At 63.2% G+C, this 57,106-nt stretch carries 57 protein-coding genes (2 of these 57 cut by a window edge); 36 read left to right on the top strand and 21 right to left on the bottom strand.

The features are described 5' to 3' along the window. Positions 1-556: the 5' portion of a cation diffusion facilitator family transporter gene (locus tag GRI68_RS12115; protein ID WP_160617976.1), read on the bottom strand. Its footprint begins 386 nt before the window's first position; the window shows 556 of its 942 coding nt (coding positions 1-556); its start codon is at positions 554-556; the stop codon falls past the left edge of the window. After that, positions 556-1,158 carry a pyridoxamine 5'-phosphate oxidase gene (gene pdxH / locus GRI68_RS12110; protein ID WP_160617494.1) on the bottom strand — a complete coding sequence of 201 codons (603 nt, stop codon included), beginning with the start codon at positions 1,156-1,158 and terminating at the stop codon, positions 556-558. Before pdxH ends, GRI68_RS12115 begins: the two co-directional genes overlap by 1 nt. Before the next feature lie 263 nt (positions 1,159-1,421). Here pdxH and GRI68_RS12105 point away from each other — a divergent pair, with 263 nt between their 5' ends. The 10 genes from GRI68_RS12105 to rfbD all read left to right on the top strand — a co-directional run bounded on the left by GRI68_RS12105 (position 1,422) and on the right by rfbD (position 9,334). After that, positions 1,422-1,859, top strand: coding sequence for a DUF2141 domain-containing protein (locus GRI68_RS12105; protein WP_160617492.1), 438 nt, complete (start codon positions 1,422-1,424; stop codon positions 1,857-1,859). A 1-nt stretch (position 1,860) separates the two neighbouring features. After that, positions 1,861-2,511: a hypothetical protein gene (locus GRI68_RS13800; RefSeq protein WP_234028796.1), complete on the top strand. Its 651-nt coding sequence runs from the start codon at positions 1,861-1,863 to the stop codon at positions 2,509-2,511. Beyond that, complete coding sequence (locus GRI68_RS13795) at positions 2,504-2,809, top strand: winged helix-turn-helix domain-containing protein (RefSeq protein ID WP_325063806.1); 306 nt, start codon at positions 2,504-2,506, stop codon at positions 2,807-2,809. Before GRI68_RS13800 ends, GRI68_RS13795 begins: the two co-directional genes overlap by 8 nt. 58 nt (positions 2,810-2,867) lie before the next feature. Next, a complete protein-coding gene (locus tag GRI68_RS12095; protein WP_160617489.1) occupies positions 2,868-3,839 on the top strand; it encodes a DnaJ C-terminal domain-containing protein in 972 nt (323 codons plus the stop codon). Continuing rightward, positions 3,839-4,894 carry a YihY/virulence factor BrkB family protein gene (locus GRI68_RS12090; protein WP_160617487.1) on the top strand — a complete coding sequence of 352 codons (1,056 nt, stop codon included), beginning with the start codon at positions 3,839-3,841 and terminating at the stop codon, positions 4,892-4,894. The genes GRI68_RS12095 and GRI68_RS12090 overlap by 1 nt, the downstream gene beginning before the upstream one ends. Further along, positions 4,894-5,697 carry an enoyl-ACP reductase FabI gene (fabI, locus tag GRI68_RS12085; RefSeq protein WP_160617485.1) on the top strand — a complete coding sequence of 268 codons (804 nt, stop codon included), beginning with the start codon at positions 4,894-4,896 and terminating at the stop codon, positions 5,695-5,697. Before GRI68_RS12090 ends, fabI begins: the two co-directional genes overlap by 1 nt. A gap of 223 nt (positions 5,698-5,920) precedes the next feature. Then, the gene (rfbA, locus tag GRI68_RS12080) at positions 5,921-6,802 is read left to right on the top strand and encodes a glucose-1-phosphate thymidylyltransferase RfbA (RefSeq protein ID WP_160617484.1); all 882 of its coding nucleotides are present in this window, start codon (positions 5,921-5,923) and stop codon (positions 6,800-6,802) included. After that, complete coding sequence (gene rfbC / locus GRI68_RS12075; protein WP_160617483.1) at positions 6,799-7,377, top strand: dTDP-4-dehydrorhamnose 3,5-epimerase; 579 nt, start codon at positions 6,799-6,801, stop codon at positions 7,375-7,377. The genes rfbA and rfbC overlap by 4 nt, the downstream gene beginning before the upstream one ends. Before the next feature lie 5 nt (positions 7,378-7,382). Further along, complete coding sequence (gene rfbB / locus GRI68_RS12070; RefSeq protein WP_160617482.1) at positions 7,383-8,456, top strand: dTDP-glucose 4,6-dehydratase; 1,074 nt, start codon at positions 7,383-7,385, stop codon at positions 8,454-8,456. Further along, positions 8,453-9,334, top strand: a complete 882-nt coding sequence (rfbD, locus tag GRI68_RS12065) for a dTDP-4-dehydrorhamnose reductase (RefSeq protein WP_160617481.1) — start codon at positions 8,453-8,455, stop codon at positions 9,332-9,334. Before rfbB ends, rfbD begins: the two co-directional genes overlap by 4 nt. 19 nt (positions 9,335-9,353) lie before the next feature. Here rfbD and GRI68_RS12060 read toward each other — a convergent pair whose 3' ends face one another. From GRI68_RS12060 to GRI68_RS13790, 4 genes are all read right to left on the bottom strand, one after another. Then, the gene (locus tag GRI68_RS12060; RefSeq protein ID WP_160617480.1) at positions 9,354-11,408 is read right to left on the bottom strand and encodes a polysaccharide biosynthesis protein; all 2,055 of its coding nucleotides are present in this window, start codon (positions 11,406-11,408) and stop codon (positions 9,354-9,356) included. 1 nt (position 11,409) lies between these two features. Beyond that, positions 11,410-12,012, bottom strand: a complete 603-nt coding sequence (locus GRI68_RS12055; protein ID WP_160617479.1) for a sugar transferase — start codon at positions 12,010-12,012, stop codon at positions 11,410-11,412. A gap of 76 nt (positions 12,013-12,088) precedes the next feature. Then, positions 12,089-13,012: an NAD-dependent epimerase/dehydratase family protein gene (locus GRI68_RS12050; protein ID WP_160617478.1), complete on the bottom strand. Its 924-nt coding sequence runs from the start codon at positions 13,010-13,012 to the stop codon at positions 12,089-12,091. Continuing rightward, positions 13,009-13,209: a hypothetical protein gene (locus tag GRI68_RS13790; protein ID WP_234028795.1), complete on the bottom strand. Its 201-nt coding sequence runs from the start codon at positions 13,207-13,209 to the stop codon at positions 13,009-13,011. The genes GRI68_RS12050 and GRI68_RS13790 overlap by 4 nt, the downstream gene beginning before the upstream one ends. Positions 13,210-13,272: 63 nt before the next feature. On the opposite strand from GRI68_RS13790, the gene GRI68_RS12045 reads away from it, so the two are divergent. From GRI68_RS12045 to GRI68_RS11935, 23 genes are all read left to right on the top strand, one after another. Next, positions 13,273-14,283, top strand: a complete 1,011-nt coding sequence (locus tag GRI68_RS12045; protein WP_325063805.1) for an NAD-dependent 4,6-dehydratase LegB — start codon at positions 13,273-13,275, stop codon at positions 14,281-14,283. A 36-nt stretch (positions 14,284-14,319) separates the two neighbouring features. Then, complete coding sequence (locus tag GRI68_RS12040; RefSeq protein ID WP_160617476.1) at positions 14,320-15,504, top strand: LegC family aminotransferase; 1,185 nt, start codon at positions 14,320-14,322, stop codon at positions 15,502-15,504. Further along, positions 15,501-16,178, top strand: coding sequence for an acylneuraminate cytidylyltransferase family protein (locus tag GRI68_RS12035; protein WP_160617475.1), 678 nt, complete (start codon positions 15,501-15,503; stop codon positions 16,176-16,178). The genes GRI68_RS12040 and GRI68_RS12035 overlap by 4 nt, the downstream gene beginning before the upstream one ends. 10 nt (positions 16,179-16,188) lie before the next feature. Next, the gene (locus GRI68_RS12030) at positions 16,189-16,830 is read left to right on the top strand and encodes an acetyltransferase (RefSeq protein WP_160617474.1); all 642 of its coding nucleotides are present in this window, start codon (positions 16,189-16,191) and stop codon (positions 16,828-16,830) included. A 10-nt stretch (positions 16,831-16,840) separates the two neighbouring features. Further along, the gene (neuB, locus tag GRI68_RS12025; protein ID WP_160617473.1) at positions 16,841-17,848 is read left to right on the top strand and encodes an N-acetylneuraminate synthase; all 1,008 of its coding nucleotides are present in this window, start codon (positions 16,841-16,843) and stop codon (positions 17,846-17,848) included. After that, on the top strand, positions 17,845-19,044 hold the full coding sequence (gene neuC, locus GRI68_RS12020; RefSeq protein WP_160617472.1) for a UDP-N-acetylglucosamine 2-epimerase: 1,200 nt from the start codon (positions 17,845-17,847) through the stop codon (positions 19,042-19,044). The genes neuB and neuC overlap by 4 nt, the downstream gene beginning before the upstream one ends. Before the next feature lies 1 nt (position 19,045). Further along, positions 19,046-20,104: a nucleotidyltransferase family protein gene (locus tag GRI68_RS12015; protein WP_160617471.1), complete on the top strand. Its 1,059-nt coding sequence runs from the start codon at positions 19,046-19,048 to the stop codon at positions 20,102-20,104. A 190-nt stretch (positions 20,105-20,294) separates the two neighbouring features. Next, positions 20,295-22,334, top strand: a complete 2,040-nt coding sequence (locus GRI68_RS12010; RefSeq protein WP_160617470.1) for an acyltransferase family protein — start codon at positions 20,295-20,297, stop codon at positions 22,332-22,334. 35 nt (positions 22,335-22,369) lie between these two features. After that, the gene (locus tag GRI68_RS12005) at positions 22,370-23,665 is read left to right on the top strand and encodes a lipopolysaccharide biosynthesis protein (RefSeq protein ID WP_160617469.1); all 1,296 of its coding nucleotides are present in this window, start codon (positions 22,370-22,372) and stop codon (positions 23,663-23,665) included. A gap of 50 nt (positions 23,666-23,715) precedes the next feature. After that, positions 23,716-25,278, top strand: a complete 1,563-nt coding sequence (locus GRI68_RS12000; RefSeq protein ID WP_160617468.1) for a capsular polysaccharide export protein, LipB/KpsS family — start codon at positions 23,716-23,718, stop codon at positions 25,276-25,278. Between the two features lie 144 nt (positions 25,279-25,422). Next, a complete protein-coding gene (locus GRI68_RS11995) occupies positions 25,423-26,856 on the top strand; it encodes an MBOAT family O-acyltransferase (protein ID WP_160617467.1) in 1,434 nt (477 codons plus the stop codon). 40 nt (positions 26,857-26,896) lie between these two features. Continuing rightward, positions 26,897-27,802, top strand: coding sequence for a hypothetical protein (locus tag GRI68_RS11990; protein WP_160617466.1), 906 nt, complete (start codon positions 26,897-26,899; stop codon positions 27,800-27,802). Positions 27,803-28,158: 356 nt separating this feature from the next. Then, positions 28,159-29,442 (top strand): O-antigen ligase family protein, encoded by a 1,284-nt coding sequence (locus GRI68_RS11985; RefSeq protein WP_160617465.1) that lies wholly within the window; start codon positions 28,159-28,161, stop codon positions 29,440-29,442. 51 nt (positions 29,443-29,493) lie between these two features. Next, positions 29,494-30,126, top strand: coding sequence for an acyltransferase (locus GRI68_RS11980; protein ID WP_160617464.1), 633 nt, complete (start codon positions 29,494-29,496; stop codon positions 30,124-30,126). 114 nt (positions 30,127-30,240) lie between these two features. After that, complete coding sequence (locus GRI68_RS11975) at positions 30,241-31,218, top strand: CgeB family protein (RefSeq protein ID WP_160617463.1); 978 nt, start codon at positions 30,241-30,243, stop codon at positions 31,216-31,218. A gap of 4 nt (positions 31,219-31,222) precedes the next feature. Continuing rightward, on the top strand, positions 31,223-32,218 hold the full coding sequence (locus GRI68_RS11970; RefSeq protein ID WP_160617462.1) for a glycosyltransferase family protein: 996 nt from the start codon (positions 31,223-31,225) through the stop codon (positions 32,216-32,218). A gap of 88 nt (positions 32,219-32,306) precedes the next feature. Beyond that, a complete protein-coding gene (locus tag GRI68_RS11965; protein ID WP_160617461.1) occupies positions 32,307-33,365 on the top strand; it encodes a Gfo/Idh/MocA family protein in 1,059 nt (352 codons plus the stop codon). Next, the gene (locus GRI68_RS11960; protein ID WP_160617460.1) at positions 33,362-34,261 is read left to right on the top strand and encodes a hypothetical protein; all 900 of its coding nucleotides are present in this window, start codon (positions 33,362-33,364) and stop codon (positions 34,259-34,261) included. The genes GRI68_RS11965 and GRI68_RS11960 overlap by 4 nt, the downstream gene beginning before the upstream one ends. After that, positions 34,258-35,388, top strand: a complete 1,131-nt coding sequence (locus GRI68_RS11955) for an NAD-dependent epimerase/dehydratase family protein (protein WP_160617459.1) — start codon at positions 34,258-34,260, stop codon at positions 35,386-35,388. The genes GRI68_RS11960 and GRI68_RS11955 overlap by 4 nt, the downstream gene beginning before the upstream one ends. Positions 35,389-35,392: 4 nt before the next feature. Then, on the top strand, positions 35,393-36,790 hold the full coding sequence (locus tag GRI68_RS11950; RefSeq protein WP_160617458.1) for an O-antigen ligase family protein: 1,398 nt from the start codon (positions 35,393-35,395) through the stop codon (positions 36,788-36,790). A gap of 32 nt (positions 36,791-36,822) precedes the next feature. Continuing rightward, positions 36,823-37,548 carry a polysaccharide biosynthesis/export family protein gene (locus GRI68_RS11945; protein ID WP_160617457.1) on the top strand — a complete coding sequence of 242 codons (726 nt, stop codon included), beginning with the start codon at positions 36,823-36,825 and terminating at the stop codon, positions 37,546-37,548. Between the two features lie 17 nt (positions 37,549-37,565). Further along, the gene (locus tag GRI68_RS11940; RefSeq protein ID WP_160617456.1) at positions 37,566-39,782 is read left to right on the top strand and encodes a GumC family protein; all 2,217 of its coding nucleotides are present in this window, start codon (positions 37,566-37,568) and stop codon (positions 39,780-39,782) included. A gap of 1 nt (position 39,783) precedes the next feature. Continuing rightward, positions 39,784-41,001, top strand: coding sequence for a hypothetical protein (locus GRI68_RS11935; RefSeq protein ID WP_160617455.1), 1,218 nt, complete (start codon positions 39,784-39,786; stop codon positions 40,999-41,001). Here GRI68_RS11935 and GRI68_RS11930 read toward each other — a convergent pair whose 3' ends face one another. From GRI68_RS11930 to GRI68_RS11880, 11 genes are all read right to left on the bottom strand, one after another. Continuing rightward, on the bottom strand, positions 41,002-41,409 hold the full coding sequence (locus GRI68_RS11930) for a hypothetical protein (RefSeq protein ID WP_160617454.1): 408 nt from the start codon (positions 41,407-41,409) through the stop codon (positions 41,002-41,004). 99 nt (positions 41,410-41,508) lie between these two features. Continuing rightward, on the bottom strand, positions 41,509-42,768 hold the full coding sequence (gene wecC, locus GRI68_RS11925) for a UDP-N-acetyl-D-mannosamine dehydrogenase (RefSeq protein WP_160617453.1): 1,260 nt from the start codon (positions 42,766-42,768) through the stop codon (positions 41,509-41,511). Between the two features lie 86 nt (positions 42,769-42,854). Further along, positions 42,855-43,970: a non-hydrolyzing UDP-N-acetylglucosamine 2-epimerase gene (gene wecB, locus GRI68_RS11920; protein WP_160617452.1), complete on the bottom strand. Its 1,116-nt coding sequence runs from the start codon at positions 43,968-43,970 to the stop codon at positions 42,855-42,857. Positions 43,971-44,020: 50 nt separating this feature from the next. Further along, complete coding sequence (locus tag GRI68_RS11915) at positions 44,021-44,623, bottom strand: hypothetical protein (protein ID WP_160617451.1); 603 nt, start codon at positions 44,621-44,623, stop codon at positions 44,021-44,023. A 60-nt stretch (positions 44,624-44,683) separates the two neighbouring features. Then, positions 44,684-45,226: a demethoxyubiquinone hydroxylase family protein gene (locus GRI68_RS11910; protein ID WP_160617450.1), complete on the bottom strand. Its 543-nt coding sequence runs from the start codon at positions 45,224-45,226 to the stop codon at positions 44,684-44,686. Next, positions 45,223-45,714 (bottom strand): disulfide bond formation protein B, encoded by a 492-nt coding sequence (locus GRI68_RS11905; protein WP_160617449.1) that lies wholly within the window; start codon positions 45,712-45,714, stop codon positions 45,223-45,225. Before GRI68_RS11905 ends, GRI68_RS11910 begins: the two co-directional genes overlap by 4 nt. A 4-nt stretch (positions 45,715-45,718) precedes the next feature. Continuing rightward, on the bottom strand, positions 45,719-47,071 hold the full coding sequence (locus GRI68_RS11900; protein ID WP_199799755.1) for a S41 family peptidase: 1,353 nt from the start codon (positions 47,069-47,071) through the stop codon (positions 45,719-45,721). Positions 47,072-47,169: 98 nt separating this feature from the next. After that, positions 47,170-48,390 carry a murein hydrolase activator EnvC family protein gene (locus GRI68_RS11895; protein WP_234028794.1) on the bottom strand — a complete coding sequence of 407 codons (1,221 nt, stop codon included), beginning with the start codon at positions 48,388-48,390 and terminating at the stop codon, positions 47,170-47,172. A 9-nt stretch (positions 48,391-48,399) separates the two neighbouring features. Beyond that, on the bottom strand, positions 48,400-48,819 hold the full coding sequence (locus tag GRI68_RS11890) for a 23S rRNA (pseudouridine(1915)-N(3))-methyltransferase RlmH (RefSeq protein WP_160617448.1): 420 nt from the start codon (positions 48,817-48,819) through the stop codon (positions 48,400-48,402). A 32-nt stretch (positions 48,820-48,851) separates the two neighbouring features. Continuing rightward, positions 48,852-49,244, bottom strand: coding sequence for a ribosome silencing factor (gene rsfS / locus GRI68_RS11885; protein ID WP_160617447.1), 393 nt, complete (start codon positions 49,242-49,244; stop codon positions 48,852-48,854). 67 nt (positions 49,245-49,311) lie between these two features. Then, the gene (locus GRI68_RS11880; RefSeq protein WP_160617446.1) at positions 49,312-49,974 is read right to left on the bottom strand and encodes a nicotinate-nucleotide adenylyltransferase; all 663 of its coding nucleotides are present in this window, start codon (positions 49,972-49,974) and stop codon (positions 49,312-49,314) included. Positions 49,975-50,271: 297 nt separating this feature from the next. On the opposite strand from GRI68_RS11880, the gene GRI68_RS11875 reads away from it, so the two are divergent. Both GRI68_RS11875 and GRI68_RS11870 read left to right on the top strand, forming a co-directional pair. Further along, positions 50,272-51,423: a peptidoglycan DD-metalloendopeptidase family protein gene (locus GRI68_RS11875; protein ID WP_234028793.1), complete on the top strand. Its 1,152-nt coding sequence runs from the start codon at positions 50,272-50,274 to the stop codon at positions 51,421-51,423. A gap of 4 nt (positions 51,424-51,427) precedes the next feature. Beyond that, a complete protein-coding gene (locus tag GRI68_RS11870) occupies positions 51,428-51,823 on the top strand; it encodes a bactofilin family protein (RefSeq protein WP_160617445.1) in 396 nt (131 codons plus the stop codon). A 21-nt stretch (positions 51,824-51,844) separates the two neighbouring features. Here the strand turns inward: GRI68_RS11870 and GRI68_RS11865 are convergent, their stop codons facing one another. Both GRI68_RS11865 and GRI68_RS11860 read right to left on the bottom strand, forming a co-directional pair. After that, positions 51,845-53,512, bottom strand: a complete 1,668-nt coding sequence (locus GRI68_RS11865; RefSeq protein ID WP_160617444.1) for a long-chain-fatty-acid--CoA ligase — start codon at positions 53,510-53,512, stop codon at positions 51,845-51,847. A gap of 67 nt (positions 53,513-53,579) precedes the next feature. Continuing rightward, positions 53,580-54,296, bottom strand: a complete 717-nt coding sequence (locus GRI68_RS11860) for a DUF1013 domain-containing protein (protein ID WP_160617443.1) — start codon at positions 54,294-54,296, stop codon at positions 53,580-53,582. A gap of 223 nt (positions 54,297-54,519) precedes the next feature. On the opposite strand from GRI68_RS11860, the gene GRI68_RS13785 reads away from it, so the two are divergent. Further along, positions 54,520-55,662: a roadblock/LC7 domain-containing protein gene (locus GRI68_RS13785; RefSeq protein ID WP_234028792.1), complete on the top strand. Its 1,143-nt coding sequence runs from the start codon at positions 54,520-54,522 to the stop codon at positions 55,660-55,662. Here the strand turns inward: GRI68_RS13785 and GRI68_RS11850 are convergent. Together GRI68_RS11850 and GRI68_RS11845 are read right to left on the bottom strand one after the other, a co-directional pair. Beyond that, positions 55,659-56,681, bottom strand: coding sequence for a glycosyltransferase family 4 protein (locus GRI68_RS11850; RefSeq protein ID WP_160617971.1), 1,023 nt, complete (start codon positions 56,679-56,681; stop codon positions 55,659-55,661). The genes GRI68_RS13785 and GRI68_RS11850 overlap by 4 nt on opposite strands. 4 nt (positions 56,682-56,685) lie before the next feature. Further along, on the bottom strand, positions 56,686-57,106 hold the 3' end of the coding sequence (locus GRI68_RS11845) for a UDP-2,3-diacylglucosamine diphosphatase (RefSeq protein ID WP_160617442.1). 527 nt of this gene lie beyond the right edge of the window; the window shows 421 of its 948 coding nt (coding positions 528-948); its start codon lies beyond the right edge, outside the window; the stop codon is at positions 56,686-56,688.

Genomic DNA, 57,106 nt, shown 5'->3' with positions numbered 1-57,106 from the left:
CGAACACCGGATCGGCTCCGGCCAGGCCAAGCCATGATTCGAGCAGCAGCGCCACGATCACCGCGAAGTTGAGCAGGATGTCGGACTGGTAGTGGACGTGATCGGCATGGATCGCGACCGACCGTGTGCGCGCGATCACATAGCGCTGCCAGGCCAGCAGCCCGATCGTGGCGACGATCGCGATTCCCGAGACGAGGATCCCGTCACCGGGCGCTTCGACGGCGGTATCGGCCGCGATCAGTCGCATGGCCGAACGCACGATGATTGCCGTCGCCGAGATCGCGATCAGCACCACCTGGAACATCGCCGCCAGCGCCTCAGCCTTGCCATGGCCGAAGCGATGATCGTGGTCGGCCGGTTGGGCCGCGAACCAGACCCCGATGAGGGTCGCAAAACTTGCGACGAGGTCGAGCGCGGTGTCGGCCAGGCTGCCGAGCATCGCGGTCGATCCGGTGCGCCACGCGGCCCAGACCTTGAGCCCCACGAGCAGCAGGGCAACCGACATCGAGGCCAGTGCCGCCGATCGGGTCAGCCGGGCGCGTTCGGCGTCCACCATCACGGATACAACAGCGTGGAGGTCCACCCCTCGGCGGAGCGGGTGTAGAGTCGCCGGTCGTGCAGGCGATTGGCCCGATCGGACCACAATTCGACGAAACGCGGCGCGACGCGAAAGCCCGTCCAGTGCGGCGGGCGCGGCACGTCCTGCCCTTCATAGCGAGCCTCGACCTCGGCGATCCGCTCGAGGAAGGTTGCCCGTTCGTCGAGCGCGGCGGATTGCTGCGAGGCATGCGCGCCGATTTGCGAATCGCGCGGACGGCTGGCGAAATAGGCATCCGCTTCTTCGTCCGAAACCTGTTCGAGCGGCCCTTCGATCCGCACCTGGCGCCCCAGCGTCTTCCAGTAGAACAGCAACGCAACTTGCGGGTTCTGCCCGATCTCCATGCCCTTCCGGCTCAGCCCGTTGGTGTAGAAGGTGAACCCGTCCGGGCTCCAGTCCTTCAGCAGCACCATCCGCACCGACGGCGCGCCGCCCGGCGTCGCGGTGGCGAGCGCCATGGCGTTGGCATTGTTTGGCTCGCTCGCTTCGGCTTCTTCGAACCAGGTGGCAAACAGGCCGAACGGTTCGGTCTGGGGAAGCTGGCTTTCACTATCGTTCATTGGAGACATGGACCGGGTGTTACACTGTTCAGAAGCAAAAAAGTCTTCGCCCACTCCGACGCCAAATCGACGTGGCTGGTGCTGGACGAAAACGCGTTCATGATCCGCTATCTAGAGCGCTGCCCGACTGTAGGAAAGGGGCAGACCTCCCGTGGCACCACTCAGGAACGCAACGCGACGCCGGCAGCATCCGCAGGCCAAACTTTGACACAGCGTGCACTTTGCATTACAAAGTGATTCGCAAATCAACAAAGGAGGCTTGCATGTTGCTCAAATCCACTGCCATCACCACTGCCCTGATCGGCGCGATCGCCACATCCCCCGCCTTGGCCGGCGACGTCGAGATCGTCCTCGACGAAGTGCGCGGCGAAGCGGGTACCCTTTATGTGTCGCTGCAGACCGAGGAGCAGTTCCTGAAAGAAGAGGGGATCGTCGGAGAAATCATCGACGATCCGCAAGCCGGCACGGTGACCGTGCGCTTTACCGACGTGCCCGAAGGGGCGTATTCGTTTACCGCCTGGCACGATATCGACCGGGACGGACAATTCACCATGGGATCGCGTGGCCCGCTCGATGGCTGGGCGATGGTCGGCGGCGCGCAATTGCGCGGTGAACCGGTCTTCGCCGAGCAAAGCTTCACCGTCGGCCAGGGCACCGCTCGTGTTCGCGAAACCATGATTTACCCCGCTCAGGAGCGATAGGATGACCGATACCCTCTCCTCGCCGGCGAATCCGATCGCGCATGACGATCTCGCCCGGCTGCGCGCACTGGCCGAGGAGGGGCGCATCCGCCCCCTGCTCGGCGGCCGCGAACTCGTGCTCTACGGCGTCGCCATCGCCTTGGCCGCCATGCTCCACGCCTTGATCGGAATGCGCGTGCTGGCGTGGCCCCTGTGGTCGATCGCCGCAGTGTGGCTCGTCATCATGAGCGCAACCGGCCTCGTCGCCCGGGCTGCTCGCGCGAGCGAGGATCGGCCGGCTCCTGCAACCACCGCAGCGCTGGTCGAACGGCAGGTGTGGCAAGTGGCGGGCGCGACGCTCGGCACGCTGGCGCTCGCGATCCTTGCTTACGCCTATCTTGCCCTGTCGCGCGGGGACGATACCGGTTTCCGGCTGTTCGTCCTGATGCCTCCGGTCGTGTTCGGGGTCTATGCGATCGCCATGGCGGCAAGCGCCACGGCCGCGCATTCGGATACGCTGCGCCCCTTCGCCGTGCTGTCGATCGCCTTCCTGGTCGCCACGACATTGCTGGCCGGAACGGCGTGGCAATTGTTCGCCACCGCATTGGGCGGGATCGTGGTGTCGGTGGTTCCCGGCATGCTGCTGCTCCGGCGCGAGCGCGATCGTGGCTGAGCCCCCGCACGACTATCGCAGGATCGACGATCTCATCCACGGGCGGGTGCGGCTGGCGATCATGGCGTATCTCTCCGGTGCCGAAGCCGCCGATTTCGCCACGCTGCGCGAGAAGACCGGCGTGACCGACGGCAACCTCTCGACCCATCTCAGCAAGCTCGAACAGGCGGGTTACGTCCGTCTCGAAAAGCAATTCCGGGACAAACGCCCGCTCACCACCGTCCATTTGAGCGAAGCGGGCCGGGACGCCTGGATCGAATATCTCGACCGGATGCGCGGCTTGCTGTTCGACGAGTGATCGCGGTTAGGCGTCCGGGAAACTTGCAGTCCATCGGTGGTTTACCTAGCTAACCCACATGGCTGACCCTTATGCGATCCTCGGTGTACCCCGCTCGGCGAGCGAGAAGGAAATCAAGAGCGCCTATCGCAAGCTTGCGAAAGAGCTCCACCCCGACCGCAACAAGGACAATCCGCAGGCGGCGGACAAGTTCTCCGATGCGACGAAGGCGTACGACCTGCTGTCCGACAAGGAGAAGCGGGCCCAGTACGATTCCGGGCAGATCGACATCGACGGCAATCCCAAATCGCCGTTCGGAGCCGGCGGCTTCGGCGGTGGCGCGCGTCCGGGCGGTGGCCAAGGCGGATTCCGTCCCGAAGATTTCGGCGGCTTCAGCGGTGGTGGCGGCGAGGAAGTCGATCTCGGCGATCTTTTCGAAGGCCTGTTCGGTCGCCGCGGCGGACCCGACCCCCGTGCGGGCATGGGCGGCGCCAGAGGCGGTAATTTCGGTCGCCGTTCCGCGCCCCCGAGCAAGGGGGCCGATATCAAGTATCGCCTGCGCGTCCCCTTCACCGATGCCGCGACGCGCAAGGACCAGCGGATCACGCTGGCCGACGGCAAGACGATCGACCTCAAGCTGCCCGCCGGGGTCGAGAACGGCACTACGATGCGTCTCAAGGGCAAGGGCGAGCAAGGCCCCGGCGGCGCGGGCGACGGAATCGTCGAGATCGCGGTCGACAGCCACGCAAATTTCCGCCGCGACGGCGACAATATCCGCCTCGACGTGCCGATTGGCGTCGATGAAGCGGTGCGCGGAGCCAAGGTTCGGGTTCCGACCGTCGATGGTGCCGTCATGCTGACGATCAAGCCCGGCATGTCGGGCGGCACCACCATGCGGTTGAGCGGCAAGGGCTGGTCGAAAAAATCCGGCGGACGCGGCGACCAGTTGGCGACGCTGAAAATCCAGCTGCCCGACAATGTCGACGACCTCGCCGCCAAGCTCGAAGGCTGGACCGATTCGACCGATCATCGCGCCGATCTGACGGGATAATGGCGGCCAAGGCTACCGAACTGGTCGAGGGAGAGGCCAAGGCGCTTCCTCCGCCCGAAAAGCGCCCACCGCCCAATTTGACGCCCGAAGGCCGCCGCAAGGAGGCCTTGCGCTATCGCGTGCGGCAGCGGATCGGCCCCGGCACGCGCTTCTTCCAGGTGCTCAAGCGGGTCGGGGCTGGGGCCTGGAACGACGGCATGATTCATGCCGGCAACCTCGCCTATCTCTCGATCGTCGCGCTGTTTCCGTTCTTCGTCACCGCGACCGCAATCTTCAACGCCTTCGGTGAAGCCGAAGACCGCGCCGCCGCGATCGTCACCATTCTCGTTACCCTGCCCAAGCCGGTGGCCGATGCCGTCGGCCCGGTCGCGTTCGACATCATCGATGCGCGCAGCGGGTGGCTGCTATGGGCCGGCGGGTTCGTGGGCCTGTGGACGGTCGGCAGCCTGATCGAGACCATCCGCGACATCCTGCGCCGCGCTTACGGGACCGAGCCGGCCGTGGCCTTCTGGCGCTATCGCCTGTTCACCACCGGGATCATCGTGATCGCGGTGTTGCTGATCATGCTGTCGCTGTTCGTGCAAGTCGCCATCGGCGCCGCGCAGGAAGTGATCGCGGCCTACCTGCCGGGGCTCGAAAACGTGCTGTCCGATCTTGCCCTGTCGCGGATCGCGCCCGCTTTCGTGCTGTTCGGGTCGCTCTACATGCTGTTCTATGCGCTGACGCCGAGCCATTATCGCGCGCGCCGCTATCCGAAATGGCCGGGCGCCCTGTTCGTCACCGTGTGGTGGGCTACGGTGACCCTCGCCCTGCCCGCGGTGATCCGCTCTTTCTTCAGCTACGATCTCACCTATGGCAGCCTGGCAGGCGTGATGATCGTGCTTTTCTTTTTCTGGCTCGTCGGACTAGGGGTGGTTATCGGCGCCGAGCTCAACGCCGCGCTTGCCGAGACACCCGAGGAAGCTGAAAACCACTTGGGGCGGGCAGACGATCGCGAACGCGAAGCGAAAGAGCGCGCGGCGCACAAAGAAGACGAAGACGAAAGGGAAGAATGATGAGCGGATTGATGGCCGGCAAGAAGGGGCTCATCATGGGCCTCGCCAACGACAAGTCGCTGGCCTGGGGCATCGCCAAGCAATTGCACGAACAGGGCGCCGAAATGGCGTTTTCCTATCAGGGCGAAGCGCTCAAGAAGCGCGTCGGCCCGCTGGCAGCGCAATTGGACAGCGATTTCTTGGTCGAATGCGATGTCTCGGACATGGATGCGCTCGATGCGACCTTCGCCGAGATCCAGCAGCGCTGGGGCAAGCTTGACTTCCTCGTCCACGCGATCGGCTTTTCGGACAAGAGCGAGCTGCGCGGGAAGTATGTCGACACCAGCCTCGACAATTTCCTGATGACGATGAACATCTCCGCCTATAGCCTCGTCGCGGCGTCCAAGCGCGCCTATCCGCTGATGAAGGAAGGCGGATCGATCCTGACGCTGTCCTATTACGGCGCCGAAAAGGTGGTGCCGCATTACAACGTGATGGGCGTGGCCAAGGCCGCACTCGAAACCAGCGTGCATTACCTCGCCAACGATCTCGGCCCCGACAACATCCGCGTCAACGCGATCAGCGCGGGCCCGATCAAGACGTTGGCGGCGAGCGGGATCGGCGATTTCCGCTACATCCTCAAATGGAACGAACTCAATTCGCCTTTGCGGCGCAACGTTACGATCGACGATGTCGGCGGCGCGGGGCTTTATCTGCTGTCGGATCTCTCGTCGGGCGTGACCGGCGAAGTGCACCACGTCGATGCGGGCTACCACACCGTCGGCATGAAGCAGGTCGACGCGCCCGATATCGCGCTCGACTGAGCCTGCCTCAGTAACGCATGCGCGAAAGCTCGACCGCTTGGCGCGACCGTCAGCGTCGCTCTGTCGAACGTGAACGGGCGAGCAATCGTCGCATTGCTCGGCATTTCGGCCTGCTGCTGATGGGGCGCTGAACGCAGGGCGAGCGCAAGGGGTGACACGCGTTTGCGCCCTTGATAGGGCGGCGGCGTTCGGCGCATTCCATTGCGCGCATGAGGAAATATCTGTGAAGGGCATCATTCTCGCCGGTGGCAGCGGCACCCGGCTTTACCCGGCGACCATGGCTCTCTCGAAGCAGCTTCTGCCGGTGTTCGACAAACCCATGATCTACTACCCGCTCAGCGTGCTGATGCTGGCGGGGATCCGAGAAATCCTGGTTATTTCGACCCCGCGCGACCTCCCGATGTTCGAGCAATTGCTGGGTGACGGTTCGGCCTTCGGCGTCGATCTGAGCTATGCTGTCCAGCCCGAGCCCAACGGGCTTGCCGAAGCCTTCATCATCGGCGCGGATTTCGTCAATGGCCAGCCGAGCGCGCTGATCCTGGGCGACAATATCTATCATGGCGAGAAAATGGGCGAGAAATGCCGCGCCGCGGCCGCCGAAGCTGCGGCGGGCGGGGCGAACGTCTTCGCCTATCATGTCGACGATCCGGAACGCTATGGCGTCGCCGCTTTCGATCCCGAAACCGGCAAGGCCACCAGCATCGAGGAAAAGCCCGCCAACCCCAAGTCGAACTGGGCGGTTACGGGCCTCTATTTCTACGACAAGGACGTGACCGCGATCGCGAAGGACGTGAAACCCAGCGCGCGAGGTGAGCTGGAGATCACCGACGTCAATCGCGCCTATATGGAGCGCGGCGACCTGCACATCACGCGCCTGGGTCGCGGCTATGCCTGGCTCGACACCGGCACGCATGAAAGCCTCCACGAAGCCTCCAGCTTCGTGCGCACGCTCGAGCATCGCACCGGCATCAAGATCGCCTGCCCAGAGGAAATCGCCTTCCGCCAGGGCTGGCTCGAGGCCGACACGGTGCTCGAACGCAGCGCTATGATGGGCAAGACCGGCTATGGCGCCTATCTCAAGCGGATCGTGGAGAACCCGGCATGACCGAATTCATCCGCCACGCCATTCCCGAGGTGATCGAAGTCCGCCCACCCAAATACGGCGACCATCGCGGCTTCTTTTCCGAAGTTTTCAAGCGCTCCGCCTTCGAAGACGCTGGCATCGACATCGACTGGATCCAGGACAACCAGTCCTTCTCCGCCGCCGTCGGCACGGTGCGCGGGCTGCATTTCCAGGTCCCGCCGGTGGGGCAGGACAAGCTGGTACGCGTGCTGCGCGGAGCGATCTACGATGTCGCGGTCGATATCCGCAAGGGATCGCCGACCTATGGCAAATGGGTCGGCGTGGAGCTGTCGGCGGAGAAGTGGAACCAACTGCTGGTGCCGATCGGGTTTGCGCATTGCTTCATGACGATCGAGCCCGACACCGAAGTGCTCTACAAGGTCAGCGGGCCCTATTCGAAGGAGCATGAGGGCGCGATCCGCTGGAACGACCCGGCGCTGGGCATCGACTGGCCCGATCCCAAAGAGAAGTTCGGCGTGGAGCCCACGCTTTCGAACAAGGACGAGGTCGCCCCGTTTCTCGCCGATTTCGACTCCCCGTTCACCTTCGAAGGTTAAGTCTGATGGAAACGATTCTCGTCACCGGCGGTGCGGGCTTCATCGGCTCGGCGGTCGTGCGCCAGCTGGTGCGCGACGGGAAACGCGTGATCAATTTCGACAAGCTGACCTATGCCGGCAATCCCGAAAGCCTCAAGGTGATCGAGAACGCGACCAATCACCGGCTGGTCGAAGGCGATATCCTCGATAGCGAACTCGTCCTGAACCTGCTGCGCGAGGAAGATGTCGACGGGATCATGCACCTAGCGGCCGAGAGTCATGTCGATCGCTCGATCGACGGGCCGGGCGCGTTCGTGGAGACCAATGTGGTCGGCACCTTCCGCCTGCTCGACGCCGCGCTCGAATACTGGCGCGGACTCGAAGGCGACAAGAAGTCGAACTTCCGCTTCCACCACATCTCGACCGACGAAGTGTTCGGCGATCTCGATTTCGACGATACGCTGTTTACCGAGGACACGCCGTACGCGCCGTCTTCCCCCTATTCGGCATCGAAGGCGGCGAGCGACCATTTCGTGCGCGCCTGGCACGAAACATACGGTCTGCCGGTGGTGCTCTCCAACTGCTCCAACAATTACGGGCCCTACCACTTCCCCGAGAAGCTGATCCCGCTGGTCATCCTCAACGCGCTCGATGGAAAGCAGCTGCCCGTATACGGCACCGGCGAGAACGTGCGCGACTGGCTGTATGTCGAGGATCATGCGCGCGCGCTGATCGCGGTGCTGACCACCGGCGACCTGGGCGAGAGCTACAATATCGGCGGCAATCAGGAGCGGACCAACCTGCAGGTGGTCGAGGCGATCTGCGATGCGCTGGACGAGCGGCGGCCGCTCGAAGGCGAAAAGTCCCGTCGCGAACTGATCACTTTCGTCACCGACCGCCCCGGCCACGACCGGCGCTATGCAATCGACGCCAGCAAGATCGAGCGCGAGCTCGGCTGGGCTCCGCAAGAGAGCTTTGAGAGCGGACTCGCCAAGACGATCGACTGGTATCTCGACAACGAGTGGTGGTGGGGCCCGATCCGTTCGGGCAAATATGGCGGTGAACGGCTGGGTGAGAGCAAGCCGGGCGGCTCTGAATGAAGATTCTCGTCACCGGACGTGAGGGACAGGTTGCGCGGTCGCTGGCCGAGCGGAATGCCGCCCACGAACTGGTCTTCGCCGCGCGGCCCGATTTCGATCTCGCCGACCCGGCTGGAATCGCGCGCACCATCGCCGAAGAGCAACCCGACCTGATCGTTTCCGCCGCCGCCTACACCGCAGTCGACCAGGCCGAAGACGAACCCGAGCTCGCCCGGCTGATCAACGGCGTCGCCCCCGGACATATCGGCCGCGCGGCCGCCGAAATCGGCGCGCCGGTGATCCATATCTCGACCGATTACGTGTTCGACGGCAGCGGCGAACGCGCTTGGCGCGAAGACGATGCGACCGGGCCGATCGGTGCCTACGGTGAAACCAAGCTGGCGGGCGAAGAGGCGATCGCCGCATCGGGCGCGACGTATGCGATCCTGCGCACCGCATGGGTCTACAGCCCGTTCGGCGGCAATTTCGTCAAGACCATGCTGCGCCTCGCCGAAACCCGCGACACGCTCAACGTCGTCGACGACCAGTTCGGCAATCCCACCAGCGCGCTCGACATTGCCGACGCTGTGCTGGCGGTGGCCGATCGCTGGCAAGATGAGCCCGGCCATGGGGCCAATGCGATTTACCATTTCGGCGGCACCGGCTCGACCGACTGGGCCGATTTCGCCCGTGCGATCTTCGCGGAAAGCGCAAAGCACGCAGGGCCCACCTGCGAAGTGAGCGGCATCCCGTCTTCCGACTATCCGACCAAGGCAGCACGCCCGGCGAACTCGCGCCTCGACAGCACGAAGTTTGCCGAAACGTTCGGGCATTCGGCGCAGCGCTGGCAGGATTCGCTGGAAGAGACGGTCGCCCGCTTGCTGGACGAGAGCGCCTGACGCCCCTCGGCGCTTTGCCCTAACTCTTGGTGGCGGGCCGTTTGGCAGCTGCGATCGGGGTCACATTGGCGACCGACTTTGCCTTGCTGGCTTCGGACGGTAGCGGACCCGCAGCCCGCGCTTTGCGGATGGCCTTTTCACAAGCCACCCAATCGACCAGTGGAGATTGCGGCTGGAATTCGGGTACGAGGGCGATGATCAGGTCGCGCGCTTTTGCCGCATCGCCGTCCTCGAGCGACCGACGCAACCGTTCGAGGCCGCGTTCCAGTTCTTGCCAGGGCACGAAGTCCTCGCGCGAGCGCATGATGCGCGAATGCTCGGTCTCCAGCGGTTCCTCGCCGATCAGCAGCTCTTCGTACATCTTTTCGCCCGGACGCAGGCCGATCGTCTCGATCGCGATATCGCCGTCGGGATTGTCCTCGTCACGCATCGTCAGGCCCGACAATTCGATCATGTTGCGCGCCAGATCGACGATCCGCACCGGATCGCCCATGTCGAGCAGGAAGACCTCTCCGCCTCCCGCCATCGCCCCGGCCTGCAAGACGAGTTGCGCGGCCTCGGGAATGGTCATGAAATAGCGGGTGATCTTCGCGTCGGTGATCGTGACCGGACCACCCTTGGCGATCTGGTCGCGGAACACCGGGACAACCGAGCCGCTCGATCCCAGCACATTGCCGAACCGCACCATCGAGAAGCGCGTTTTGCCGCCTTCGTGGGCCAAGGCCTGCAGCACCATCTCCGCCAGCCGCTTGGTCGTGCCCATGATATTGGTAGGACGGACCGCCTTGTCGGTGCTGATCAGGGTGAAGTCGGCCACTCCATGTCGCTGCGCCGCGCGCGCGAGGGTCAGCGTGCCGAAGACATTGTTGGCGATGCCCTGCGTCGCATTGTGTTCGACCAGCGGGACATGCTTGTAGGCAGCGGCGTGAAACACGGTATCGGGCGCGAATTCGGCGATCACCTCGTCCATCCGCCGCTCGTCCATTACCGATCCGAGGATCGGGATCACGCTGGCCGGATCGATATCGTATTCGGGCATTCTGCCCGTCAGTTCACGATGGATCGAGAAGAGGTTGAATTCCGCATTTTCGACCAGGATCAGCCGCGCTGGATGGACGGCTGCAATCTGGCGGCACAATTCGCTGCCGATCGAACCGCCTGCGCCGCTCACCAGCACGGTCTTGCCGGTGACGTTGCGGCGGATCAGCGCGGGATCCGGTGGCACGGCAGAGCGCCCCAGTAGATCCTCGATCTCGAGATCGCGCAGATCGCCGACCGAAATCGAGCCGCGCGCAAGGTCCATGACCCCAGGCAAGGTCCGGACATGGAGCTGCAAGGGCTTGAGCTGGGCCACGATTTCCCCGCGACGCTGGCGCGAGGCCGACGGCAAGGCCAGCAGGACGTCGGTCACCTTCTTGCGCTTGACCAGCCCTCCCAGTTCCGCCGGTGAGAATACGGTGGTGCCGTTGATCGTCGACCGCCACAGATCCGGATCGTCGTCGATAAAGCCGACCAACCGCATCTCGCCGCTTGCGCGAATGGCGCTCGCCAGTTGGCGACCGGCCCGGCCCGCGCCGTAGATCACGACCCGGGGCAGTTCCTCGCTGGTCCACAAGGCGCGATAGGTTTCGCCCAGATAGGCCCGGGCGAGGAGACGCGAGGCCGCCACGAACAGAAATAGCAGGATTGGCTGAATCAACCCGATCGTGCGCGGGACGCCGTACACGCCAATCACCGTATAGATGGCGATATAGGGGATCGCGTAGAGCGCGACCGCGCGGCCGACCGTGGCCAGCGCATCGAACCCGGCATGGCGGAAGATCGCGCGGTACAGGCCCATCGTCACGAAGATCGGCAAGGCGATCGCGATCGCCCCCATCGTAGGATGCGGCGGCCCCACGAACGGGTTCACCAGCACGCCGAGCCGCAGGAAGAACGCCAGATAGACGGTAATGCCGCACAGCATCGCGTCGAGCGCCAGCGCTATCGCGCGCTTGGCCGGGCGCGGCAAGGTCAGCAGCAGGTCGACGAAGCGGCGCTTTCCTTGCAGGTCCTCGAGATCGCTCCCCAGCATCTCAGGCCTCGTCGCCGAACCGCCGGGTCGCGGCATCGCCACGCCCGCCACCGGTCGCAGTACGAACGATTATGGACAAATCTCCGAAGAAATCCGCATTCTCGATATAGCGCGCATCGGCCTCAGCCAGGCGAGCCGGCTCGGACATGTCGATACCGCGTATCTGTGCCGCCCCGGTCACGCCGGGCCGTACCGCGAAAACGTCGCGCTTTTCGCGTTCCTCAATAAGCTCGTCCTGGTCTGGCAAGCACGGGCGCGGTCCGACCAGCGCCATCGATCCCGACAGGATATTGGCAAGCTGCGGAAGTTCGTCGAGTTTCAGCTTGCGCAGGACGGCCCCCAGGCGGGTGATCTGCGCCGCACCCACCAGATGCGATGCGGCATGTTCGGTATCCGATCGCATCGTGCGCAGCTTGAGCATCCTGAACGGCTTTCGGTCGCGACCCACACGCTGCTGAACGAACAGGGGTGCGCCGGGAGATTCCAGTCGGATTGCAACCAATAGGATCAAGCATAGTGGCAAGGCGACCGGCGCGAGCACGATCGCGACCGCCAGGTCGAAGGCGCGTTTTGCGACGCGGTAAGGAAACGAAGGCTGGTTCATAAGTCTCTAGTATCCAACGACTTGGCCGAAGGACAGGGCCAGCGTAGTACTTGGAAGGTTAATGAGCGGCAACACCTTACGATCGAATCGAAGCGCGCAGTTGCTCGCGCGGGTCGAAGGGCGGATCGAGACCGAGCGCGCCCCAGCTCGACGCGGTTTCGAGTTCGAGCGAGCCGAACAGGCGCTGCACTTCGGCCCCGCGACCGAGGACGGAGGCGACCGCCGTCATCAACGCCGGGGGCACCGGCACGAGAAGTGGCTTGCGTCCGACGGCACGGCCAAGCTCGCGGATCAGCTCGGGCGTCGAAACGGTGAGGTCGGCAATATGCAGGACACGCCCGGCGGCATCGGTGGCATCGGTTGCGGCGATGGCGGCAGCGGCCAAATTGCGCACCGACACGATGCTGCGCGCGTTGCGCACCGCACCGAAAGGCAGGGGCAGGCCGCGTTCGATCAGCCGCACGAGACGTTGCAGATTTCCTTGGGCGCCTTCGCCATGCACCAGCGGCGGTCGGATGATCGTCCAGCCGATTCCGGCGGCCTCGCAGCGTTGTTGCACCAGCCCCTCGGCTTCGCGCTTGGATTGTCCGTAGGCGTCTTCCGGCTCCGGCGGCGTGTCCGGCCCAAGCGGCGCGCCGGGGGCCGACCGTTCGCCGACAGCCTTGACCGAACTCATGAACACCACCCGCCCGACTCCTGCAGCGAGCGCCGCATCGAGCAGTCGATCGGTGCCTTCGACATTGGCCCGACGATACTCCGGCAGCGGATCGCTTTCCGTTTCGTTCATGACATGCGTGCGCGCCGCAAGGTGGATAACGGCGTCGCATCCGGCCAGGTCCTGCGCCGAAAGGCGGCCCTCATCGAGATTGCCCGTGACGACCTCTCCCGGGAGACCGGACGCGCTGCGGACCAGCGGAACGACGGAATGCCCCGCCTGCGGCAACTGCCGGAGCACTTCGCGTCCGACAAATCCGTTGGCACCGGTAACAGCAATCTTCATGGGCGCTCGATTTCCTGTTCGGCGAAGCCATGGCTTCGGGCGTGGCGAGCCGAATAGGCAGGTTTTCCACCCCCGGCAACCAAGCTGGCGGAGCTCCGGCCCGGACAGGAAAAACCCGTTGCCATGCCTTCGTTCGCGCCTGTAAGGGCGCGCTCGACAACTTCCCCGATGCCGGGCAAATTTTCCAGCGAATTCATGCGCAGGCGCCCCGGCCCCGGATCATTGAGAACAGGCCGGACAGGCGTCCAGGAGACATTGCCGTGAAGCTCGAAAACAAGAAAATCCTGGTCACGGGCGCCGACGGTTTCATCGGTTCGCATCTGGTCGAACATCTGGTCAATCTAGGCGCCGACGTGCGCGCCTTCGTCTATTACAACAGCTTCAACAGCTGGGGCTGGCTCGATCGCGCGCCCGATCACGTGAAAAAGGCGATCGACGTTTTCGCCGGCGACATCCGCGATCCCAACGGCGTACGCACCGCGATGCAGGATTGCGACGTGGTGATGCACCTGGCCGCGCTGATCGCGATCCCCTTCTCCTACCACTCGCCCGACAGCTATGTGGACACCAACGTGAAGGGCACGCTCAACATCGTGCAGGCGGCGCGCGATCTGGGCGTCGAGCGCGTGGTCCACACCTCGACCAGCGAGGTCTATGGCACCGCGCGCTTCGTGCCGATCACCGAAGAGCACCCGCTGCAGGGCCAGTCGCCCTATTCGGCGAGCAAGATCGGCGCCGACCAGATCGCGCAGAGCTTCTACCTCTCGTTCGAAACCCCGGTGGCGACGATCCGCCCGTTCAACACCTATGGTCCGCGCCAGTCGGCGCGTGCGGTGATCCCGACGATCATCACCCAGATCGCCAATGGCAAGGACAAGATCCGCCTTGGCGCGACGCACCCGACCCGCGACTTCAACTATGTGCGCGACACGGTGCGCGGGTTCTGCGCGGTGGCCGAATCCGACAAGGCACTGGGCGAAGCGATCAATATCGGCAGCAATTTCGAGATCTCGATCGGCGATACCGCCGCGCTGATCGCCGAACGCATGGGCCGCGACGTCAGGATCGTCAGCGAAGACCAGCGCATGCGTCCCGAAAAGAGCGAAGTCGAACGGCTCTGGGCAGCCAACGCCAAGGCCGAGGAGCTGACCGGCTGGACGCCGCAATATGGGGACCGCGAAGGCTTCGGCCGCGGGCTCGACGAGACCATCGAATGGTTCACCGATCCGGCCAACCTTTCGCAGTACAAGGCCGACACTTACAACATCTGAGGCTCTAGCGGAGGGGCGGCACCCGCCGCGACCGACATGACCGAACTGACCGACGCCATTCTCCGTACCGTCCGCACCATTACGGGCGAGCGGGACGGCTTCGTCCCGCTGCACGAGCCGGAATTCGCAGGCAACGAGGCGGCTTACGTCTCCGATTGCATCGAGACCGGCTGGGTCTCCTCGGTTGGTTCCTATGTCGACCGGATCGAGAAGGACCTGGCCGAATTCTGCGGTACGGAGCATGCCATTGCCGTGGTGAACGGCACGGCGGCGCTGCACGTCTCGCTGTTGCTGGCCGGGGTCGAGCGCGGCGACGAAGTGCTGATGCCCACGCTCACCTTCATCGCCACCGCCAATGCGGCGACCTATGCCGGGGCCGTGCCGCATTTCGTGGATAGCGAGGCGACTTCGCTCGGTGTCGATCCCGAAAAGCTGGCGGCGCATCTCGACGCGATCGCCGAACTGCGCGACGGGGCGTGCTACAATCGCGAGACCGGCCGCCGGATCAGCGCACTGATCGTGATGCACGCCTTCGGCCACCCGGCCCGGATGGAGAAGCTGGTCGCTGTCTGCGAACGCTGGAACATCCCGCTGGTGGAGGACGCCGCCGAATCGCTCGGTTCTTCCTATCACGGCACCCACACCGGGAATTTCGGCCTTGTTTCCGCGCTCAGTTTCAATGGCAACAAGGTGATGACCACCGGCGGTGGCGGCGCGATCCTGACCAATGACGCCGCGCTGGCGAAGCGCGCCAAGCACCTGACGACGACCGCGCGCGTGCCCGACCGCTGGAACTTCATCCACGACGAAATCGGCTTCAACTACCGCATGCCGAACCTCAACGCCGCGCTGGGCTGCGCGCAGCTGGAGCGGGTGCCTAACATGCTGGCGCGCAAGCGCGTGCTGGCCGAGCGCTATGCCGAGGCGCTCGACCGGATCGATGGCGTCAGCTTTCTGCGCGAACCCGAAGACACGGTCAGCAATTACTGGCTTTGCACGCTGATCCTCGATGCCGATCGCGCCGGGGAGCAGGAGGCGCTGCTGGGCGCGCTCAACGATGCGGACCTGATGGCACGGCCGGTCTGGACGCTGATGCACCGCCTGCCGATGTTTGCCGACGCGCCGCGCGCCGATGTGTCCTGTGCCGAAGATCTGGCCGGGCGGGTCATCAACGTGCCGAGCAGCCCCAACCTTGCCGAACCGGCAAAGGCGGGCACATGACCCTTGCGCTGATCCCTGCCCGCGGCGGCTCGAAAGGCATTCCGCGCAAGAACATCCGCTCCATCGCGGGCAAGCCGCTGATCGCGTGGACGATCGAGGCGGCGCGCGCTGCCGAGGGCATCGAGCGCGTGGTCGTGTCGACCGAGGACGAGGAGATCGCCGAAATCGCCCGCGAATGGGGCGCCGACGTTCCGTTCATGCGGCCCGCCGAATTTGCGAGCGACGAGGCGCCCGGCACCGCGCCGGTGCTGCATGCGCTCGAGCAATTGCCCGAGCATGATGACCTCGTGCTGCTGCAGGCAACATCGCCGCTGCGCACGGCGGCGCAGATCGACGCGCTGCTCGCATTCGCCGAGAAGAGCGGAGCATCGTCGGTCGTCTCGGTGCGCGAGGTGGACGACCACCCGGCCTGGATGTTCTACCGCGATGCCAATGGCGGCCTCGATCGCTACGACACCAGTGTCGACGCCGCCCGCCGGCAGGACCTGTCCGAACTCTACACGCTCAACGGCGCGATGTACTGGAACACCGCCGCGCGCCTGCGCGAAACCGAAATCCTGGTCGGCGCGGATACGCTCGGCTTCGTGATGGACGCCGAAAGCTCGGTCGATATCGACACGATGCTCGACTGGCGGATCGCGGAGCTGTTGCTGGCCGACGCCTCGCGCGGGTAAGGAAGGCGCCATGACCAAACCGACAATCTACATATTCGGGACTTCGGGCTTTGCGCGCGAAGTGGCGGACATCGCACATGCGAACGATCATGCGGTCGCCTTCTTGACCAACGATCCCGCGCAGGCCGAAGACCTTTCCGATTTCGGCGAGGTTCTGCCCGAGAGCGAAGTCGACTCGCTGTCGGATGCGCTCTTCGCGATCGGCATCGGAGACAATGGGGTGCGGCGGAAAATCGCCGAACGCTATGCCGGCACACTCCAATTCCCCGCGCTTATCCACCCGTCCGCTTCGTTCGGTGTCGGGCAGCGCGAGCGGGTCGAAGCGATGCCGGGGGTGATCGTGTGCGCCGGTGTGCGCTTCACCAATCGCATCGCGGTCGGCGCTTTCAGCATTTTCAATCTCAATGCGACCGTCGGCCACGACGTCATCGTCGGCGACTATTGCAACATTGCGCCCGGGGCCAATCTTTCGGGCTATGTCCACCTGCACCCGGGCGTGTGGGTCGGCACCGGCGCAGCGGTCAATCAGGGGCAGCCGGGCGCCCATCTGGAAATCGGAGCCAATACGATGATCGGCTCGGGAAGCGTGGTGGTGAAATCCTGCGATCCCGACAGCATCTATGTCGGCATTCCGGCGAAGGCCCGTGGATAAGGATATGCCGATGAAACCCTGCCTCATCATTGCCGAAGCCGGCGTCAATCATAATGGCGACATGGACAAGGCGCGCGAGCTGGTGCGGCTGGCCGCAGAGGCGGGCGCGGACCTGGTCAAATTCCAGACCTTCGACACCGCCAAGAGCATTTCGCGCAGCGCGGCCAAGGCGGAGTACCAGATCGCAGCGACCGGCGATGGGGAAACCCAATACGAAATGGTCAAGCGGCTCGAACTCTCGATCGACGACCACCACATGCTCAAGGCGGAATGCGAGAAGCACGGGATCGGCTTCTTCTCGACCGCTTTCGATCCGGAATCGCTGCAATTGCTGCTCGACCTCGGCGTCGACCGGATCAAGGTGCCCTCTGGCGAGGTGACCAACCTGCCGCTGCTGCGGCATTATGCGGCTGCGCAATTGCCCGTGATCCTGTCCACCGGCATGGCCAACCTCGACGAGATCGGCGATGCGCTGGCGGTGTTCGAGGATGCCGGCCTGTCGCGCGCCGACATCACCGTGCTCCACTGCAACACCGAATATCCCACCCCTTTTTCCGACGTGAACCTGCGCGCGATGAGCCAGATTGCCGACACGTACGGCGTGGCGATCGGCTATTCCGACCACACGCCGGGGATCGAAGTGCCGATCGCCGCCGTGGCGCTGGGCGCGACAGTGATCGAGAAGCACTTCACGCTCGACCGCACGCTGCCGGGCCCCGATCATCTCGCAAGCCTCGAGCCCGACGAACTGGCGGCAATGTGCTCGGGCATCCGCAATATCGAGCAGGCGCTGGCAGGGGATGGGCGTAAAACGCCCTCGCCCAGTGAGTTGCCCAATCGTGATATCGCACGCAAATCGATTGTCGCGAGTGGCATCATTGCCGAAGGCGAGCAGTTCAGCGAAAGCAATCTCGGCACCAAACGTCCCGGCACAGGCATTTCGCCGATGCGCTGGGACGAGGTGATCGGCAAGACGGCTAAGCGCGACTTCGCGGAAGACGAGGCGATCGAACTGTGACGCGCCGCATTGCCATCGTTACCGGTACCCGCGCCGAATACGGGCTGCTAAAGCGGCTGATCGCGCGCGTTAATGAAAGCAACGATACCGAACTCCAGCTGGTCGTTACGGCCGCACACCTTTCTCCCGAATTCGGTACGACCGTGCGCGAGATCGAGGCCGATGGCTATCCCATTGCAGAACGGGTCGAGATGCTGCTGTCATCCGACAGCGCGGTCGGCGTGACCAAGGCAACGGGCCTCGGCATGATCGGCTTTGCTGACGCCTATGCGCGCCTTCAGCCCGACATGGTCGTGGTGCTGGGCGACCGGTACGAGATCCTTGCCGCCGCCGCCGCCGCGCTGTTCGCGGGAATTCCGATCGCCCACCTGCATGGTGGAGAGACCACCGAAGGCGCCTTGGACGAGGCAATTCGCCATTCGGTGACCAAGATGGCGGCGCTTCATTTCACCGCCGCCGAGCCCTATCGCAATCGCGTGATCCAACTCGGAGAAGACCCGGAACGGGTTTTCAATGTCGGCGGCCTGGGGATCGATGCGATCGCCGAACTCGAACCGATGCCGAAGGGCGAGCTCGAGCAATTCATCGGTCTGCCATTCGGCGAGGAATCCCTGCTGGTGACATTCCACCCGGAAACGGCTGGCGCGCAGGATCCTGCCCAGCAGACGCAAGAACTGCTCGCAGCGCTCGACACGAGACCGGACGCGAATGTCGTCTTCACCCTTCCCAATGCCGATACCGGTGGGCGCCACCTGATCGAGATGATCGAACGCTATGTCGCCCAACGCGACAACGCGGTGGCGCACCCATCGCTGGGCCAGTATCGCTATCTATCTGCACTATCCTATGTCGATGCGGTGGTCGGCAATTCGTCGAGCGCGCTTGCGGAAGTGCCCAGCTTCGGGATCGGAACGCTCGACATCGGCAATCGCCAGGCCGGACGACTGCGGGCAAAAAGCGTCGTGAACTGCGCAGCCGAGCGGGCCGAGATTGCGGCCGGCATCGAAAAGGTCCTTTCGCCAGAGTTTCGCTCGGCGCTGTCCGATGTCGAGAACCCCTATGGTAGGGGTGGAGCAAGTGCGGCCATTTTCGAGACGTTGCGCACACACCCGCTCGAAGGCCTGACATCCAAGCACTTTCACGATTTGCCCATCGCGGCAGCCGGACGCGACGGCCCGAGCGAGGGAGCGGACTGACATGGGTATCGAGAACTGGCGCGATGCGCTGCTCGACAGTGAGGCGACGATTGGCGAAGCGGTTGCGTCGCTCGATCGCTCCGCCCTCCAGATCGCGCTCGTGACGGATGGCGATGAACGGCTCGTCGGCACGATTACCGACGGCGATATCCGGCGCGGCCTGTTGCGCGGCCTCTCGCTCGACGCGCCTGCAAGCGAGATCACCCATGCCGAGCCGATGGTCGTGCCGCCCAGCCTCGACGGCGAGATCGTGCTGCAGATCATGTCCGCCAACAAGATCCACCAGCTCCCGATCGTCGACGAGGCGCGCAACGTGCTGGGGCTCCACGTGTGGGATGCCATGCAGACGCCCACGCGGCGTCCCAACACGATGGTCGTAATGGCCGGCGGGAAAGGTACAAGGCTGCGCCCCCATACCGAGAATTGTCCCAAACCGCTCCTGCCGATCGCTGGCAAGCCGATGCTCGAGCATATCATCGAGCGGGCCAGGCTAGCCGGGATCGAGCGGTTCTACATTTCGGTCCATTATCTCGGCCATATGATCGAGGAACATTTCGGCGACGGGTCCGAGTGGGGCGTGTCGATCGAGTATATCCGTGAAGACGCGCCGCTCGGCACCGGCGGTGCGCTGAGCCTGCTCGAGGAACGGCCCGATGCGCCGTTCGTGGTCACCAATGGCGATGTGATGACCGACGTCGGCTATGGCGAGATGATCGACTACCACGTGCTGCACCGGGCGACGGGCACCATGGCCGTCCGCAACCACGAGATCCGCAACGAATTCGGCGTCGTCCACACCAGCGGGGTCGACATCACCGGATTCGAGGAGAAACCGCTGGTCCGCAGCCACGTGAATGCCGGGATCTATGTGCTCGATCCGTCGGTGCTTGACTGTCTGTCGCCGGGAAAACACTGCGACATGCCCACGCTGTTCGAGCGGTTGCGGCAACATAATCACCGCACTATCGTCTACCCGTTGCACGAAAAATGGATCGATGTTGGTCGGCCGGACGATCTGCAATTGGCGCGACTGGCAAACCCCGATCCGCGCTCCGAATAGCGTTTGATCACAAGGTCTGTTTCATGGATATCGCCTTGCGCGAATATATCGGCCGGGTCGGTCGCGATAGCGACGGCACAAGCACGGAAACGTGCGAGACGGATCTGCGGATGCTGACGCCTTTCGCTATCCGAAGCGCTGCCAGGACCTCACCCACCCGGCCGGGATATGGCCAAGCAGGTGCAGCGCAATGAGTTTCAGCCCGCCCAACCGCGGCCACGCAATAGCTTATCGTCCCGAAATCGACGGAATTCGGGCGTTCGCCGTGCTTGCGGTGGTGTTCTACCACGCGGGGTTTTCCGGGTTTGCAGGCGGTTTCGTCGGCGTCGACGTGTTCTTCGTGCTCAGCGGCTACCTGATCAGCGGCATTCTCCTGCGTGAGGCCGAACAGCGCCGCTTCTCCGTTGCCGCATTCTACGAGCGACGCGCCCGCCGCATCCTGCCTGCGCTGACCCTCGTCTGCCTCGCCGCCGTACCGTTCGCGTGGCTGCTGATGCTGCCGGAGGAACTGGCTTCCTTCGGCGAAAGCCTGGCAGCGGCAGCCCTCTTCGTGCCGAACGTCTTCTTCTGGCAGACCAACCCGTATTTCGGTGGTGGCCCGGAACTGACACCGATGATCCACACCTGGAGCCTGGGCATCGAGGAGCAGTTCTATTTCGTCTTCCCGTTCGCGCTCATCCTGATCCTCCGATTCGGGCGAAAGCTCCTCTTGCCGGCGCTGCTCGTCGCCAGTGTGGCATCGCTGGCGATCTCGATCTGGCTGTCCTCGCGTAATCCGGGTGCCAATTTCTACCTCCTTCCGTCGCGGGCTTGGGAATTGCTCGCTGGCGCGCTCATCATGCTACGCGAGCGCGAGGCATCGACCGGACGCTACGGCCGCTGGAACGATTTGTTCGCCGGTCTCGGCCTCGCAGCCATCGTGGCGACCACGGTGGTCTACGACGATGCCACCCCCTTCCCCGGGCTCGCCGCATTGCCGCCGGTTATCGGAACCATGCTGCTGATCGCCTGCGCGCGTGAGGGGACCCTGTTCGGTCGCGTGTTGGCGTGGAAACCGTTCGTCGCGATCGGGCTGATCTCCTACGGCTTCTATCTCTGGCACCAGCCGGTGTTCGTGTTTGCCCGGCTCGCGACGGACCGGCTGGATGCCGGAGCCTATTGGGGGCTGATCGCGTTATCAGCCCTTCTCGCCTGGCTGTCCTACCGCTTTGTCGAACGTCCGCTACGCGACCGCCAGCGACTGTCACGCAACATGGTATTCACGCTTTCGGCCATCAGCATCGCGCTCTTAGCAGGTGCCGGACTTGCGCTCTCGGCAAGCAAGGGAGCGCCCGGACGGTTTCCGCCCGAGATGCAAATCGCCGTTCCGTCGGAGGGCTCGCTGCGTAAAGGGTGCCCACAGGCCGAAGACGAAGTGCATGCCTGCCCGATCGGTGCGCCGGGTGTCACCCCGACCATAGCGTTGGTGGGCGATTCGCACGCTTTCGCTCTGGCCGATTCCCTGTCGCGAATCCTGGCGAAGCGCGGTCTCGCGGGGACGCTGCTGCACGTCGACTGCCATCCGGTCGCGGGAATGACCGCGACCAACGAAATGCAAGGCGCGGATCGTCAGCGTGGATGCGCGGCGATGCACCGGAAGCTCGCCGAGAGAATCGAAAGCGGCGAGTACGAAGGGATCGTGCTGGCGATAAGGTGGCCGTTGCGCCTCTACCCGTTGGGCGGTTCGATAGACGCGCCCGAATTCGACAACGGCGAAGGAGGGCGCGAGCGAGACGCACCGTTCCGCGTAAACAGGGCGGTGCAGCCCGATGGCACCACGACCGATCAGCGTTCGGCCGTGGAGACGGCGGTGCGAACCTATGTCGATAGCCTTGCCCGTATCGCGCCGGTAGCGTTGGTCTATCCAACTCCGGAAGTGGGATTCGACCCCAAGCGCGCAACCGCTCGTGCCGCGCTGGCAGGAGCCGCTCGGCGTCCGCAACTATCGACATCGCAGGCGCGCTTCGAAGATCGCAATGCCGGGGTGATAACATTGCTAGATTCGATCGATAATGCAGCCATCCGCCCGGTTCGTCCCGCACAATTCCTATGCGACACGGCGCTGCCCGATCGCTGCATAGTCCAGACCGGCTCGGTCGCTTACTACTACGACGACGATCACCTGTCCGACGCCGGTGCCGCGATCGTGGCGGGCGCGGCGTTGAAGCAACTCGATAAGAGGGTGCGCTGACGCGAAACGACCCGTCCCTGCCTGCAAAAGGCTCCATGTCTCGGTTGGCTGGGCTAGCCCGCGACACGCGCGCACAGTACGTGATCGTCAACCTGCTGGTGAACTTGCTGTTCATCGCACGCAGTTACGTCTTCATGCTGGTGCTCGATTATCGCGAGCTTGGGCTGGTCACTCTGCTTCAGTCGATCGTCTTGCTACTGGGCCTGCTCCAGTTCGGCGTCCTCAACGGAGCCTATCGCCTGATCCTCTCGGCGGTGAGCGATGAACGGCAGCAGATCGTCGATTTCGTTTACAGCTTCGTCGCAATGCTGGGCGGTGTGGCGCTCGTCGTCGCAGGTGTGGTGCTGGTCTTCGTGGCTCGCCCCGAAGACGGCTGGATCGGCGTGCTGGGAGCGATTGGCGGAACCGCGATGCTGATCCGCAACTGGCAGACCAACCAGCTAATCGCCAGCCAGCACCTGACGCGCCTCAACACGATCAATCTAGGCTCGGCCTTTCTGTCGCTGGCCGGCTTCGCCTTGCTCGACGTATCCCCGATCTACGCCTGCGCCGCTGTCATCGTCAGCCAGCCAATTCTGTTCGGAATCTCCGGCTGGCTGTTCGGGGACACTCTCCGCATGCGCCGCCTGCGTTTTGCGCCCGGCTTGTTGCGCCGGATCATGGCAGCGGGCTTTATCCTCTTCCTCGCCGGCATTCTGTTGCAGGTGAACATCCAGCTCGAGCGATGGTATGTCACGGCAGCGCTCGGCGTCGATGCGCTGGGCCACCTGTTCCTCGCGATCATGGTGGTCACCCTGCTTCAACTCGTTCCTGCCGCGCTGGATGCGATCTTCCTGCCCTCAGCCGTGCGTGCGCATGATACAGGCCACAGCCCATCGCTGAGGAAGGTGACGCGAACATACTTCTATCTGCTCCTGGGATACGTCGCGGTAGCGGCGATCGCGCTCGCTTTCCTTGCGGAACCGGTGCTCGCATTGCTCGCCCCGCGCTATGCCCCGGACCTTGTCTATGCCTACATTATCGCCCCGGGCGCGCTGTTGCTCGCTCTCAGTTCGGCTTTCACACTCGTGTTCAAGGTCCTGATCAGATTTCGACTGCTCCTGTTCGCGTATGGCAGCGGCACAGTGCTTCTTTCGGTCGTGCTCGGAGCGGCCATCTGGCGGGGCGAGCCACTATCGCTCGATGCCGTCGTGACGGCGCGATCGCTGGCGCTGGCCTTGACCGCACTGTTGACGATCGGCGGGTGGTGGCATTTGTCGCGCGCCCATCGAGAGTTTCGATTGATCGACCGCGACCGCTCCGGCAAGGGCGACCGCGACCCGGCGGAGTGAAGCGACCAAATCGTCGCAAGTGCCGGAAATCGTTGCGCGGGAGTTTTCGGATGAAGCCTGTTTCGGCCTGGATCAAACGCATCTTCGGGATGAACCCCATCGGCTGGGTGCAATCCCGGCGGACGATGATGAAGCGCGTGCGCGAGTTTCTCGAGACCTTCCCCGAAGACGACCAATCGGAAGACGCTGACGCCCCGTCCGGCCTCGTCGTCATATCGCCGTGGGACGGCAGCGGAGTGCCGTGGTTCACTCTGGCCACTGGGCTGATGATGGCGCGCAAGGGCGCGCGGATCCGCTTCGTGGTCGACGACGTGATCGAAGGCGGCAACGCGCTGCGCTATCGGCTGGCCATGCCGGCAATCAGGGACGTGATGGCCATCGTCGCCGAACGGTTTGAGGTGATCTATCTCGGCACGGTCGCCCAAGGGCTGGTGGACGAGGACGACGCGGGCGAGATCGAGCGGCTTGCGCGCCTCAACGCCACCTGGGCGCTGCGCGGCGAGATGAAGCGATCCGGACGCGCAGCCATCGTCGAACGCAATCTTCGCGAGGGGATGGATGCACAGGCGCACCTCGCCGGATTGTTCGATCGGCTAGAAGAGGCCTTTGGATCGGTTGCTTTCGTGTTCGTTCCCGGCGGCATCTTCGGCGATTCGGGCTTGTGGGTGAGAGAAGCGCGGGCGCATGGCGTTCGCGTCGCGACGTTCGATGGTGGCGGACACGACGCCATGTTGCTGGCAGTCGACGGGATCTCATGCCAGTTGCAGGATATTCCGCGCGCTTTCAAATGGCTCGTGAGCGACGACGCCACCGCCGAGGATCGCAGCTTTGCGATCGAACAGGCGAAGACGGAGATGGCCTCCCGACGCCAGGGCAAGGATGCCTTCGCATCGCAAGTTTCGCAAACCGAGCGCCTGGAAAGCGAATATGACGGCGCGATCCTGATTGCTCTCAATTCGTCCTGGGACGCGGCGGCGCTGGGCCTCCATCGAGTCTACAAGGATAATACCACCTGGATCGTGGAAACCGCGCGCTATCTGCTCGACCATACCGACCGGCTGGTGGTGGTACGCCAGCATCCGGCCGAACGTCTCGCACTTGCCGCGACCAGCGAGGATTATGGCCACCTGCTGAGCTCCGAATTCGGTGATCATCCGCGACTGCGCTTCATTGCTGCGGCGGACCCGGTCAACAGCTACGAATTGCTCGAAGCTGCTGCCGCAGTGGTCGTCCATACTTCAACGTTCGGCTCCGAAGCAGTCGCTTTCGGGCGCCCTGTGATCACCGGCTCTGCGCCACAATACGCATCGCTGGGTTTCGTCGATTGCGCCACCACGCTCGAAGAATACGAAACGCTGCTTCAGCGTGCGGCCGATGGCGAGCTGAAAGTGAGCGAGCACCGGCGCGAACAGGCATTGCTGTGCTACTATCTGACTCAGCGCTGCAACTGGGTCTTCTCGCCGTTCAATCCGGGCGGCTTCAAGCGCTGGAGCAAACACTCGCTGGCGCACTGGCTCTCGCAGCCCACAGTCGATCGCATGGTCTCCGCGGTGATTGACGACACGCCGGTCGCGCTCCTTAACCATCGCACGCGGCGCGCCGAAAGCGCCTAGCCATCTGGCCCCTCCGATTGCCGCGCGGCGAAACGATTGATAGACGACTGGTCCTTTCCGAGGAGCCCGATCTGTTGCAGCGCGTACCGTTTCCGCAATCGCAGCGGCTGAACCTGCGGCCAGGATCGAACGCCTGAAAACGGGATGCTGTTTTCAACCGGCACATTCTGGCTGTTCTTTCCGGTGGTATTCGCCCTGCTGGCGACGAACCGCTGGCTGCTGCGTTCGGTCCCGGTCCAGAACGGGATCATACTAGGCGCTAGCTACGTCTTTTATGGCTGGTGGGACTGGCGCTTTCTCGGGCTGATCGCCGTCAGCACCCTGTTGGATTACGTAGCTGCGATCGGCATGGAGTCCACGCGCCGGCAGTCCGTCCGCCGCCGCTGGCTCCACCTATCGGTAGTCGGCAATCTCGGCATTCTGGGATATTTCAAATATTTCGATTTCTTTGGCAACGAGCTCAAATCCGCGCTCGTCGCTATCGGCTTCGATGCGAGGTGGGGGACGCTCGATATCATCCTCCCGGTCGGCATTTCGTTCTATACGCTGCAAACGTTGAGCTACTCGATCGACGTTTATCACGGCCGTTTCCGAGCTGAACGCAACTTGCTGCGCTACGCCACCTATGTAGCGTTCTTTCCGCAGCTCGTGGCCGGACCGATCGAACGCGCAAAAGACCTCATTCCGCAGTTCGGCAAATTGGAACGGTTCAGCTGGCCGAGCGCCTATCAGGGGGTCTGCCTGATCATCGCCGGACTGTTCCTCAAGATCGTACTCGCGGACAATCTGGCGCCGTATGTGGATGGCATTTTTGCCAGCTACACCTCCTACAACGGGGGCGAACTGGCCTTGGGCGGGCTCTATTTCACAATCCAGATCTACGCCGATTTCTGCGGCTATTCCTCGATCGCCATAGGTCTTGCCGCGCTCATGGGATTTCGGCTTTCGACCAATTTCGACACACCGTTCTTTGCTCGCTCCATCACGGACTTCTGGCGTCGATGGCACATTACGCTATCGCTGTTCCTGCGCGACTATGTCTATATCCCGACAAGCGGCGCGACCCGCGTTTTCTGGAAGGCGAACCTTGCGGCGATCCTCACGTTTCTCGTGAGCGGTCTGTGGCATGGAGCCAACTGGACCTTCCTCGCTTGGGGCCTGGCCCATGGTATCCTGCTCGTGTTCGAACGCCTGTGGCATCGGCGCTTCGCCATGCGACCGTCCCCCCTCATTTCGATCATCGCATGGGCCTACACATTCGGCGCGGTCGCTCTGCTGTTCGTTATTTTCCGCAGCCCGAATATCTCCGTTGCCGCAGACTATCTCGCGCGCATTGTCACCGATCCCGCACTGCCGCATGCTCAGCGAGGCGGCATGGTTTTCGTGGTCGGATGGCTGGCAGTGGACCTTCTGTGGCGCGGACGAACGCGGCTCGATCGCGGGCTCAACCTCGCTTGGCTCGGCGCAATCCCGCGCGCCGCGGTCGAAACCGTGCTGTTCGCTCTCGCCCTCATCCTCGTCCTCGTGAACGCCGCCAACCGGACCGATCCAAGTGCCTTCATCTATTTCCAGTTTTAAAGCAGCCTCCCACGCGAAGCGGCGGCTGGCCACGCTCGCTATGGTTTTCGTCGCGCTCAACGCGCTGGCGCTGGTGGCGTGGCAGGCGATCCCGTTCAGCCAGGTCAGCGAGGAGCGCTATCTGGCCGCAGCGGCGGACCACATCGCCATGCTTCAGGGAAGCAAGGGCCAACCGGGTCGAGTGGTGCTGCTGGGCGGATCGGGGGTTGCGTTCTCCATTTCTGCCGAACAACTTGGCGAAACCCTGGGACGGCCCGTTTACAACGGCGGCATCCAGGCGAGTATCGGCTTCCGCAATCTGACCGATTTGTACCTTCCGCACCTCGACCCCGAGAAGGACACGATCGTGATCGTGCCCGAGCTGCAGCTTATCGACTTGGATGAGCGCTATACCTCGACCTATTGTGACGTTGTTTTCCTGCTCAAGCGGGTCGATCTGCTGGCGAACCGGCCGCGCTGCGTCCCCCAGATCATCCACCGGACTTGGTCGGAGATTCGTTACCATGCACAAGGTATCGAGGCATCGAACCCGATATATCGCCGATCGGGCTTCAACGAGGTCGGAGATCTGACATCCCATCTGACGGTCGATCATGCCGCTCCGGACCTCCGCGAAAGCGCCCTCACCCCGATCACGAAAGAACGGCTTGCCCGGTTCGAGGCCTATGTTCGCAATACCCTGATCGCCCAAGGGTTCGATGTCGTGGTGATCCCTGCCGCGGTTCCGGAAGCGATTTGCGATCGCGATAGTTCACATTTTCAAAAGATACTCGACAGGCTCGACAGATTGAACGGACCCCGGGCCCTGAAGCCTGACGGCCGCGACTTCTGCTTGGCCGAGACACTGTTCTTCGATGGGGCCATCCACCTTGATGCGGGCGGGAGGAAAATCCAAACCGCGTCGGTACGCCGGTATCTCGGGCGCTTCTTCGAAAACGTGGAATGAAGGATGCTCACTGATCTGAGGAAGAGGCCTTCATCCTGCGCCATAGCTCCGGAAGGTCCGAGCGCTTGCCGCTGCGCAACGCAAGGTGTAACGGCGCTTTGGTCTTATCGGGCGGGTAGCATGGTTCAGTTCCGCATCAGCGGTTTAAAGTCGAGCAAGTACAGCCTCACGGCTATGCCTTCGCGTATGACGGGGTCGGGGTCGCCGACCGCGGACACCGAGCTTTTCACCCCCACTTATGCTCGAGCCGAGCCTTGGCCGGTCAGATGATCGCTCGGAGTGCGCCTCGCATCGGGTTCGCCTTCCGCGACCCTGTCACTCTTCTTCGCCTCCGGCAATTGGCGCTTTTCACCGCCATGCTGCTTTCGGGCGGATCGCTCGCGCTTCCCCGTTTACCGCTGCTTCTCGCTCTGCTCATCTTCTGCTTTGCGCACACCAATCCCATACGGATGTTCCGTCGCGAGTTCTTGCCGGTCTGGTTTGTCCTGTTGGTGACGGGAGGGGTTGCGCTCATCGGTGGCGGCGACGTTCAGGTGAGCGCCTTTGCCGTGCGTTATGCCAACTTCCTGGCGGCGGTGGCGCTGCTGGCGATCTATGTCGACGTCCGCCCCGGAACGATCGCGGACGAATTGTTCCCGATCCTCCGGCTCATGGCTGTCCAGGCCGTCCTGACGCCGGTCCTTGCGTTTTTGCGCCCGGACCTGTTCTGGTCGTTCAACGTCGGCAAAGCGGTCTACGAGACCTTTCTGTACATTTTCACGTACCATGACCTCATCGCCAACGCGACGACCTTCAAACGACCCGACGGCTTCTTTTTCGAGGCAGGCGTGTTTCAGATATATCTCAATATTTTCCTCTTCATCTGCCTGTTCATGCGCAGGTTCTCGCTGGTCAATATCGGGCTCGCCACCCTCGCCGTGATCGCAACGCAATCGACCACCGGCGCGGTTATCCTCGTGATGCAATACGGCATAGTGTGGTTCAGGTGGATCAGGACGACCGGCCGCTGGAGACTGGCCGTCTTGCTCGCAGGGCCGATCCTGCTCGTGCCGATCGCCGCCTACGCGACCTACAATCTCGGCGAGAAGTTTCATGGCCAATTCAGCGGATCGACCGAAGCGCGCGAGTTCGATTTGCGCACCGGTATCAACGTGGCGATGGAAAAACCGCTGACCGGGATCGGGTTCGATCATGAAAAATACCAGGCCATCGCCGCAGATGTTGGCTACCTTGATGTCAGTCTGTCCGCGAAGAGTATCTCCGAACGGACCAACAGCAACGGCCTCGTTGTGCTGCTTTATTCTGTCGGCATTCCGCTTTCCCTGGTGTTCCTGTGGGGCATCTGGCGCCAGCGTCTTTGGCGACCGCGCTGGCTGTTCGCGATGCTGATCCTGCTCTCGATGACATCCGAAGCGCTGGTTTTTTCGCCCTTCATCCTCATGATCGCGTTCAGCGGCTTGCTGATCCCGCCCAGCAGAGAGTCGACGCGATCGAGCAACCCCGAGATTGTGCGTAAACTCCACCGCAAACCGACCCTCACGGGCCGGCCTGGATTTTCCACGACATCGTCGAGCCGCGGCCAGGCCTCGTCGCCGGCGCGATCTCATCCCGGCATTCGAGGCCCGGGCCGATCACGATAGGCTTGGCGCGCCCGCCATCGAGAATAGATTTCAGGCGAGCGCGCAAGAACGATGTTTGCTGCGGTTGGAGAATTGCTGCAGAACCCGACCATGCTCGCAATCCGGCTTCGCAACGCAATCAGTTCCACCTTCCTGCGGCTTGTTTCGGGGCGGTCGTTCGGCCGGCTGGGCAAGGGGAGCCGAATCGTGCGCCCCGTCGGGATCGAGCGCGCCGATCGGATTTTCATCGACGACGATGTGTTCGTCGCCCCGCTGACGGGTCTGCAGGTCTATGATCGTCCCGAGGCCGGACGTCTCGATATAGGCGCAGGCTGCAAGATCGGCCGCTTCAACCATATTTACGCCTATGGCAGCGTCCGTTTGGAGCCGAAGGTCCTCACCGCAAACGGGGTGTATATTTCGGACAATTCGCACCGGTTCGAAAATCCGGATGTCGCGATCATGGACCAGCCGATCGATCCGCTCGCCGAAACCGTGATCGGGGAAGGTAGCTGGATCGGCCATAATGCCGTGGTATTCGGCGCGCGGATCGGCCGTCATTGCGTGATCGCCGCCAATGCCGTTGTGAACCGCAATATCCCGGATCATTGCGTGGTGGTCGGGGTGAACCGGATTGTTCGCCGGCTCGACACCGAGCAGGACATCTGGCGACGGACGCTTGAAGACGGCAGTTTTGCCGACTAGGGCGCGAACCACTCCGGGTCGCTCCGATCCTCCCTCGCGGTCGCGTCGCCCCCGCCATCCGACCGGGCGAGAGGCCGACCTGTCGCCAAACGCAGACGTTCGAGGATACCGTCGATGAACATCCTGATGGTGGCGCTCCACTACCACGACTACACCCGCGCTATCGCCGACGAGTTCGAGCGGATGGGACATACCGTCTCGGTGTACGACATCCAGCCACGCTCGCTGGCGTGGAAAGCGCTGAGCACGCTGTCGCGGCCGATGTGGGAAAAAGCGCTGCATCGCCACCATGCGGCTATCCTGCGTGCGGAGAAGGACAAAACCTACGATCTGGTGCTTTTCATCCAGGTCCACCAGTTGCGTCCTGCCGAGCTCGACGGATTTCGCGACGCCTTTCCCGGCGCGCGCTTTGCGCTCTACAACTGGGACTCGATCGACAACCACGATTACCGGCCCTACGCGGATCGCTTCGACGATATCTACACCTTCGATCAGGGTGATGCGGCCAAATACGGCTACAAATATCTGCCGCTGTTCTGCCTGCGCCAGTTCCAGTTCGAGGAAGATCCGCGCGAGGCCCCGAAGGGCGTCTATTTCGTCGGCAATCTCGTCAAGATCCCGCGCTATCTGATGATCGCCGAGTTTCGCGATTATTGCGAGCAGCGCGGCATCGAGTTCAAGACGCATCTTGCCACCACACCGCCGGTCAAGGCGGCCCTGGTCAAGGCCGGGCACGTGCCCCGCGGCCTCGCCAGCGGACCGATTGCCAAGGAGGACTTCATCGCAATGATGAAGTCCGTCAGCGCGACCTTCGATTTCGCCAATCACCACCAGACCGGTTACACGATGCGGGTAATCGAGAACCTGTGCGCCCGGCGCAAGATCATCACCAGCAATGCCGGCGTAAAGCGCGAGAGCTTCTATTCGCCCGACCGCTTTCATGTGTTCGAGGAAGGTGACGGCTTCGAAGGCGTGGAAGAATTCCTCGACATGCCGCTGGCCGAACCCGAGCGGATGTTCCCCGAGTATCACGTGCAGACCTTTGCCAAGCACCTGATCGACGGGACGTCCCATCCCAATCCGCAGACCTGACGCGATGGCCGATCACGCCGACAAGACCTGCCTGCTGATCCTCCCGCGCACCTTCTACAGCTTCGCGAGAATGTTCGGCAACGCGCTGCGCGAGCTCGGCTACGATGTGACCGAGGCGAACGAGGAATATCCGGAGAACCCCGTCGGCAAGGTCATCGCCAAGCTCGACCTCGAAGTGGCGCGGCGGATCACGCGCCGCGTCGTCAACGAGAGGTTTCTGACGGGCAAGCGCTATGATCTGGTGGTCATCATCAAGGGGCGCGGGGTCGGCAGGCAGCTGGTCGCGGACCTGAAAGCTCATGCGGACAGGGTCGTCGGCTATCATTTCGATGCGCTCGCCTACGACCGCGCGACCGAACGCTGGGCCGAAGGGATCGACCGCGTCTCTACCTTCGATTCGCGCGATGCGAAGGACAAGGGCTGGCCGCTGGTGGAGCTGTTCTCGGCCCAGGCCCCGCCTGCCGAAGTCGAGCCGATCCGGATCGGATTTTCCGCGATCATGCGCAATCATTCCAACCGGCTCGCCTATCTCGACGCCGTGGTCCGCGCGCTCGATATCCGGCCCGAGGATTCGTTCTTCTACATCTTCGAGCAGGACATTCGCTCGCTGGCGTGGAACTTCCTCAAGCAGCCGCGCCTTTATCGCCGCTGGCGCAAACATATCCATCGCACGCCGCTGCCGTACGAGGATTACCGGCGCGTGCTGGCCACGTCGGATTTCACGATCGACTACGCCCATGACAAGCAGACCGGGCTGACCATGCGCAGCTTCGAGGCGCTGGCGAGCGGCGCGAAGCTGATCACCAACAACCCCAATATCGCGCGCAGCCCCCATTTCGACGAGGAGCATCGCGTGGTGTTCGAGCCCGGCGACGATCCCGCGACCCTCGCGCTCGAAGTGGCCGCGCTGAAGGGCAAGCGGCCGACGATCAAATGGCGTTCTGTGACCGATTGTCTGCTAGAAATCATCGGCGAGCGGGAGCCGCCGCAAGCCGTTTGACTTGATCGATTGGGTCATTAGAAGGCCAGCGCAATCGGCGCCGTTGGGTACCGCAAAACAAATACGCCGTTGGGTCGAACTTTAATTCATGAACAATTCGCTGAAACTGGGCATCGTCGGCGCGGGACGGATGGGTATCACCCATTTCTCGATCGCCAATGCGCACGAACACGCCGAAGTGACCGGCGTCGCCGATCCATCCAGGCTCATAACCACGATGCTCGGCAAGTATACCAAGGTTTCGACCTACAAGGATTACAAGGGCTTGCTGAAAGGCGAGCAGCTCGACGGTGTGCTCGTCTGCACCCCGCCCGCGCTCAATCCCGAGATTCTCGATGCTGCGCTCGAGGCGAAGCTCCACGCGTTCGTCGAAAAGCCCTTCATGCTTTCCGCGGGCGACGGCGAACGTTTCGCCCGCGCGTTCGACGCTGCGGGGCTCGTCAACCAGGTCGGCTACGTCAATCGCTGGAACGACATGTTCACCAAGGCCAAGAGCTTCATCGAGCATGGTCTTATCGGCAGGCCGCTGCGCTTTCGCAGCGAAATGTTCAGCCCTACGATCATCCGCGATCCGGGCGACGCGGGCTGGCGCTCGACCCATGCCAATGGTGGCGGCGCGGTCTACGAAATGGCGAGTCATGCGCTCGACCTGATCAACTACATGCTCGGCGCGCCCGACAGGGTCGGTGGCACCAGCCTGACGAAGGTCTGGTCCAAGCAGGTCGAGGACGTGGTCAGCTCCTCGCTGTTCTACGAGAGCGGGCTGGCCGGCACGATCTACGTCAACTGGTCCGATGCCAGTTTCCGCAAGCCGACCAACAAGTTCGAAGTCTTCGGCAGCGAGGGCAAGATCCAGGTCGACCAGCACGGGATAAAGATTTTCCTTACCCGGGCGCACGAGGCGCATGGACTGAAAGAGGGCTGGAACCAGCTCTACATCACCGATGTGTTCTCCAGCGTGCCCTTCTACGTCCGCGGCATCGAATACACCGCGCAGATGTTCGATTTCATCGACGCCGTGCGCGCGGCAAAGGCGGGCGAGCCTGCACCGGTGCGCTGCACCTTCGCTGATGCGAGCGCCAATCTTCGGGTCATCGAACAGCTGTTCGCCGACGGTGCCGCGAATGCCCAGGGAGACGCTGCATGAGCGCCAACGGCCCCATCGACCGCATCGTGTTCGGCGACAACCAGTTCTTCGGCATCAACCACATGAGCCAGGACAAGGCACAGGAACGTGCCGAACGATTTGCCAAGCTCGACAATGTAATGGCTGTTTACGATCACGCGATCGAAGCGGGCATCGAAGGCATCATGCTCAACAGCAATGATCGCGCAAAGGGCATTTGCGACCGATTCCGCGCCGATCCGGACAAATACGGCCATTTGCGCTGGTATCCCTCGATCCCCTATCCGCATAAATATGCGAGCATGGTCAACGATCGCGGCATGGTCGGCGCGGTGCAGGAAATTCTGTTCGCGCAAGGCGCCAAATCAGCGCTCGGCAAGATGCTGAAAGGCGGCATGGCGGTCGCGACTCTCGACGCGGTCAAGCTGATGAAGATGCTCGTCGACCAGGAGATGGAGATCTATCACGATCTCGATGTCCGGGTGGTGTTCCTGCAGAACGTCATCGTCGATCTGATGCTGGGCTACGACGTGGCCGAACCCTTCAAGGCCTATTGCGAGCATATCCGCAAGAAGTACGGCGCCTACCCCGGCCTCATTACGCAGAACCTGCCATTCCTGCGGGCCAAGCTGATCGAATGGGGGATCGAGGATGTCGTCATCTGCGCCTCGATCAACAAGATCGGCTATCTGATGTCACCGGGCGTCGAGGAATATGAGCAGGTACTGGCCGAAAACGACGGAACCAAGTACCCGGTCATGGCAATGTCGACTCTCGCGTCGGGCGCAGTGCCGCCGGCCGAAGCCTACGAATATATAAATCGCCACAATATCCAGTCGGTCGTGTTCGGCGCGTCCTCCCCCGGCAACATCCGGCAGAGCGTTTCGCTGATCGAACCCGAGGGAGCCAGCGCATGAAGGTACTGATTACGGGCGGAGCCGGGTTCATCGGCTCGCGGCTTGCGCTGCGACTCGTCGAAAAAGGTCACGACGTGACCGTGCTCGACAGTCTCCTTGAACAGGTACACGGTGCCGATCCGGAACAATCCGAAGGCTATCGCGCGATTGCCGAAAAGACAGCGTTCATCCGTGGCTCGGTGACCGATCGCGCTACGATGGAGCGCGCACTCGACGGCCAGGAGGTGGTTGTCCACCTCGCCGCAGAAACCGGCACCGGCCAGTCGATGTACCAGATCGAACGATATTCCGACGTCAATATCGGCGGCACATCTCTGATGCTCGATATCCTGGCGAACGGAGATCATGCGGTAAAACGCGTGGTCGTGGCTTCATCGCGCTCGATTTACGGCGAAGGCCGCTATCGCGCCCCCGATGGCAGCTATGTCTATCCGGAGCATCGCGCAGAAGCCGACATGCAAGCGGGCGATTTCGAAGTGAAGCAACCCGGAGTGGATGGCACGCTCGAACTGGTCGCGACCGACGAGGATTCGAAGATCCACCCCAGCTCGGTCTACGGCATCACCAAGCAGGTGCAGGAACAGCTGGTGATGACGGTGTGCCCGTCGATCGGGATCGAAGGCGTCGCCTTCCGCTATCAGAACGTGTTCGGCCCCGGCCAGTCGCTCTCCAACCCCTATACCGGCATCCTCTCGATCTTCTCGAACCTGATGATGCAGGGCAAGCCGATCAACATCTTCGAGGATGGCGAGGAAAGCCGCGACTTCGTGTTCGTCGACGATGTGGTCGAAGCGACCGTGCTCGGCGTCGAGCATCCGGCCGCCGCGAACGAGGTTTTCAACGTGGGAACCGGCGTGCCGGTCAGCGTGATGACCGTTGCGCGAACCTTGTCTCGCCTGCTCGAAGCCGACGTGCCGATCGAAGTCAGCGGCAATTTCCGCCTTGGCGACATCCGCCACAACTACGCGGATATGGCGAAGATCAGCGATCGGCTGGGTTTTGCCCCGCAGTTCGATTTCGAACGCGGCATTGCGCGTCTGGCAGACTGGGCGAAAGCCTCGGGCCCGCAGGAAAGCGCCTATCAGAAGAGCCTCGACGAAATGCGCGAGCGCAAATTGCTAAAGTAGAGCTATGGGCCGAAAGTTCACTCTCAAGCGGCTCGATAGCCGATCGATTCCGTTCTTCACGCTTGTTGTGCTGATGATTGCCGTCTTCCTCATGGGTGGGGGCTCGCGCGGCGATATCATCTCGCTGATTCTGCTGCGCCCGCTCGGAGTGATCTGTCTAGCGATCGGATTGGTGACACTGAAGCGCGATCAGGTGCACATCCATCGCCTCGCACTCGGCATCATGGCGGCCATCGTGGTGCTGATCGGGCTGCATGTGGTGCCGCTGCCACCAGCAATCTGGTCGGCGCTGCCCGGGCGCGACATCGCGGTCGAAGCAGGTCGCCTCGTTGGGCTCGAAGACCAATGGCGTCCCTTGACCCTTTCGCCGCACCGTGGCTGGAATGCATTTTACGCCATGTTGGTCCCCGCTGCAGCCATGATCCTCGCGATGCAGCTGACGGTAGACCAGCATCGCAAGCTTCTGCTGGTCATCCTCGCCCTCGCGGCCACGAGCGCACTGCTTGCCGTGGCGCAGGTCGCCAGCGGGCTCAACCGCTCGCTGTTTCCTTATGCGGTTACCAATACGGATTATCCCGTCGGCCTTTTCGCCAACCGCAATCACTCCGCTGCCATGTTGTGTATAGCGCTTCCAATGCTCGCGGTCTTCGGGCTGAAAGCCAAAGGCGCGGTTCGCGCGCTGGTGCACACCGCCACAGGGGCCACTGCAATCGTGCTGGTTTTGCTGGCTCTTGCAACGGGGTCGCGCGCCGGGTTTGTGGGGCTGGTGATCGCGGCGCTGTTCAGCGCCGCTCTCATCCGCGCATGGGAACCCCCGGTGCGAAAGCGTGGCGCCCGGTCGCTGAAGCCGTTTTATATCGTCGGAGCGATCGCCACCGTGTTCGTGACCGCATTCATCGCAATCGCCTTCTCGCGTGCCGACGGACTCGGTCGCCTCGCCGAAACCAGCGCAGCCGACGAAAACCGTTGGCCGGTCTGGGAAACCGTGGTCGGGTTCATGGGCCAGTACCAGCCCTTCGGCTCGGGCGTGGGATCGTTCGTCGAGCTGTTTCAGGTCCACGAGCCTCGCGACATGCTCGGCACCACCTACTGGAACCATGCGCATAATGATTGGCTCGAGTGGATCCTCGAACTGGGCGTCCCGGCAGTCATCCTGCTCGTACTCGCGATGGTTGCGATCGCGCGCACAGGGCGCACGGCATGGGCCCGTTTGCCACTCGGCCGGACGCCCGACCTGCTGTCTTGGGTGGGCTTGTCCGCGCTTTTTATTCTTGGACTTTGGAGTCTGGTCGATTACCCCCTGCGCGTTCCGTCGCTGGCCTGTGTGGCTGCGGTCGCGGCGGTATGGATGAGACTGCCCGCTGCTTCGGCGGGGCAGGCAAAACAAACAGCACGGCCTTGAAGCCGCGTCGAAGCGAACCGGGTGGGATCGACATGAAATCTATTGCGGCAATGGGCATTGCGCTCTGCTCCCTCTTGGCGAGCAGTTGCAGTAGTACGCCCGCACCGGTGGGTGGTGCGCCGGGCCTCGAGGTCATCGAGGGCGAAATGCCTGCGCCGACCGACGCCGACATGGAAGGCGTGCCTACGGATACGCGCGTGCGGATCGGCGATCGCCTCAAGGTCGACGTGTTTGGCGTTCCCGACCTCAGCAATCGCGAAGTCGCGGTCGACGAGAACGGTCGAATCTCGTTCCCCCTCATCGGTACCGTCGAAGTCGCCGGCCTGCAGCCGGAAGAAGTTTCCGAACGCATCGAACAAAGACTGCGCGGCGACTTCGTCCGGGATCCGCAAGTGAGCACACTTGTCACGCAGACGACCGAACGGGAAGTCACCGTGTACGGTTCGGTTCAGATGCCGGGCGTCTATCCGGTCGCTCGCAAATCTTCGTTGATGACGACGATCGCCAAGGCGCGCGGACTCGGCCAGTTCGCGAATTCGCGCGATGTCGTCGTCTTTCGCACCGTGTCGGGACAGCGCATGGCGACGCTTTACAATCTCGAAGCGATCAGCCGCGGAATGTATGACGATCCGGCGATCTATCCCAACGACGTGATCGTCGTCGGCGAAAGCAACTCGCGGCGCCTGTTCGACAACATCGTAAGTGCGGCAACGCTGGTCGCCACGCCGTTGACGATTCTTTTGCAGAATACGCTCTGAGCGGAGACCGGGTCACGATGTCTAGTGCAACCAACTTCTCGCCGGAAGGCGATAACATCTTCTCCGCGCCGGAAGTCTATTCCGATGCCACCGCCAATCACCAGGGGCACGAGGCATCCCTCATTCGCGAATATCTCGGGATCATTCTACGCCGCAAGTGGATCATCCTCGGGGTTGTCGCCGCGGCGTTGCTCGCCGGGATCGCCGCAACCTTGCTCGCCGTGCCGCAATACACCGCATCCTCGCGTCTCGAAATCGCGCGGCAGGACCAGCGGATCACCAACGTCGAAGGCGTCGACGATGTCGATCGTACATTCGATCAGGAATTCTACGAAACCCAGTACCAGTTATTGACCGCAAGGTCCGTCGCCGAACGGGTCGAACGTGAGTTGCGTCTGGCCACCCGCCCCGAATTTTTCGAGGCCCATGGCATCGATATCAACGATCTTCCGCTGCGCGAATCGACCGGCCAGGTTCCCACCCGCGAGGAGTTGGATAAACTGCGCAAAGGGGCGGTTGGGCTGCTCCTTGGAAATGTCTCGATTTCGCCTATCGCGCGATCCTCGCTGGTCGATATCGTCTACACCAGTGCCAGCCCCGCGCTTTCGGCAGAAATCGCCAATGCCTGGTCGGAACAGTTCATTGCCGAGAGCATCGACCGTCGCTTCTCGATGACCAGCGATGCCCAGTCCTTCCTCGAACGACGCCTCGCCGAATTGCGCAAGGACGTCGAAGACTCCGAACGCAAGTTGGTGACTTACGCCAACCAAAACGACATCGTGATCCTCAACCGGCAAGAGCAGGACGGCCGCACCGTTGCGACGCCCACGCTCAAGGCCGCGACCCTCGAACAACTGAATTCCGCGCTGGTCGAGGCCACCGCCCAGCGTGTTGCCCTGGAAGCTCGCGCCGCATCGCCCGGCGGGTCGGATTTCGCTGGCAATACGGCGGTTGCCAATCTTCGCAACCGGCTCGCCGACTTGCAGGCGCAATATGCCGAGATGATGGTTAAGTTCGAACCCGGCTATCCTGCAGCGCGCGCGCTTGCCGAACAGATCGATGCGCTCGAAACCTCCATTGCCCGCGAAGAATCGCGTCTGCGCGGTGGCTCGCGAGCCGATTACCAGGCAGCGCTCAAGCGCGAGCAGGATCTGACTGCCCGCGTCGACGCGCTAACTGGACAGCTCCGCGATCAGGAACGCGCGCGAATCCAGTACAATATTTTCCAGAACGAGGTGGATACCAACCGCGAGCTCTATGAGGGCACGCTCCAGCGCTACCGCGAGATCGGCGTAGCGTCGGTGGGTGCCAGCAATATCGCGATCGTCGACCAGGCCCAAGTGCCGGGAGCGCCGTCTTCGCCCAATTTGATGCTGAACCTGCTCATCGCGCTGTTCGGCGGTGCGGTGGCCGCAGCAGTCGTTGTGTTCCTGCTCGAGCAGTTCGATGACGGGATCCGGACACCGGACGACGTGACAAGCGCCACTGGCCTGCCCCTGTTGGGCGTGGTTCCGGTGGCCGAGGACGACGAAGAAATCGCCGACCTCGTCGACGATCCGAAGTCCGAGGTGTCGGAGGCTTATCTCACGATTCGCTCGAACCTCGCTTTGTCTTCGACCAGAGGGGTCCCCGGCGTGGTGATGATCACTTCGAGCCGGGCAGCCGAAGGCAAGAGCACGACGTCTTACGCGTTGGCGCGCATTCTCGCCCGAACCGGCAAACGCGTTATCATTATCGATGCCGACATGCGCTCCCCGTCGGTTCACAATGCGTTCGGCATGGCCAACGGCCAGGGCTTCGCGAATTTCCTTGCCGGCGAAGACGACCTTGCCCTGCTCATCAACCACAGCGACATGTCGAACCTCGATGTGATGACGGCAGGCCCCACGCCGCCAAGCGCCGCCGAACTCCTCAGTGGCGATCGGACAGGTACTTTAATCAGCAAGCTGCGCGAGAACTACGACCATGTCGTGGTCGATGCACCGCCTCTGCTCGGAATCGCCGATGCACCGCTCCTCTCGAAATCAGTCGACGGCGTTGTCTACGTGATCGAATCGCGCGGCGTTCCGGTCCGTGGCATCAACCTTTCGCTCGATCGCCTGCGTGACAGCCGCGCCAACCTGCTCGGCGGCGTCCTGACCAAGTTCGACAACGCATCCACCACTGGGTACGGGTATGGCTACGGATATGGCTACGGGTTCCGCTACGGTCAGGACGAAGAAGAGCGCGCCTAATATGCGGCCGGCCACTCGATATTCGATCATTGCGCTGGCCGCGCTGGCCACGGTTTTCGTCGCCGTCAGCGCAGGGTTGTTCTCGGCCTCCTTCGCGCTCGCCCGGGCCAATCCCGAAGCCGCGCTAGCGTTGGATGGCGACAATCCGGATGCGATCATCCGCCGCGCGGAACGACTGGCGCAGGCGGGTGGGGAATCGACCTCCAGCGGTGACCAGTTATTTGCCGCGGCAAGAGATTCGATCGCCGCTCTTCCCCTCAATGCACCGGCGTTCCGCCTGTTTGCGAGCACCAATGCCTCGTCCGACGAACTTGATCGGTTCAAGGCGCTGGTCGCTATGTCGGACCGCCTTTCGCGCCGCGATCTTGGGACCCAGCTGTTTCTGATCGAGACCGCGGTCGAGGACGATGACGTTGCATCCGTACTCTATCACTACGACAATGCGATGCGGATGCGCGAATCGAGCCGCGCCCTGCTGCTCCCCGTGCTTGCGGCGGCGATTAAGTCGCCTGCAATCCGTGCCCATTTGCAGCCGTACCTCAAGCGCGACACGCCGTGGCTCGGTGAGTTTCTTCGTCAGGCGGTCGCGACCACACCCGATTCGCGAGACGTCGTTGCGCTGCTGATTGAATCGGGCGGCATGCCCGAAGGCGATTTTTACCAAGCCCTCCACAGCCAGCTTTTGAGCCGCCTGGTGAGCGAGGGCCGCACGGACTTGGCGCTGCGTTACTATCGTTCGCTGGACGGTGCCGATCCGGCCTACCTTGCGAGCTTGGCCATGACCGACGCGTCGACCAACGCCCGCTACACGCCGGTTTCTTGGCAACGCTATGATATCGCAGGCGTCGATTCGCTATTCCTCGTTGCCGATGACGGCGACTACGAGCTCTCGAGCACGTTCGAACCTGGCTTTCCCGGACCGATCATGCGCAAGGTCGCTGCCATTGCGCCGGGCAGTTATACGTTTTCAGCCCAGCAACGCGCCGATGATTTCGCACCGGACAGCGAACTGCGTTGGCAGATCGAGTGCATCGGCGGAGAGCGGAAGGAAACGGTCCTGAACCGGACTGTCGCGATGGAAAACGAATTTACGGTCCAGGCCGATTTCGAGGTCCCGGAATGGTGCGAAAGCCAGATCGTCACGGCCTTCGCACGGATCGGCTACGAACCGCGAGACACCTCGATGACCATTTCCTCTCCGAGCCTTGCCCGGCGCTGATCAGCGCTGCTTCAGGCCGCGCAGGCAGACGATCGCGAGTTGGGCCTGCTCTGACTTCTCGTCCATCTTCGCCCGGGTTTGACGCGCGATATCGGTTGTCACTTCGCGCTCCGTACGACCTGCCTCCGTGCCAACCGCGCGACGCGTGTAGATCTCGCTCGCCCGCTTGATCAGTTCCATCTGATCGGCATTGGCGGCCGTCGTCAGCGGGGCCACCGCGACCTCGGTGACGCGCAATGCGACAGCGCAATTGAATGCGAGTTCGGCGCTCGTGCCGCCTTCTTCGACCAAGTGACTGCCTAGCGACAGCAGTCGGGCCGTGCCCGCCGGCGCCGAGGCGGGCTCAGCGCGATCCGACGCGGGAGCAGGCTCCGACGAACAGCCGGCCAAAGCGGTCGCAGCGATCATGAGCATAGCAAACGAAAAGCGTGACATGGCGAACCCGTAATTCAATGCGTCTGGCGCGGCCCTAGCGCGCGGCGGTCTGCAGGTCCATCGCGCACTGTCTCAGTCGGGCCAGATGCCGCGTGTATCGTAGACCAGCGCATCGCCGCGCTCTTCGGCGGGCACTGCGCGGAAGACGTCGTGATCCACCAGCACGATATGAATGTCGCAGCGTTCGAGCGCGTCGTCGAGATCGGTCAGCGTGGCGCCGGTGTCTTCGAACTCGATCGGGAGGCTGCGCGCATGCGGTTCGACGATCGCCACTCGGTCGCCGAACTTGCGGGCGAGCCGGGCCGCGACGAAACGCGCCGGGCTCTCGCGGAAATCGTCGATATTCGCTTTGAAGGCGAGGCCATAGCAGGCGATCTGCTTGTCCGAATGTGCTTCGCACAGCGCCGTCGCACGTTCGAGGACATGCGCCATCTTGGCGTCGTTGACCTCGCGCGCGGTGCGGATGATCTTCGCTTGTTCGGGCGCGCCGTGGACGATGAACCACGGATCTACCGCAATGCAGTGCCCGCCCACACCGGGTCCGGGCTGAAGGATGTTCACCCGTGGATGCCGGTTGGCGAGGCGGATCACTTCCCACACGTCGAGATCCATCGCATCGGCGATCATCGACAGCTCGTTGGCGAAGGCGATGTTCACATCGCGGAAGGCGTTCTCGACCAGCTTGGTCATTTCAGCCGAGCGCGCATCGGTGACGATGCACTCGCCGCGCACGAATTTCTTGTAGAAGGATAGAGCCTTGCGTGCGCAGCGCGGCGTGATCCCGCCGATTGAGCGATCGTTGTCGATCAGTTCCACCAGGATGCGTCCGGGAAGGACGCGTTCGGGACAATAGGCGATCGCGACGTCCGCGGTGCCCTCGGTCAGGCCCGGCAGCTTCAGATCGGGACGCAGTTCGGCGATCCGGTCGCGCATTGCTTCGGTGGTGCCGACGGGCGAGGTCGACTCGAGGATGATGGTGTTCCCGGGCGCAAGCACCGGCGCGAGCTTGGCGGCCGCGTCCATCACATAGCTCAGGTCGGGTGTATGCTTGCCGTCCTTTTCGAACGGGGTCGGCACAGCGACCACGAACACGTCGGCCTGGCGGAGCGCCGTTCCGGCCGAAAGCAGGCCGCGCTGCACAACCCCGCGCACCAGTCCGTCGAGATCGACTTCCTCGATATGGATCTCGCCGCGATTGATCGTGTCGACCACGTCCTGGCTGACATCGACGCCGTAAGTCTCGATTCCCGCGCGTGCGATGATCGCAGCGGTGGGCAGGCCAATATAGCCCAGCCCGATCACACACGCCGTCATGTCTTGTCCGTTCGGCATATTCGCCCTATTTGTTTGTCTTTCGCAGCTGACCTAGCGCGATAGGGTTAAATCGCCGGAAACGGAAACCGTGGGAAGCGCTCCGCTTACGCTGCGGCGATAAGACGCGCGATCCGCTCGGCTGCGTTCCCGTCGCCAAAGGGGTTGTGCGCCCGCGCCATCGCTTCGTACGCGTCGCTATCGTCGAGCAGATGCTCGACCTCGGCGACGATTGTGTCGGCATCGGTCCCCACGAGCCTGGCCGTGCCTGCCGCCACGCCCTCGGGCCGCTCGGTGGTGTCGCGCATCACCAGCACCGGTTTGCCGAGCGCGGGCGCTTCTTCCTGCACCCCGCCGCTATCGGTGAGCATGATGTCCGCCAGCGAAAGCAGATGCGCGAAGTTGGGATAATCGAGCGGGGGAATCATCGCGACATTTTCGAGCCCGCTCAGTGCCTCTTCCATCACCGCACGCACGTTGGGATTGGGATGGACAGGGAAGATCAAGGCGACATCGTCGCGCGCGGCGAGGCGACGGATCGCTTCGGCGATCGCTTCGAGACCGCCACCGAAATTCTCGCGGCGGTGGCTGGTTACGCCGATGATCCGCTTGCCGGAAAAGCGCGTTTTCAGATCGTCGAGCGCGTCGGCCAATTCAGGTTCGCGCTCGATCCGGTCGGTGACCCAGTGCAGCGCATCGATCACCGTATTCCCCGTCACGTGGATCGCCGCCGGGTCGACATTCTCTGCCTTCAGCGCATTGGCGGCGGTTTCGGTCGGCGCGAAATGAAGCACGGCAAAACTGCCGACGACCTTGCGATTCACCTCTTCGGGCCAGGGTTGATAGATATTACCGCTGCGCAGCCCCGCTTCGACATGGTCGACCGGTATTTTGCGATAATAGGCGGCAAGCGCGCCGCACATGACCGTTGCGGTATCGCCTTGGACCAGCACGCGATCGGGCTTCACGTCGTCCATCACCTTGCCCAGCTCGACCAGTAATGATGCGGTGAGCGCATCGAGAGTCTGGCCTGGCGTCATGATGTCGAGATCGAAATCGGGCACGATCCCGGCAATTGCGAGCACCTGGTCGAGCAGACCACGATGCTGCGCGGAAACGCATACGACGGGGCGTATGCCGTCCGCCTCCCGGAGGGCATTGATCACCGGAAACAGTTTGATGGCTTCCGGCCGTGTGCCGAAGACGACGAGGATTGTTTTCATGCACCCCACTCCATTGCGGGCGGAGTTAGCGTGCGAAGCCTAAACTGTCATTAAGCCTCGGGTGCTTCGGCGTCTTCGGCCTCGTCAGAAGCGGGGGTACCCTGCCCTTCGGGCGCCGGGAGCGGTTCGGCATCCGGGTCTTCGCCCCGCCGCTCTGCTTCGAGCTTGCGCATATAAGCTGCTTCGAGCTCCTCGACCCGGCGCTGCGTTTCCGCCGCATCTTCGTCGATTTCCGAAAGGCGTTCGGCGCGCGCCTCCTCAATCAGCTGGGCGAAGCGCACCGAATCGGCGACGGCCTTTTCGCCATAGGCCTGACGGATCATTTCCTGCGTACAGCCGGTGAAACCACCCGCGCCCACGGGGGAGCAGGACTGGATGCCCGTGTCGGTCATGATCTCATAGCTGCGAACACGTTCTTCGAATGGTTCGGCCTGGGGACCGCTGGCCCCGCGCAATTCCTTGGGGATGCGATACGGATCTTCGAGCCTGCCGCAGACCACGATCGTGGTTTCGGTCGATTGCGGGCATTCCTCGTCCTCGGTGATGAACACCTGGTTGATCTTGGTGCTCTCATCCTGAGCCATGGCGGGAGACGCAAAGGCGAGCCCGATGGCAAGAGCGGCGGGGGCGAGGACGATAGTGGGTTTCTGCATGGTTTAGATCCTTGTCTCCACCGGATTAGCGCAGGATGAAGCGCGACGGTTCCGGTAAAATCAGACTTTCTCGGAAATTCGGATGGCGAGGCGGCAGCCGAGGCGGATGGCGCCCGACAGCAGCGGGTAGCCCGGCGCGCGTTCGGCTCCCGCATTGAGCGCAGCGTCGCGATGTTCGCGCTCATCCTCGCGGAACTCGGCAATCATTTCGCTGAGTTCGGGATCGTCTTCGCCCAATTCGTCGAGCTGGTCGGAATAATGGCGGTCGATCTCTTCCTCGACTGCGGCGGTGCAAGCCATGGCGGCTTCGGGGCCGAGCAGCGCGGTGCCCGCGCCCAGCGCATACCCCGCGACCGACCAGAACGGCTGCAGCGCCGTAGGACGCACGCCGCGTTCGGCCATCAACGCGTCAAATCGCGAGCGGTGGCCTTCTTCCTGCCGCGCCATACCCTCGATCTCGGTCGACAGGTGCGAGCGATTGCCCATCACTGCCAACTGGCCCTTGTAGATCCGCGTCGCGCCGAATTCTCCGGCCTGGTCGACGCGAATCATCTGGGCGCGCCGCTCGGCGGCGGTGGAGCGAGACTGGGGATGATCGGTCATGCGGGTCTCCGCGTCTTGATGAGGAGTGCGAACACGATCAGCGCGCCCGCACTCGAGAAAAGGAAGTTCCAGCCAGCGAGCGAAATACCGAGCAGCGACCACGGCGCGACGTCGCAGCGGATCAGGTCGGCATTCATGATCGCCTCGAGCGGATCGCCATTGCCGAAATCGACCGCCGATGCGCATCCGGTGATGCCTTCCCACCAGCCATATTCGACCCCGGCATGGAACGCGCCGATCAGCCCCGATACGAGGACGGCCAGAGCCGCCAGGGCAATCGGCCAGCGCGCCGGCTTGAGAGCAAACGCGAGGATGCCAAACACTATCGCCGCGATATGCGGATAGCGCTGCCACCAGCACATCTCGCACGGGTAAAGCCCGAAGACATATTGCGAGATCAATGCACCGCCGAGCAGGAAGCACGGCACCAGAAGCGCAACCGAGCGTGCCGTCCTGAGCGCAGTCGCTGCGGTCTTGGGCCTTGGCATCTTCCTATTTCCGCTTCGCGAGACCGACCGGATTGGACGTGCGGTTCAGCGTCTTGATCGCGTAGTCGAGCTGGAAATCCTCGATGCCCTGCTTTTCGAGCTCTTCGGCGGTGACATCGAAACGCGGATCGGTCTGCCGATCATTCTCCAACTCGCGATCGTCGACATCGGCCTCGTTGATCAGATGACCGCGCAGATCGCTTTCGCGGAAGGCGAGCTTGGAGCGGCGCGCGGCGTCCGGATCGGACATCTGCGGCACGCGGATATCGGGATCGATCCCGCCCTCCTGCACCGATTTGCCGCTCGGCGTGTAATACCGCGCGGTGGTGAGCTTGAGCCCCTTGGTGCGGTCATCATCGAGATAGAACAGCGACTGCACGCTGCCCTTGCCGAAGCTGCGTTCACCCATCACCAACGCGCGCCGCTGATCCTGCAAAGCGCCGGCGACGATCTCGCTGGCCGAGGCGGAGCCGGCATTGATCAGCACGATCATCGGCATGTCGGGTGCGATCTCGCCGCGGAACACGATTTCCGCCGGGAAGCTGCGATTGTCCTCGCTACGCCGCCCCTTCTGGGAAACGATCGTGCCCTTGGTGAGAAACAGGTCCGACAGGATGATCGCTTCGCGCAGCGAGCCGCCCGGATTGTTGCGCATGTCGAGCACAAGCCCGGTGAGCTTGCCGCCCGGGACGTCGCGGCGCATCGTATCGATCGCTTCGGCGACATCGACCCCGACATCGGCGGCGAATTCGTTGATCGAGATGACGCCGATCGTGCCGTCGAGTTCGTAGGTAACTGGTTCGAGCTGGATCGTGCCGCGCGTAACGGTCACGTCGAACGTATCGTCGCGACCGGGACGGAAGATGGTCAGCTGGATGTCGGTGCCCTCTGGCCCGCGCATTTTTGCGACGGCTTCGTCGAGATCGAGCCCGATGATCGACTTGCCATCGAGATGGGTGATGTAGTCGCCGGCCTTGATGCCCATTTCCTCGGCCGGACTGCCCTTGAACGGCGAGATGACCTTGACCGCGCCCTCTTCGCCCACGACCGACAGGCCGAGCCCTTGATATTCGCCGTCGACCATTGTGTTGAGCCGCTGGATCGCCGACCCGTCGAGATAGCTCGAATGCGGATCGAGGCTTCCCAGCATGCCGTCGATCGCGCCACGGATCAGTTGTTCGTCATCGACGCCTTCGACGTAGTTGTCCTTCACCATCTGGTAGATTTCGAACAGGCGGGCGAAATCCGGAGACGTGCGCGCATCGACCTGGGCAAGGCCTGCCGTGGTGGCAGGCAGCAGGGCGACGGCAACGACAAGCGCGGTGGCACGGGCGATGGCGGCGAATTTGGTCTTCAAGCGGGCGCTCCTGTTGGATTGTGGAGGATTTATCGCAGGCTGGTGATGAATACCAGCTTGCCGCGACGGGAAAGCGAAACGGCTCGCCCTGCGTCGCGTTACCGCACCTGCGCGAGCGGGTTGACCGTCTCGCCGTCGCGGCGCAACTCGAGCATCACCTGCCCGAGCCGGGGATCGGCAACCCCGAGCGACCCGCCGGCGACCACATCGTTTCCTACATCGACATCGAGTCGCCCCAGCCCGGTGACAAGCGAGGTCCATCCTCCCCCATGCTCGATGATGACGATGCGGCCATAGCCTGAATAGGGCCCGGCGAAGGCAATGCGGCCTGCGCCCGGCGCAGTGACTGCAGCGCCCGGTTCGACCGCCAGCGTAACTCCGCGCGAAACCCCGCCGAAGCCACGTGCGAGGCGGCCATTGGCAGGGAGGATATAGGGCTGCGGAGCGGCCTCGTTCGGTCGTTCGCTGGATGTTGGCGATGGGATGACAGGCGACGCTACCGCAGCATCGGGCTGCGCGGGCCGGATCTTGGGGCCGGGGAGCCTGGCAAGCCGGCTGCGCAAGGCAGCGCTCCGATCGAATCCCTCGACCAGTTCATCGAGATCGCGCGCCTCTTCGGCGAGCGCGAGCGCGCGCTCCTCTTCGCGTGCGGCATCATTGCCGAGGCGGCGCGAAGCGAGACGCTGTTCGGTTTCGAGCGCGAGCAGTTCGCGGCGTCTCGTGGCGAGGCGAGTCTTGGTGGCACGGAGGCGCTCTGCCGCCGCTTGCTCGCGAGCCTCGATTCCCTGGATCGCCGCGATCTCCTTGCGCAAGGCGCTCGTCCGGCGCTCGATCACGGGAAGCGTGCTCGCCATCAGCGCCCTGGCCCGGACGGTGTCTTCGACCGTGCCCGGGCGCAGCAGCGAAAATGCAGGCGGGCTACGCGACAGGCGCTGAAGCGCCGCGGTGAGACCCATCAATGGCCGTTGGCGCGCCGCAAGGTCGGATTCGAGCCGCGCCCGCTCGCGCGCCACCGTGCGCAATTGGGCTTCGGCGAGCACCCGTTCTGCTTCGGCTTGTTGAACGCGGGCCGCCAGCGCGGCCGCTTCGCGCGCGCTCTTCTCCGCCGCTTCATCCGACTCGGCGGCTTCGCGTTCCAGTCGATCGCCGCGCTCCGCCGCTTCGCGGGCCTGGGTGCGCGCTCGGGCGATGGCTTCGCGCGCGCTTGCCGCGTCTTCATCCGCCCTCGGCATGGGCTCCGGCATGGCTGCAATCGCAACCGCCCCCACTGCCGCTAATGCGAGCGTTGCGAGGCTGGCTAGAAAGGGTGGTGTGGGCATAGAAGATGCTTATGCGCGATGGTAGGGATGCCCGGCAAGGATCGCGGTGGCGCGATACAATTGCTCGGCCAGCATGGCGCGCGCCATCATGTGCGGCCAGGTCGCGCTGCCATAGGCGAGCAGGAGGTCGGCATCCTGCCGTACCGCGCGCTCATGCCCGTCGGCAGCGCCAATCAGGAACTGCACTTCGCGAATCCCGTCGTCGCGCCAGCGACCGAGGATATCGGCGAATTTTTCGGAAGGAAGGTCCTTGCCTCGCTCGTCGAGTGCGACGATCCGGGCCGGTGTCTGCGGTGCGGGAATGGTGCCCCCACTATCGGGCAGTTCGGTGGTCTTCGTATCCCAGCGAATGCGTTTGAGATAGCGTTCGACCAGCTCAGCCTCGGGCGAGCGACCGATTTTTCCGCGCGCTATAATATGGAGCAGCAAGGTTCGACTTCCCGCTCAAACCGCGCGCGAAGTCATGCTTCGCCCAGCGTCCACATCCGTTCGAGATTGTAGAACGTGCGCACTTCAGGGCGGAAGATGTGGACCACTACGTCGCCCGCATCGATCAGCACCCAGTCGCCTTGCGACAGGCCTTCCATCTTGGGTGGCGGATGCCCCGCTTCCTTGATGCGCTGACCCAGCTTCATCGCGATCGCGGCGACTTGGCGGGTCGATCGGCCCGAAGCCACGACCATGAAGTCGGCGATGCCGCTTTTGCCTTCGAGATCGATCGAGACGATATCCTGCGCCTGATCGTCATCGAGGGATTTGAGCACGGTTTCGTGCAGAGAACCCTCCTCGGCCTCGGGGAGAGGCTGGGGATGCGGGGGCGCGGTTTCGTCGCGCACAGAATTAGCCGGACTCATCGGTGTGACCATAGCTCCTGCAATGTAGGGTGTTCCGCCCGCCACGCCAAGGGGAGGCGACGACGCATCAGCGTTCCGGTTCCCGTTCGGGTGTCACCAGGCGGTGTGTCAGGGGATCGCGCACGGGCAGATTGGCAAAGCGGGAAGCCCAATCCGGAGACTTGCGGCGGATCGCGGTCGCGGAACGCGGATCGGGATCGAAACGCAACATCACCAGGGCAGGCGCACTCCAATCGGCCCTTGAGCGGGCCCTTGCTCTAAAACCGGCGGCGGAAATGCGATATCGCCGCAACCAGGCCATGGCGGGGCTCGCCATCGCACGATCATCATAACCGGGGCGCGCGATCACCGCAATCGGCATCGTTCGCGCGATTGCCCGCCAATCGCGCCAGCGATGGAACTGGGCGAGATTGTCGCTCCCCATCAGCCACACGAACCGACGCTTGGGATACCGCCGTTTGAGCGCGCGAAGCGTGTCGATCGTATAGCGCGTCCCCAGTTCGCGCTCGATCGCCGTGGGAATGATCGGGGCCCTCCGTGCGCGCCGTTTTGCCGCGGCCATCCGGGCAGGCAATGGCGCCATCCCCGCCTTGGGCTTGAGCGGATTGCCCGGCGAGACCAGCCACCACGCCTCGTCCAACCCGAGCGCGTCGATTGCGAACAGGGTGATCCGGCGGTGTCCGCCATGCGCAGGATTGAAACTGCCGCCGAGAAGCGCGGTATCGGTCATCGCGCTCCAGATGGCGCATTTGCAACGGCGCCCGCAAGTGTCTTGGGAGCGGTGACCAATCGCCTCCCCCTTTCCGGCACGAATCGACTTCTCCGATTCGTCGCCTGAGCGGAACAAAACGAAACCAAATGCACTCCTTTAAGGAATGTTCCCACAACTCGTCGCATTTTGACCCTGCGACGAAACGATTCATCGCAGGGTTGTAACGATTCACCCCGGCACGGCGGCCGCTCGCGTGACCTTTCGATCTAGCCGCGTAGGGTCCTGATCACACGACGGACGGTACGGGGTTTCGTTTTGACTGACATTAACTCGGGCGGGTACATCGCTCGCCTGCGTAGCTGGTTCCCCGAGCGCGAATTCTTCATGCGCTCGCAGGGTCAGGTGCGTTTTATCAAAATCAGCTCGCGCTTCCAGATCATCGCCGCGGCGATTCTGGTGGCCGGACTTTCCTTCTGGGCAATCAGCCTCGGCGCAATGGGCGTGACCCAGTACCTGGCACAGAGCGAGCGCACCGCGCTGCTCGATCGTGAAGCCAGGGTCGCCAGCGCGGAAAACCGGGTCGACGCGTATCGCGACAATCTCGACACGGTCGCAGACGATCTCGGCCAGCGTCAGGCGTTCATCGAACAGATGGTCGAAGCGCATCTGGGCGTCCTGCCCGAAGAAGCGGCGGCGGACGAAACCGTCAGCGATAGCGGCGACGAAGCGCGCGAGACGGTAGAAAAAATCGGCCTCTCGATCCCCGAGGCGCGCAACCTCGCCCAACTCGAAGCTAGGCAACTCGCATTCGTCGAACGCCTGACCCGATATGCCGATCGCCGCTCGAAACGCGCTGCATCCGCATTGCGCGAACTGGGCCTCAACCCTCGCGGCCTGCTATCGTCGGTCAACGACCGTACGGCGATGGGTGGTCCGCTCGACGAAAACGGTGAGATCGATCCGCGTTTCGTCCGCCTCGGCCTCAGCCTCGCTCGGATGGACGCGCTAGAGCGCGGGATTGCCGGTGTGCCGCAATATCTTCCCGCCGCTACCGGAATGGTGTCGTCGAGCTACGGCTATCGCCGCGATCCCTTCACCCGCCGCGCAGCCTTTCATTCGGGCCTCGATTTCAAGGGCCGCATCGGCGCTCCGATCAGCGCTGCGGCCGATGGGCGTGTTTCCTTCGTTGGGCGTAAAGGCGGCTATGGCAATCTGATCGAGATCACGCACGCAAACGGCCTGACCACCCGGTACGCCCACCTTTCGGGCTTCAAGGTCCGGGTCGGCCAGCAGGTCGAGGCCGGGGACCATATCGGCGCGATGGGCAGCACCGGGCGTTCGACCGGACCGCACCTCCACTTCGAAGTGCGCCAGGGCGGCAAGCCGCTCAATCCGCGCGCTTTCCTCGAAAAGGCTCCCCATGTTCTCAAAGAAATCCGCCGCAACGTCGCGGCCCGCGGCGAGTAAGCCCATGGCGGGCAATGGCAGCGCGACGTTCTCCGTCCTCGGCAGCGACGTCGCGATCAAGGGCGACATTAAGGCCGATGCGGATCTCCATCTCGACGGCAAGGTCGAAGGCGACATCGCCTGCACCAGCCTGGTCCAAGGCGAAACCGGGGCGATCCATGGCGGCGTGACAGCGCAATCCGCGCGGCTCGCGGGCACGGTGTCGGGCTCGATCGAAGCCAAGGAACTGGTGATCCTCAAGACCGCCCATATCGAAGGCGACGTCCATTACGAGACGCTGACGATCGAACAAGGCGCCAAAGTGGATGGGCGGTTTGCTCCGCAGGTCGTGAAGCAGGCGATAAAGTCTCAGCCCGACATTCCTCAGGAGGGCGAACCTCAGCTCAAGGTCGCTCAGTAAGCCGGAAACGCGAGGGCGGGCTCAGCCCTCGCCTAAAACTTCGGCCTTGAGCGCTTTGCGGTCGAGCTTGCCGATCATCGTCTTGGGCAGATCGTCGCGGATGACCAAATCGGCGATCCGTTCGTGCTTGCCCAGGCGCTGGTTGGCCCAGTCGCGCAATTCGTCCGCGCCGAGTGCGCCATCATCGATCTGCAAAGTAACATAGGCTTCGACCCGCTCCCCCTTGTAGGGGTCGGGCGCGCCGATCACGAGCGCCTCCTTGACCATCTCGTGCTCGAGCAGGGCATTTTCGACCTGGCTGGGGAACACCTTGAAACCGCCGACTGCGATCATGTCCTTGCAGCGATCGACGATCTTGATGAACCCGTCGGCATCGATCACCGCGACGTCGCCGGTGCGCAGCCACCCGTCTTCGGTAAAGGCATCTTTGGCAGCATCGGGCCGGTTCCAGTAGCCGCGCATGATCTGCGGACCTCGAACAACGAGTTCGCCGGGCTCTCCATCGGGCGCGGGGCGGGAGGAATCCTCTTTGTCGATCAGCTTCACTTCGGTTGCCGGGATCGGCTGCCCGATCGTGCCGACGCGCTCTTCGCCTTCGTAGGAGTTAGTCGACACCACGCCTGAACTCTCGGTCAGCCCGTAGCCCTCGAGCAGGCGCGCACCGCTGCCCTTTTCGAAGCGCTCCTTGAGTTGCGGTCCAAGCGGAGCACCGCCCGAAATGCACGCGCGAAGCGACGAGAAGTCGGTCGCGGCGAAATCCTTGTGATCGAGCAGCGCCTGATACATCGTCGGCACGCCCGGCATCGCGGTGGCCTTGACCCGCTGGATGGTTGCCAGCGCATCCTTCGCGTCGAACCGCGGCAGCAGTGCCATGCACCCGCCATTGACCACCGTGCGATTGAGCACGCAGGCATTGGCGAAGACATGGAACAGCGGCAGTACGCCGAGGATCATGTCGCGTTCGTCCGTGCGCGGATCGACCGCATTCACCTGCCGGGCATTGGCGCTGAGATTCTGGTGCGTCAGCATCGCGCCCTTGGGCGTGCCGGTCGTGCCGCCGGTGTATTGCAGCAACGCGAGATCGTTTTCCGGATCGATCACCACCGGGTCGAGCGGGGAATCGGTGCAAAAGGCATCCCAGGCGGTGACATCGGCACGGTCGGGCGCGGAGGCCAGCATGTCGCGCTTGAACAGCTTGAGCGCGAAACCCTTGAACCGCGACAGCATCCCGGCGAAATCACCGACTACGAGCCCGTCCAGTTCGCTTGAATCGAGCACGTCGAGCGCAGTCGGCAGCAGCGCATCCAGATCGACCGTCACCAACAGGCGAGTGCCCGAGTCAGCGACCTGATGGCTCAGTTCCTCGACCGTGTAGAGCGGCGAGAAATTGACCACCACCGCACCGGCCATCATCGCCCCGTAATAGGCGGCCGGATAGATCGGGACATTGGGCAGGAACAGGCCGATGCGCTCCCCCTTGGCTATGCCTCGGGCCTGGAGGCCGGCGGCAAAGCGCTGCGCATCGCGATAGACCTCGGCGTAGCTATAGCGACGCCCCATGAAGTCGATCAGCGGCGCGTCGGGCGCACGCTCGACCGTTGCGCGCAGCATATCGGGCATCGACAGGGGCGGCAGGTCCATGTCCCACGGACCGGGGTGCGAATAATTCTGAGCGTAATTGACAGCCATGTCAGCAGCATGGCGTGTCGGTACACGCGCGGCAAGCGAAACCCGCCGTGCCGCTCCGCAGCCGGGCCTAGTCGGAGGCTTCGGTGCCTTCGCCGGTCGCCTCGGCATCCTTGCGTGCTTGCAGCCAGGCTTCGGCCTCGGCTTCCTGCGCGGCTTCGACTGCTGCCTTGGCAGCGTCCTCGCGCTCCTGCTTCAGCTCCGCGATCAGTTTCTCGCGATCGCCGCCGAGCTTCTCGTCGTCGCCGCTCGAATCCTCGAGCCCGGCCTTCTTCGCCGCCTTGGCCACGACCGCATCGAGTTCGCGCTGCGAACACAGGCCGAGCGTGACCGGGTCCTTGGGCTGGATGTTCTGGATATTCCAGTGGGTGCGATCACGGATCGCGCCGATCGTGTTGCGGGTCGTGCCGATCAGCTTGCCGATCTGCGCGTCCGAGATTTCGGGGTGGTTGCGCAGCAGCCAGGCAATCCCGTCGGGCTTGTCCTGGCGCTTCGATACCGGCGTGTAGCGCGGGCCCTTGGTGCGCGCGACCGCAACCGGCTGCTTCTGCATCTTGAGCTTGTATTCGGGGTCCGCCGCGCCCTTCTCGATTTCCTCGTTGGTCAGCTCACCCGCGCGCACCGGATCGCGCCCGGTGTATTTGCTCGACGCGAGATCGTCCGCCATCGCCTGGACTTCGAGAATGTGCAGACCGCAGAATTCGGCGATCTGTTCGAAGCTGAGCGAAGTGTTGTCGACCAGCCAGCTGGCGGTCGCATGCGGCATCAGGGGGGTGGGAGCGGACACGTTGATTCTCCGGCACTTGCGGGAAGTGAAAATAAAACGGGCCGCCCCTTACCGGAGCGGCCGCTTGGCAGGAGGGATAGGCGCTTGTGCGCTTTCGGGCAAGGGTTTTGCCGAATGTCGTACCGACGCCGGGTCCCGCGGCAAAGGTTCTACCGTCCGGCAAAGGCCATTTTCACCCTTTGTTAGCCGCCCCGCCCTAGGCCCGAGAATAAAGGATTGAGACTTGGGGACATCCGTGAACGCAGCGAGCCGCGATTTCGAGGACGATACCGCCGTGCCGCCCGCCGAGCGCCGCGATCTCATGGCATATGATCTGTGGACGCGGTGCCACCAGGATGGCGCGGTCCCCTCCCAGCAGGAATTGCTCGGCCACCAGGAATGCGACTTTGTCGATCACTCGGTGCTGATCCGCATCGTGGGCGAGGATACCGCGCCGATCATTTCGCATATCGGCACCCAGCTGTGGCTCGGCCTCGACGGAATTCTGCCGCAGGACATTTCCGAAGTGCCCGCGCGCTCGGTGCTGTCGCGTATCACCGAGCATTATCTCGAAGCGGTGGCCAACCGGACTGCGGTCGGTTTCGAAGCGGAGTTCGTAAACGAGGACGGATCGGCGATCGGCTATCGCGCCATCGCCCTGCCCTGTGCCAGCGACGGAGATACGATCGACGCGGTGCTGGGCGTCGTCGACTATACGCTGGTCGAAGACGAACCGCTCCCGGCGTCAAAAATCGCGCCCGAGCACCATTCGGCCACCGACGAAGGCGACATGCCCCGCGAGGGTTGGCGCTCGGTGATCGCCAATATGCGGCGCGATCCCGGGGAACCCGTGGCCGACGAGGTTGTCGAGGCGGAAGAAGAACCGGAGGCAGAGTCCGTTCCGGCGGAAGGGCGCACGCCGAAGAAGCGCAAGCGGCAAGCACTCGATCCGCTACCAGCGGAAGGCGCGGCCGAAGCGGATGTCTCGCCTCCGCCCGCGACCGGCAAAACGACCGCGAGAGACGATGCAATCCACACCGCTCTGGCACAATTGCTCGAGATCGAAGGAGCGCTTGCGGCGGCGTTGGTAGAGATCGAAAGCGGGATGCCGCTGGCAAGTGTCGGTGAGGCCGGCGGTATGGACTTGGATATCGCCGTCGCCGGGAACACCGAAATGCTTCGGGCAAAGCGCAAGGCCATTCGCGCGATCGGAATGGAGGACGAGGTCGAGGACGTTATCGTCACTCTGTTTTCGCAATATCACCTGCTGCGGCCGCTCGGCTCGAACGATGGGTTGTTTCTGTGTGTCGTGCTCGATCGCAAGGCGGCGACACTTGCCATGGCGCGACATGAGCTTCGCCGGGTGGAAGGCGGGCTGTCGCTCTAAGCTGCGATCGTCTCTGCGCCTTCGGGCGCAAGGGCGGCGAGGAATTGCCGTGCACTGGCTTCCCAGCTGTATGACCGTCCGACCGAGACGCAGTCGGCCTCCGCGCACTGGAGGGCGCGCTCGATCGCGCGCGTCAAGTTTTCGTCCATCGCTCCGCAGGCCGGAGTCAGGATATCGATAGGCCCGGTGACGGGAAAACCGGCCACCGGTGTGCCGCAAGCCAGCGCCTCGATCATCACCAGCCCGAACGTGTCGGTCAGGCTTGGGAAGACGAACACGTCGGCCCCGGCATAATGCGCAGCAAGTTCGATGCCCGACTGCCGCCCGACGAAATGCGCCTCGGGGAACTGTGCGCGCAGCCGATCGAGCGCGGGCCCATCCCCGACAACCACTTTGGAACCGGGATGTGGACTGGTGAGAAAGGCCTCGATGTTCTTTTCGGCGGAGACCCGTCCGACATAGAGCTGGATCGGTCGCGGCAAATTGGCGAACATTGCCGGTCGCGGAATGTCCGGCGAAAACTGGGCGAGATCGACTCCCCTGCTCCAGTCGCGCAAATGCGGGAGGCCCTGGTCGCGCAAGGTTGCAGCAATGCTGGCGGTCGCCACCATAATTCCCGCCGAATCGCGGTGGAAGCGCCGAATATACGGCCAGATCGCCGCCGCCGGCAGTGGCGTGCGCCGCGCGACATAGTCGGGAAATTGCGTGTGATAGGCAGTCGTGAAGGCGCGACCGCGTTTGATGCAATGCCGCCGCGCTGCCAGACCCAGCGGCCCTTCGGTCGCGATATGAACCGCGTCGGGCGCGAACCGCTCGATCCGTTGGCCGACCGCTATGCGCGTCGTCATCGCCAGACGGATTTCGGGATAGGTCGGGCAGGGAAAATTGAGATAGTCGTCGGGCGAGACTACGAGCACTTCGTGACCCCAACCGCGCAGGATTGCGACCGTGGTGGTGAGCGTGCGCACCACACCGTTCATTTGCGGTTCCCACGCATCGGTCACCAGCGCGATCCGCATCGATTCAGGCGGCATCGGCCAGTTCTTTACTCGAACCTTCGGCCGATTCCACGCTCGCTTCTTCGGTGGCGCGCTTCGCCATTTCGGCCGGCCAGTCGAGGATTTCCATCCGTCCATCGGCATGTTCGACCAGAGCGTTGCAGCCTTCGACCCAGTCGCCGTCGTTCCAATACTCGATATCGTCGCCGTGGAAGGCGAATGTCCGGTGCTCGGCGGTGTGGATGTGTCCGCACACCACCCCATCCACCCCGCGCTGGGCGGCAGCCCGCGCCACGACCTCTTCGTATCGTCCGATGAACTCGACGGCGTTCTTCACCTTGTGTTTTGCCGCTTTGGAGATCGACCAATAGGGCAAGCCGAGCATCTGCCGCACCGTGGCGACCCAACCGTTGAGGCGCATCATCACATGGTATGCAGCATCGCCG

It is taken from the genome of Alteriqipengyuania halimionae, assembly GCF_009827575.1.
GTDB classification, from domain to species: domain Bacteria; phylum Pseudomonadota; class Alphaproteobacteria; order Sphingomonadales; family Sphingomonadaceae; genus Alteriqipengyuania_A; species Alteriqipengyuania_A halimionae.
The sequence above is the reverse complement of the archived record's forward strand: the minus strand, read 5'-3'. Positions and strand labels throughout refer to the sequence as shown.

Bases quoted from the DNA above. Each gene is read 5' to 3' on its own strand.
- pdxH (WP_160617494.1), bottom strand. From the start codon at position 1,158: ATGAACGATAGTGAAAGCCAGCTTCCCCAGACCGAACCGTTCGGCCTG.
- GRI68_RS12105 (WP_160617492.1), top strand. From the start codon at position 1,422: ATGTTGCTCAAATCCACTGCCATCACCACTGCCCTGATCGGCGCGATC.
- GRI68_RS13800 (WP_234028796.1), top strand. From the start codon at position 1,861: ATGACCGATACCCTCTCCTCGCCGGCGAATCCGATCGCGCATGACGAT.
- GRI68_RS12095 (WP_160617489.1), top strand. From the start codon at position 2,868: ATGGCTGACCCTTATGCGATCCTCGGTGTACCCCGCTCGGCGAGCGAG.
- GRI68_RS12090 (WP_160617487.1), top strand. From the start codon at position 3,839: ATGGCGGCCAAGGCTACCGAACTGGTCGAGGGAGAGGCCAAGGCGCTT.
- fabI (WP_160617485.1), top strand. From the start codon at position 4,894: ATGAGCGGATTGATGGCCGGCAAGAAGGGGCTCATCATGGGCCTCGCC.
- rfbC (WP_160617483.1), top strand. From the start codon at position 6,799: ATGACCGAATTCATCCGCCACGCCATTCCCGAGGTGATCGAAGTCCGC.
- rfbB (WP_160617482.1), top strand. From the start codon at position 7,383: ATGGAAACGATTCTCGTCACCGGCGGTGCGGGCTTCATCGGCTCGGCG.
- rfbD (WP_160617481.1), top strand. From the start codon at position 8,453: ATGAAGATTCTCGTCACCGGACGTGAGGGACAGGTTGCGCGGTCGCTG.
- GRI68_RS12060 (WP_160617480.1), bottom strand. From the start codon at position 11,408: ATGCTGGGGAGCGATCTCGAGGACCTGCAAGGAAAGCGCCGCTTCGTC.
- GRI68_RS12055 (WP_160617479.1), bottom strand. From the start codon at position 12,012: ATGAACCAGCCTTCGTTTCCTTACCGCGTCGCAAAACGCGCCTTCGAC.
- GRI68_RS12050 (WP_160617478.1), bottom strand. From the start codon at position 13,012: ATGAAGATTGCTGTTACCGGTGCCAACGGATTTGTCGGACGCGAAGTG.
- GRI68_RS13790 (WP_234028795.1), bottom strand. From the start codon at position 13,209: ATGAATTCGCTGGAAAATTTGCCCGGCATCGGGGAAGTTGTCGAGCGC.
- GRI68_RS12040 (WP_160617476.1), top strand. From the start codon at position 14,320: ATGACCGAACTGACCGACGCCATTCTCCGTACCGTCCGCACCATTACG.
- GRI68_RS12035 (WP_160617475.1), top strand. From the start codon at position 15,501: ATGACCCTTGCGCTGATCCCTGCCCGCGGCGGCTCGAAAGGCATTCCG.
- GRI68_RS12030 (WP_160617474.1), top strand. From the start codon at position 16,189: ATGACCAAACCGACAATCTACATATTCGGGACTTCGGGCTTTGCGCGC.
- neuB (WP_160617473.1), top strand. From the start codon at position 16,841: ATGAAACCCTGCCTCATCATTGCCGAAGCCGGCGTCAATCATAATGGC.
- GRI68_RS12015 (WP_160617471.1), top strand. From the start codon at position 19,046: ATGGGTATCGAGAACTGGCGCGATGCGCTGCTCGACAGTGAGGCGACG.
- GRI68_RS12010 (WP_160617470.1), top strand. From the start codon at position 20,295: ATGAGTTTCAGCCCGCCCAACCGCGGCCACGCAATAGCTTATCGTCCC.
- GRI68_RS12005 (WP_160617469.1), top strand. From the start codon at position 22,370: ATGTCTCGGTTGGCTGGGCTAGCCCGCGACACGCGCGCACAGTACGTG.
- GRI68_RS12000 (WP_160617468.1), top strand. From the start codon at position 23,716: ATGAAGCCTGTTTCGGCCTGGATCAAACGCATCTTCGGGATGAACCCC.
- GRI68_RS11995 (WP_160617467.1), top strand. From the start codon at position 25,423: ATGCTGTTTTCAACCGGCACATTCTGGCTGTTCTTTCCGGTGGTATTC.
- GRI68_RS11990 (WP_160617466.1), top strand. From the start codon at position 26,897: ATGGTTTTCGTCGCGCTCAACGCGCTGGCGCTGGTGGCGTGGCAGGCG.
- GRI68_RS11985 (WP_160617465.1), top strand. From the start codon at position 28,159: ATGCTGCTTTCGGGCGGATCGCTCGCGCTTCCCCGTTTACCGCTGCTT.
- GRI68_RS11980 (WP_160617464.1), top strand. From the start codon at position 29,494: ATGTTTGCTGCGGTTGGAGAATTGCTGCAGAACCCGACCATGCTCGCA.
- GRI68_RS11975 (WP_160617463.1), top strand. From the start codon at position 30,241: ATGAACATCCTGATGGTGGCGCTCCACTACCACGACTACACCCGCGCT.
- GRI68_RS11970 (WP_160617462.1), top strand. From the start codon at position 31,223: ATGGCCGATCACGCCGACAAGACCTGCCTGCTGATCCTCCCGCGCACC.
- GRI68_RS11965 (WP_160617461.1), top strand. From the start codon at position 32,307: ATGAACAATTCGCTGAAACTGGGCATCGTCGGCGCGGGACGGATGGGT.
- GRI68_RS11960 (WP_160617460.1), top strand. From the start codon at position 33,362: ATGAGCGCCAACGGCCCCATCGACCGCATCGTGTTCGGCGACAACCAG.
- GRI68_RS11955 (WP_160617459.1), top strand. From the start codon at position 34,258: ATGAAGGTACTGATTACGGGCGGAGCCGGGTTCATCGGCTCGCGGCTT.
- GRI68_RS11950 (WP_160617458.1), top strand. From the start codon at position 35,393: ATGGGCCGAAAGTTCACTCTCAAGCGGCTCGATAGCCGATCGATTCCG.
- GRI68_RS11945 (WP_160617457.1), top strand. From the start codon at position 36,823: ATGAAATCTATTGCGGCAATGGGCATTGCGCTCTGCTCCCTCTTGGCG.
- GRI68_RS11940 (WP_160617456.1), top strand. From the start codon at position 37,566: ATGTCTAGTGCAACCAACTTCTCGCCGGAAGGCGATAACATCTTCTCC.
- GRI68_RS11935 (WP_160617455.1), top strand. From the start codon at position 39,784: ATGCGGCCGGCCACTCGATATTCGATCATTGCGCTGGCCGCGCTGGCC.
- GRI68_RS11930 (WP_160617454.1), bottom strand. From the start codon at position 41,409: ATGATCGCTGCGACCGCTTTGGCCGGCTGTTCGTCGGAGCCTGCTCCC.
- wecC (WP_160617453.1), bottom strand. From the start codon at position 42,768: ATGCCGAACGGACAAGACATGACGGCGTGTGTGATCGGGCTGGGCTAT.
- wecB (WP_160617452.1), bottom strand. From the start codon at position 43,970: ATGAAAACAATCCTCGTCGTCTTCGGCACACGGCCGGAAGCCATCAAA.
- GRI68_RS11915 (WP_160617451.1), bottom strand. From the start codon at position 44,623: ATGCAGAAACCCACTATCGTCCTCGCCCCCGCCGCTCTTGCCATCGGG.
- GRI68_RS11910 (WP_160617450.1), bottom strand. From the start codon at position 45,226: ATGACCGATCATCCCCAGTCTCGCTCCACCGCCGCCGAGCGGCGCGCC.
- GRI68_RS11905 (WP_160617449.1), bottom strand. From the start codon at position 45,714: ATGCCAAGGCCCAAGACCGCAGCGACTGCGCTCAGGACGGCACGCTCG.
- GRI68_RS11895 (WP_234028794.1), bottom strand. From the start codon at position 48,390: ATGCCCACACCACCCTTTCTAGCCAGCCTCGCAACGCTCGCATTAGCG.
- rsfS (WP_160617447.1), bottom strand. From the start codon at position 49,244: ATGAGTCCGGCTAATTCTGTGCGCGACGAAACCGCGCCCCCGCATCCC.
- GRI68_RS11880 (WP_160617446.1), bottom strand. From the start codon at position 49,974: ATGACCGATACCGCGCTTCTCGGCGGCAGTTTCAATCCTGCGCATGGC.
- GRI68_RS11870 (WP_160617445.1), top strand. From the start codon at position 51,428: ATGGCGGGCAATGGCAGCGCGACGTTCTCCGTCCTCGGCAGCGACGTC.
- GRI68_RS11865 (WP_160617444.1), bottom strand. From the start codon at position 53,512: ATGGCTGTCAATTACGCTCAGAATTATTCGCACCCCGGTCCGTGGGAC.
- GRI68_RS11850 (WP_160617971.1), bottom strand. From the start codon at position 56,681: ATGCGGATCGCGCTGGTGACCGATGCGTGGGAACCGCAAATGAACGGT.